Genomic DNA, 56,265 nt, shown 5'->3' with positions numbered 1-56,265 from the left:
GCACTCGCACAATGGCTCTATGCTGATGATATAAGGCTGCATCAAATTCTGAACAACTTCCTCAATAATGCAATTAAATTCACCGAACACGGCACGATCTCACTGCATGTTAATGTTATAGAAAGCACTCAACATCAACAAAAGATCAGCTTAACTGTATCAGATACTGGTATTGGCATTCCCAAGGATAAACAAGATGCCCTTTTCCAACCATTCGAGCAGGTTGATAAAACCACCAGCCGTCGATTCGGAGGCACTGGTCTTGGGCTTTCTATCGCCACTAAGTTAATCGAGCAGATGGAGGGAATACTGACATTAGATAGCGATGAGGGGAAAGGGAGTGATTTCACCGTCACAATATCTCTACCCATCAGTAGTCCATCAGGTGATGAAGCGAGATATCCATTGGCACTGCCCGCTTTTCTCGATGAGCAACAACAGAACCCAAGCCTTATCGCCAACTCCTCTTCCGAAGTTTATATTGTCGGCTTCTTCTTACAGCAAGAAGAGCTGTGTCGCTACCTCAAGCATCTTGATTTAAAGCCGAAAGTTCTGCACATCAACCAGAAAGACCTACTCCAAGAATCAGTAGTTCAGAACAAGCCAAAGCACATCTTCGTCGCCATGTCAGTCTGGCAACAACTTGCTATTACCGATGCATGGATAAAGGAACATGCCCAGACAACAAGCTTTACCATCATCAATCAAAGTCCAATGCTCTCTCCAGAGCCACTCGGCAGTTCATGGTGCCTATCTGTCAATCCACTTCTACCTGATAACCTAGTACACGTACTCACCAAACCTGTTAGCCACGACTGCATGCCATTACAAACAACTAACGAGGCGACTTCACGCTTCATGCAAGAGAGCCGTGAACAAGCAGAAAGAAACGGGCGATTAATACTGGTCGCAGAAGATCACCCAATAAACCAACAAGTGATCGCCAAACAACTAGCAAACATCGGAGTTCATGCCGATATCGTAGACAACGGCTTGCTCGCCCTGAATGCACTTAAAGAGAAGCGTTATGGGCTGCTTTTAACCGACTGTCACATGCCAGAAATGGACGGCTATACTCTCTCAGCCAGCATTCGCCAACTGGAAGCCCAATCTGATGAAATGCATCGCGAGCTACTCAAAAAAATGCCGGGATCCGAGTTAAATGAACAAGACGTTTCGACGTTACGCAGCGTGGGAGAGAGCTTTACTGCGCACCGCTTAAACAACATTAACGTTGATGATTCTCATCAGCTCAACACATTGGCTGACTATCGACTCCCTATCGTAGCACTGACTGCCAATGCCGTTCAGGGGGAGGATGAGAACTGCTACGCGCATGGCATGGACGACTTCTTAGTCAAACCTGTCTCTATCAAACAGATGATACTGACTTTAGAGAGATGGCTGCCTTCACTTAATGATATTTCAAACGAGGAGTCGAAAGAGCACCCAGAGCAAACAGCGTTTTCATCACAAGATACCGATGACTTTTCTGCATTGTTTCAAGATATCGAGGATGGTTTCGAAACATCAAGGCCACCAATAAATGAAGATATTGCAGGCGCTGACAACACAGATGACAACACTAGCAGCGTCATAGACTTTAAGGCATTGAATGAACTATTTGGAGATGCCGATGTGGCAATGTCACTACTCGAAGAGTTTGAAACTACCTTTATTGAAGATTGGCGGGCAATCACTCAATTGTGGGAAGAGCAGAGATTTAAGTCTCTTAAAACAACCGCTCATCGAGTGAAAGGTGCAGCTAAAATGGTCGCTTGTGACGCTCTCGCAACGCCACTTGCTGACATTGAATCGCTCGCTAGTGAACTGGCTTTGCAAGCGTTAAAGGTATCTTCTGCAGAATCGCAAATGCTTCTTTATCTGCAGGAGGTTGAAGCTGTTTCTACGCAATTCAAACAGGAGCTGAATCAGATACGTCATACCCTCTCAAGGGAGCCACAATCAAAGGTTTACTCATATGAGTAAACCTTTATCGAGCTACTAAACACGTTCGCCAAGCACTCTGTATTGGATTGCGCTATGCTGCAAACTCTCACAAAACTAGGCGGGCGTGTTCTTTAGGATGATTTCTCTAATCGACTTAAGCGTCGCTTCAGTGGAAAGGTAGTCCAGCTCGACCTCTGTGAAAATGCCATCGACTTCAAGCATTAACGTTGGGTAAGAGTAAACCCCCATCGCCTCTTTGAAGCTCAACTGGTCGTCTAACTCGCCTTCCAATAGCTTACCTGAAAGATCGTTTTCAAACTGCTGCACATTCATTCCAAGCTCTTTGGCTAACTGGAGATGAGTTTCAACACTATGTGGCAACATCGCGCGCAGATAATAAGCATGTTGAATCGCTTCTAACATCTCTTCATAGTGGTCCTGGAATCCAGCAGCAATGACAGCACGGCAAGCAGGGTAAGTACTGCGTACTGGTTTGCACTCAGTCCAAAATTCGTGGTTAAACTCAGTACCAAGTTTTGCTTCAATCTGTTTCCAAATCGCTTGCAGCTTTTGCTTCATCTCATCTGACATAGGCTCATCAGAATCAGGAGCAAGGCCACCAACCACGTAGTTAAACTCGATGCTTGCAGGCAACTGCTGCTTAAGAAGTTTTAATGTCGGCTTGTATCCCCAACACCAACTGCACATTGGATCGTGGACATAGTGAAGTTTTACATTCATTGCATTTCCCTTATACCAATAAAAAAGGAGCCCAACGGCCCCTTTTTTCATTGAGTGTCGCTAAAAGCTCAGCTCTTATGCTTCGTCGCCAGCAACTTTCGCTGCAGCTTCTTTGATAAGAGGCTGAAGTTCGCCTTTTTGGAACATCTCTAGAATGATGTCACAGCCACCGATCAGCTCACCTTCAACCCAAAGTTGTGGGAATGTTGGCCACTGTGCGTAAGCTGGTAGCTCAGCACGAATGTCAGGGTTTTGTAGGATGTCCACGTAAGCAAACTTTTCACCACATGCCATTAGCGCTTGAGATGCTTGAGAAGAAAAACCACAGCTTGGTAGTTTAGGAGAACCTTTCATGTAAAGTAGAATGGCATTTTCTTCAATTTGCTGTTTGATTTTATCGATAGTTTCCATTGCTTCCTCGTTAATGGATTACGGCTATATTGCGTTTATTCTACCCCAAACCCCAAGAATAAAAACCATATAAAAAAAATGGTTAAAGAGTTAGAGTAAGATTTCATAGAAAATCACACAAATGTGCTTTTAATAAAGTAAAAACTTGCTAAACTATATCGCAAGTCAGCAAATTGACCGTAGCCTGCAAAAAGTAAGCTATGAATAATAAATAACACTGGAAGCAATCGAAAGAGGTAACTCTTTCATATCAATGGAGAATTGAGCAATGGCATTTGAACTACCAGCTCTACCTTACGCGAAAGACGCACTAGAACCACACATCTCTGCAGAGACTCTAGATTTCCACCACGGTAAGCACCACAACACTTACGTTGTTAAGCTAAACGGTCTTATCCCTGGTACTGAGTTCGAAGGTAAAACACTAGAAGAGATCATCAAGACTTCTACTGGTGGCGTATTCAACAACGCAGCTCAAATCTGGAACCACACTTTCTACTGGCACTGTCTAGCTCCTAAAGCTGGCGGCGAACCAACAGGTGCAGTTGCAGACGCAATCAACGCTTCATTTGGCTCTTTCGAAGAGTTCAAAGCAAAATTCACTGATTCAGCAATCAACAACTTCGGTTCTTCTTGGACTTGGCTTGTTAAGAACGCTGACGGTTCTCTAGAGATCGTTAACACGTCTAACGCAGCGACTCCTCTAACAGAAGAAGGTGTTACTCCACTTCTAACTGTTGACCTATGGGAACACGCTTACTACATCGATTTCCGTAACGTACGTCCAGACTACATGAACGCTTTCTGGGCTCTAGTTAACTGGGAATTCGTTGCAGCGAACCTAGCTAAATAATTAGCACTTAGCTGATTCTGATAAAAGCTCACGCATGCGTGGGCTTTTTTGTTTTTGACATTTCCTCTCTCCTCCTGATTAAAATAAAACCAATCAATTACTTAATCGATTTAAACACTAAAGTTTGAACCAAGCTTGCCGTTATAGGTGTATCCAAAGAGAGGCACCATGCAAGTAAACACACTCGACAATAACGTCATTATTAACGAACTCAAGTTCGGGACTGGAATCAACCAAGCGGTTGAACAAGGTCGCCGTGCCGATTTCGCGTTGCTGCTGTCTATGTTTTCCGATGATGTTCGTGATAACACGCCTCTGGATGTTTTGTCAGTAGAAGAGACAACAGAAAGTAAATTGCGCCAACAATTTGGTGTCGCAGAGCCGCAGCCTTTACGCTCGAACCAATCTTCATATGAGATCTCAGCAAAACAGTCGCAAGGCTTTCATCAAGCCGGACTCCCTAGCGCCAAGCTGAATCATTACCTAACCCCAGAAGCATTGGCTTTCATGCCCGAAGAAACACATGACTTCCCTGAAGAGGTTTACCACAATCTTTCTACACATGAGCGCCGCAAACTTGCCAAGCAACCACCAGCCGAACTGCCACATGCAACTTTGTACAACGAGCTAACCACCGCTCAGCGTAAATTCCATATTCAGGCACAGGTTTAACCCTACAATCCATAAATAAGCGTGATAGATTTCACACCAGTACCCCCAAAGTGTGAGCTGACACTAAGTTCATATAAAGTTCTGTATTTTCGCCGCTTACTTTGAACTAATTCACACCGATCGTACATTTTTTAACCCATCCTTACCTAACCACTACTACTCATTTAGGTCTAGGAATGGAAATTAAAAGCTCTATCATATTGGTGACATCTGCAGGGTCACAACTCGGAGGAACCATCGCAAATCATTTTGTGAATCTGGGTGCGACCGTGATTCTTTGCGATATTGACAGTGCTAGCCTAGATGAAACCTACCAACTTTGTTCTCGCTATTCGACGTCGGTCTATAGCTACCCGATAGAGCGCTATGACAGTCAAACCATTCTCAAGGTTTTTGACTTCATTCAGCTTACGTTTGGCACAACTCCCGACGTACTAGTCAATAACTGGGTCAGTACCCCGATGCCAACGCTCACTGGTACACAACCCGTTAGTTGCTTTATAGATAATCTGTCAGCGATGGCCTCAACCCTTTTCTCGTTCGGACAAGCAAGTGTCGATAGACTACGTCAAGCCAACAAACAAGGGGTGATTGTTAATGTAATATCCCACGATGACTTTAAAGACATGTCAGGCTTAGAGAGTGCTAATTCAATGATCACCGGCTTCACCCATAGTTGGGCCAAAGAACTGACCCCTTTCAACATTCGTGTTGGCGGTGTGATTCCAGCTATCCATAATGCCGATGGCAAACTCAATAAATGTCACTGGGCTCAGCTTCAAGATGAACTAACCCGAACCGCGGAATACATCATATCCAACGACTACTTTAGCGGACGAGTAGTCGCGGCCGAGGTTTAATCTTCTCTCCAATCGGTATTGGCATAATCAAAGATCAAAAAAAGCCCCAGTCTATCGACTGGGGCTTTGTTCTTTTCCCGATTGTAGATTAACGTGCTAGCGAAAATCTATCTCAAAACTGAATCTAATTAAGCGTCAGCTTTTTCTTTTTTAGCTTTTGGCGCTTTAGCTTCTGCTGGTTTTTGGTCAGCTTTCTTAAGGATTACAGTAGTACCTTCGAAAGTTTCACCTTCAACGTAAGCTTGGCCATGGTAAGACGCTAGTAGTACGTCTTTAAGCTCAGTGATTAGTGGGTAACGTGGGTTCGCACCAGTACATTGGTCATCGAACGCTTCTACCGCTAGCTCATCAAGCTTAGCTACGAAGTCAGCTTCAGAAACACCCGCTTCTTTGATTGACTTAGGAATGTCTAGGTCGCCTTTCAGCTCGTCTAGCCATGCTAGTAGACGTTCAATCTTCTGAGCAGTACGGTCACCAGCTTGGCTTAGGCCTAGGTGGTCAGCAACTTCAGCGTAACGACGACGTGCTTGTGGACGGTCGTACTGAGAGAATGCAGTCTGCTTAGTTGGGTTATCGTTCGCGTTGTAACGTACCACGTTAGAGATTAGTAGTGCGTTCGCCAGACCGTGTGGTAGGTGGAACTCAGCACCAATCTTGTGCGCCATAGAGTGACAAACACCTAGGAATGCGTTCGCAAATGCTACACCAGCGATAGTTGCTGCGTTGTGTACTTTCTCACGAGCGATTGGGTCGTTTGCACCGTTCGCGTAGCTTGATGGTAGGTACTCTTTAAGCATCTTAAGTGCTTGTAGAGCTTGACCATCAGAGTATTCGTTAGCAAGAACAGATACGTAAGCTTCTAGAGCGTGAGTTACTGCATCGTAACCGCCGAATGCTGTTAGAGACTTAGGCATGTTCATTACTAGGTTAGCATCAACGATAGCCATGTTTGGCGTGATTTCGTAGTCAGCTAGTGGGTACTTAGCACCAGTCTTGTCGTCAGTAACAACCGCGAATGGAGTAACTTCTGAACCAGTACCTGAAGTTGTAGTGATACATACAAGCTCAGCTTTCTTACCCATTTTAGGGAACTTGTAGATACGTTTACGGATATCCATAAAGCGCATTGCTAGTTCTTCGAAGTGAGTTTCTGGGTGCTCGTACATAACCCACATGATCTTCGCAGCATCCATCGGTGAACCACCACCTAGAGCTAGGATTACGTCAGGTTGGAAGCTCTTCATTGCTTCTGCACCTTTCTCAACAACAGATAGTGTCGGATCCGCTTCTACGTCGAAGAATGTTTGAACTTCGATGCCTTGCTCTTTAAGCAGTTTAACTACTTCATCAGCGTAACCGTTGTTGAATAGGAAACGGTCAGTTACTAGGAATGCGCGTTTCTTACCTTCTAGGTCGCTCATTGCGATTGGAAGGCTACCACGACGGAAGTAGATAGACTTAGGTAGTTTGTGCCACAACATGTTTTCAGCTCGCTTAGCTACAGTTTTCTTGTTGATAAGGTGCTTAGGACCTACGTTCTCAGAGATAGAGTTACCACCCCAAGAACCACAACCAAGAGTTAGAGACGGTGCTACGTTAAAGTTGTAAAGGTCACCGATACCACCGTGAGTAGTTGGGATGTTTACAAGGATACGTGCAGTCTTCATCTTGTCACCGAAGTAACGGATGCGGTCTGCGTTAACGTCTTGGTTAGTGTAAAGACCAGATGTGTGACCGATACCACCGATTTCAACCATAGTTACCGCTTGAGCAACTGCGTCTTCGAAGTTGTCAGCACGGAATAGACCTAGAGTTGGAGATAGTTTCTCGTGAGCGAATTCGTCATCGTAAGAAACTTTACCTAGACCTTCACCAACAAGCACTTTAGTGTCTGCAGGAACTTTAACACCAGCCATTTCAGCGATTGCTGGAGCAGGTTGGCCTACGATTTTCGCGTTTAGGTTACCGTCGATTAGAAGTACTTTACGTACTTTGTCAGCGTCAGCTTTAGATAGAACGTGAGCTTTGTGAGAAGCGAAACGCTCTTTTACTTCATCGTATACTTCGCTAACTACGATAGCTGCTTGCTCAGAAGCACATACTACGCCGTTATCGAAAGTCTTAGACATAAGAATAGAAGCTACAGCACGTTTGATGTCAGCTGTTTCATCGATAACTACAGGAACGTTACCTGCACCTACACCGATGGCTGGCTTACCAGAAGAGTATGCTGCTTTAACCATGCCTGGACCACCAGTTGCAAGGATAAGTGCGATACCGTCGTGCTTCATAAGAGCGTTTGAAAGCTCAACAGATGGTTGGTCGATCCAACCGATGATGTCTTTTGGAGCACCCGCTGCTACTGCTGCGTCTAGTACAAGTTTCGCTGCATCGTTTGTAGAGTTCTTCGCACGTGGGTGTGGAGAAAAGATGATGCCGTTACGAGTTTTAAGTGAGATAAGAGACTTAAAGATCGCAGTAGAAGTTGGGTTAGTTGTTGGTACGATACCACAGATGATACCTACAGGTTCTGCGATAGTCATTGTACCTAGGTTGTCATCTTCTTCTAAGATGCCACAAGTTTTTTCGTCTTTGTATTTGTTGTAGATGAATTCTGACGCGAAGTGGTTTTTGATTACCTTATCTTCAACAATACCCATTCCAGATTCTGCTACCGCTTGTTGAGCTAGCGGGATACGAGCATGGTTAGCTGCAAGAGAAGCTGCGCGGAAGATTGCATCTACTTTTTCTTGAGAGAAAGTTGCGAACTCTTCTTGTGCTGCTTTAACGCGTGCTACTAGAGCATCTAGTTCAGCTAAGTTAGTTACAGGCATGGTGGATCTCCTAAAATAATAAATATTAAAAACTTTTTATTAATTTCACTGTGTCATCACTCGGTTGCCAACAGCGTTCTTAGTAAATTGCTTTCGGAACTGAGTATATTATTTCAGTGTGTGAAAAAAATTGACCCAGATCAGTTACCCAAAAGGAATTAACCAATAAGTGGTAAGGCAATCGCAAAAATATCCATAAACTCATGATTTATATAGACTAAAATCACAATTTGTATTCGTACAAAAAACAGGCAAACGGATAATTTTTTTCTAATTAATGTCATATTCTGTAAAAAAGTTTCATTTTTAATCAGCTCACTTACATGTACACGGCAAAAATTGTGCTACTGAGAGTATATCCATCCCGTTGCAACGGGCGAGAAACTGTCATAATTTTTATTAAAAGCGTGCGCGAGATAACATTTAGATCAAATCAGGTTACAACATGAAACACCAAACAACATCCCGCAACATTCAAATTACACATCTATCACTCAATTAGTTTTTCTAAAAAACAGCCCCCTTTTCAGGTTAGTTTTTTTCATTCGCGCTCTTTGAATTTGTCCCTTACATTACGCACTCTGATATAGGTCAGATCAAAGTCACTTTACTATTAACGCTAACTGGAGATCGCTCTCATGCAAGGTTTAGAACTCGCAATATTTCTGCAATTCTTCCTTGGGCTTGTCGCTGCTGTAAACCCTATTGGTATCATGCCTGTATTCGTTTCTCTCACGGCCCATATGCCGCCTGAAGAGAGGAATCGAACTGCATTACAGGCTAACGTCGCTGTAGCGGTTATATTGATTGTGTCGTTAGTCGCAGGACAAATGCTATTAGACATGTTCAGCATCTCTTTGGACTCGTTCCGAGTAGCCGGTGGTTTACTGCTTCTTAGCATCGCGTTTTCAATGATGAGCGGTAAATTAGGTGAGGATAAGCAGAACAAACAAGAGAAGTCAGAATACGTAAGCCGTGAGCAAATCGGTGTAGTGCCTTTGGCGATGCCACTAATGGCAGGTCCAGGTGCGATCAGTTCAACCATTGTTTATGGCTCTCGCTACCCAGCCGCAATCGACACTGTAGGTATCGGCATTAGTATTGTCGCGTTTGCTACGTGCTCATGGTTACTGTTCCGCTCAGCGCCAGTAATTGTGCGCTTCCTAGGCCAAACAGGCATCAACGTGATCACCCGTATCATGGGTCTGATTCTTGGTGCACTAGGTATCGAGTTCATTGCCAACGGTCTTCGTAACCTATTCCCTGGTTTAGCGTAATTAAGAAAACGTTCAACCGACGCTAAAAAAAGATATCGAGGCGAGTAAAGCACAGGCTTTCACTCGCCTCATTTATTTCAACCGAGTATGATGTTTACCAAGTCATTACAATAAGCACAATTTTACAACCATGCCTCGACACTCTCTTAAGCATCATCTCTATGTCATCATTTTTGGTACACATACCCGAGCGGGGCGTATCTTTGATATCTCGCTGATCGTTGCCATTATTGCGTCTTTAGTGGTCCTGATTCTCGAGTCACTGCCGAATGTTATGACGGCGTGGTCACAAGAGCTACGCTATATTGAGTACACCTTTACGGCACTGTTTACGATTGAGTATCTATTAAGGCTGTATTGCTCACCAAAACCTAAATCCTATGCCACCAGCTTCTATGGTGTGGTCGACCTGCTTGCGATTTTGCCAACCTATCTAGCGATACTCTTCCCGGGAGCATCGTTTATGGGCGTGATCAGGCTGCTTCGTGTGATGCGTATTTTCCGCATCCTAAAGTTGGTGCGCTATCTTCAAGACTCCAACATCCTTTTACGTTCGCTACTGCACGCAAGGCGTAAGATTCTGATCTTCTTTAGTACGGTGGGTATCTTGGTAACCATTTTTGGCTCTCTGATCTTTGTTATCGAAGGGCCGGATAATGGCTTCACCAGCATTCCACAAAGCATCTACTGGGCAATTGTAACTATCACAACAGTCGGATACGGCGATATCGTTCCACAGACGGTACTCGGCAAAGCTATTGCGTCACTAACCATGCTATTGGGTTATTCAATTCTGGCAGTACCAACAGGCATTATTACCGCTGAACTGAGCAATGAAATGAACGCACATAAAGAGTTAGTGAAGTGTCCAAACTGCAATCGCTCAGGCCACGATTCAGATGCCCTCCACTGTAAACATTGTGGTAGCGAGTTGGCTGATCCTGATAAGCGAGTTGTGGTTGAGGATTGAATAGGAGCGGATGTGAGATTCGAGTGTCGAGATGCGAAAAGATTTAGGAGCAGATGCGAGATTCGGGTAGCGAGATGAGAAAAGATTTAGGAGCAGGTACGGGATTCGGGTGGCGAGATGCGAAGGGATTTAAGAGCAGTTTCGAGAGCCGGATAACGAGATTCCCGACTACGCTCCTTCGTCGCTATCGGGAATGACGTAGGTTTGGAGGTAATCTCTCGTCATCCTCAAGAGTGAGAAAAGAACGAGTTGGAGATCTTTGTTCTTTTTAGTGTGAAGGACAAGTTTTAATATCTAAACAGGTTGAGCCTTAGATAAACTGGCCTCCGGCGATCAAAAAAGCCGATGTATAAACATCGGCTTTAGACTCTCATTAAGCGGCGAGTTTAAAAAGGACAACGCCCACCTCGCCTCAAATCAGAAAACTCGTTCTATTACGCCTTCTCAGCAAGGATGATGCGTAGAGTACGACGAAGAGGCTCTGCTGCACCCCATAGCAGTTGGTCACCTACTGTGAATGCGTTTAGGAAGTCGTTACCCATAGACATCTTACGTAGACGACCTACAGGTACAGACATAGTACCCGTTACTTTCGCCGGCGTTAGCTCTTGAGCTGTGATGTCACGGTCGTTAGGGATCACTTTAACCCAATCATTGTGCGTTGCGATGATCTCTTCGATTTCATCCATTGGAACGTCTTGCTTAAGCTTGATAGTCAGCGCTTGAGCGTGACAACGCATCGCACCGATACGTACACAAGTACCGTCGATTGGAATCGGTTGACCATCTAGGCCTAAGATCTTGTTCGCTTCAACGCCCGCTTTCCACTCTTCTTTACTCTGACCGTTTTCACGCTTCACATCGATCCATGGGATTAGCGAGCCAGCAAGAGGCGCACCGAATTGGTCTGTAGGGAAAGATTCTGAACGAATAGTGTCCGCAACCTTCTTATCGATATCAAGAATAGAGCTTGCTGGGTTAGCAAGTTCAGAGCTTACACTGTCGTTGATCACACCCATTTGTGAGATAAGCTCACGCATGTTCTTCGCACCTGCGCCCGAAGCGGCTTGGTACGTCATTGCGCTCATCCACTCAACCATACCTTTTTCATACAGGCCGCCTAGAGCCATAAGCATCAGGCTCACAGTACAGTTACCGCCAACAAACGTGTTGGTGCCACCATGAATACCTTGTTGGATTTGAGCCAAGTTAACAGGATCAAGAGTGATGATAGAGTCAGCATCCATACGCAGAGTTGAAGCCGCATCAATCCAGTAGCCTTTCCAACCCGCTTGGCGCAGCGCTGGATATACCTTTGATGTGTAATCGCCACCCTGACAAGTAATAACCGCGTCCAGCTGTTTTAGGCTTTCAATGTCGAATGCGTCTTGCAGTAAACCCGCATCTTTGCCACCTAGAACAGGGGCTGGGATGCCGATTTGAGATGTACTGTAATAAACAGGTTCAATCAGGTCGAAATCACGCTCTTCAACCATACGTTGCATCAGTACAGAACCAACCATACCGCGCCAACCAACTAGACCTACTCTCATCTCGAACTCTCCATGTATAAAAATTAAATTGCTTTCCTCCATCTATAAGTTTTTCAGTAACAGAACTCAAGCGCTTTTTGTCAAAAAGTGTAACTTTTTCGTTTCTTTTCAGTGAACGGGATAAATCTGCGAGTTATCTGATCTTGGCTTAACTTAACTAAAGTACAGAAAACACACGCCAAATCTCCTTTTGAAGGCTTTCAAACTGCCATTCAGCTCAAATCAAAACCAATGCGAACAAATTCCAATCAGCACTTATAACTAAAACATCGCCAATAAACAAAATAATCATTCACAAGGCGAAAACAACGTGCAACAAAAATCAACATTATCAAATCATTAATTTAACAAATATTTAGGTTTTGATACTAAAAATAAGACTACAAACAGTTAAATATCACAACTATTAGCTTATTTTTCGATATAATCATCCAATTAATGTAGTGTCCAATTCGTACCCCACACTATAACGAAGCACTATAATGCTCGAAATAATAAGAGGCTTTTATGCAGCAGAGTAAAACTCGCCTACCGAACTTGATGCAGGTTTTCATTTCGCTAGGGCTATTTTTGTCCCTCGCGTTTTCTTTTACAGCGAAGCTTGATCTTCCTATCCAACTCGCGCTGTACATCGGTTGGTTTATCATCATGGTTTTAGGTATTCGACTAGGCCATCAATACAAAGACTTAGAAAAAGCAGCACTCAATGGGATCTCCAATGGCTTAGGTGCTGTTTTAATACTTTTAGCGGTAGGTGCTTTGGTTGGAACATGGATCTCTGGCGGTATTGTTCCGACCATTATCTACTACGGTTTGAAAGCGATTCACCCATCGATCTTCCTGCTAGCAACAATGATCATCTGTTCATTAACTGCACTCGCAACTGGCACTTCGTGGGGCGCTGCGGGTACTGCAGGTATCGCGATGATGGGTATTGGTCAAGGTCTAGGTGTTCCTGCTCCAATTACAGCAGGTGCAGTACTTTCAGGCTGTTACTTTGGTGACAAGATGTCTCCACTGTCTGATTCAGTAATCCTTGCTTCCTCAATGTCTAACGTAGAAGTGGTCGAGCATATTAAAGGTATGCTGCCAGTTGCTCTGATCAGTTACATCATCACAGGTATTATGTTTACAGCGTTTGGCTTCCACTACGCAGGTAACGTAGACATGAGCCAGGTTGAATCGGTCATCAAAGCGATGGAAGTACAGTTTTACATTACCCCTTACTCTTTCGTTCCCGTTCTAATCGTATTAGGCCTGCTTGCGTTCCGCATGCCTTCATTCCCAGTAATTAGTTTTGGTTCTCTACTTGGTATTATCTGGGCAGTGATGATTCAAGAGATCGATTTCCTAACGGCGTTTAACACGGCTTGGGCTCCGTTCTCTATCTCTTCTGGTGTTGAATTTATTGATTCAATATTGAACCGCGGTGGCATGTCTTCAATGCTTGGTTCAGTAGCCGTCATTGTGTTTGGTTTAGGCTTTGGTGGTTTGCTTGATAAGGTGGGCGTACTTGAGACAATCGCAAAAGTGTTCGAGCGCCGCGTAAACAGCGCAGGCTCGCTAGCCACCAGCACGATTGGTACTGCTTTCATGGGTAACGTATTTGGCTCTGCAATGTACGTATCTTTAATTCTTACTCCAAAAATCTGTGCGAAGAACTACGACCGCCTAGGTTACCAACGCAAGAACCTATCACGTAACGCTGAGTTTGGCGGCACCCTTACATCAGGTATGGTGCCTTGGAGTGATAACGGTATCTACATGGCGAGTATTCTGGGCGTTGCGACCCTGTCTTATGCTCCGTTCATGTGGCTGAGCTTTATCTGTATCATCGTAACCATCGTAACCTCTTACATGGGTTGGTTCGTTGATAAATGTGAACCTACAGCACCTGCAGTTGAAGCTGAAGGAGCGCTAGAGTTAAACAAGCAGCAAGCTTAAATCTCTATAGTACTCAAATAGAAAAAAGAGCAACCACACCTAGTGTCGTTGCTCTTTTTTATACAGGTTGGTTTATCCGTGTTTTGCTAAATGGTCTCTCGCTGCTTCGACAGTCGCGCCGATAGCTAATTCCAGTTCTTGTAGATCGCTATCTTCTATTGGCTTGGACTGCTTCATCTTAGCTTCAACACTAGTCGAAATGGCAGCAAGCCTTGATGCTTTAATACTCCCTGCGACACCTTTTAAGCTGTGTACAACGCGAGCAGCCGTCACTTCATCGTCAGTTTTAAGCTCCATGAACTTATTGAAGTCATTGGCATGATCTTCTACAAACACGTTCAGTAGCAAAACCACCGACTCATGATCGCCATCTAGAGTTTCAAGCATCTCATCAATATCAATCACGGGCTTGTCGTCCAAATCAACGGATGCCGTGCTCTCTTCTTTCTGTTGCAGTGGAACCACGTTATCCATATCTACAACGGCTGAATCCGCAGCCAAAGAAGATGGCGAGTTATTGGAAGTGGACGCATCCAAGTCACCAGAGTTCATACTACTCGACGGAGCTTCAAAAATAGGTTTTTCAGTCGCTGGCGTGTTCTGATTCTCAACGGAGATCGAGTTACTTTCTAAATGATCTTTGGATTCTAGTGATTCTGAAGTATCTGGGGATTGGTTATCTTCCGACTGGCAGCCTGGACGCAGAGGCTGCTCATAATCACTTACAGCTGATGCGTGCGGTTTGAGCCGAGCGAAAGCCAGGCAACAAAAAGCAAGCGCACTCAAAACAGCCAACGCCGTCAGCATGTAAAACTGGCCAGAGTGGTATTGGTTTTCTAGAGCGATGATCTGCTCGTTGACTGAGTTCTTCTTGATTCTATCAACCAAATAATTGAGCTGAGCGTAATTTCCTAGCAATGACGATGCATCCGCGAGCAGTTGTTGCAGCGCATCTTGTTCATCTTCCTCTAACTGATAGGACTGTTCTAAAATCGCATCGAAAGCGCGATAAATCGATGAAGAAGTATGGTTTTCAGAGTACATAGCTTGGAAAACCACGGTACCAAATTGGTTCAGCAGTGGCAGCATTTGCTCTGACGTATTTGGATCGCCGCGCAATGCCTTTATATCATCGACCAGATACTGAACTTGACTCTCTATCGGTATAAATTCGTTAAATTTCTCTAGAAACTGGTCAACGACATAGAGCAGTTGATTCACGTCTGGGCGAATCCAAGCATTTTTGTAATCAGATTCAACTTGCAGTCTTAGCGAATAAACGAGTTGGGCATCGAGTGCCATATCGTTAATCCTTGAGACACGAAGCGGCTCTGAAAAGTAGAGGGACTGCCTCAGCTCAGTTACACGAATTCCGAGTTCTTCAATCTGTTCTAATGACTGGTTATAAGCACGACTGAGGTTGAGTAACATCAAGGTAGGAATAAGCCAGACAATTAAAACCAAAGCGATGATTTTCGTTGAACGCTTAATCGTGGGTTGTGGGGTCACAGATAATTCCATCGACATTCCTTGTTGTGATCCAATGATTCGACGAGACAGATATCGATTAGGGCAACATAACCCCAAACAAGTATGAGTAGCAGCGTCCTGCTACCACTCATTGTTAACTTAACTCTATGACTTATTTCTAGTCAACTGATCACGTAAGTTTGGTGGTGTACCTTTGATCGTCAGTGTGTCTGTTTCCGGATCGTAAAAAATACGCTCGCCAAGCAGCAGGCTGTCAAAACTCACGTTCAAGCCGCCACCGGCGCCAACAAACTTAGTCAGTTTACGCATTGTCGCGCGATCTGCAGGGAAACTCTCTTCAAGCTCATAACCCTGTTCGCTGGTGTAATCTAAAAAGCTGGTACCGTCTGTGCTTGGAGGAAGCTCTCCAGAAAGCTCACGAACCTGAACTTCATCACCCGCTTTCAACTGTTCGTTGCAGTAATCGGCTACCTGCTTCTTGTAGCTGATCGCTTCTTCCTTCTCGAGCTTAGAGTCGGAAACAAAGTCTTCTACTGCTTGCATCAGTACTTGGTTTTGTTGCTTTGCATCCAAACCTACTTCAGCTTGCAAAAAGTCTAGGAAGAAGTCTGCCACTTTACGCCCAACACGACCTTTAATGTATGCAAGGTAACGATTCGACTCTTTATCCGTTTCGTATGTCGATAGGTCAAGACGAGCCGCAATGTCCATTTTCGAGATATCTAGGTAGTCTGTTGCGCTGATATCAAGGCCTTCAGTAACTTTAAGGCTTTGGTTTGATGGCAGCAGACCGATGAATAGGTAATCTGTCGCCAGCGACTGATATTCTGCTAAAACCAACGTACCTTCATCAGCAAACGGGTATTTTGAAAGCTCTTCTTTCAGACGTTGAGCACTTTTTTGTGAGAAATCGTAGAAATTTGTCTCGCCTTTACGAAGTTCATGCAACCACTGTTGAAATTCGCTGTCGGACTTAAATGCACCAAACCCTTTGCCAGGTTTTGAGTTAAAAACGCGATGCAGTTCAGCCACTAAGCTTTCAGATGAAGCATCGTTATCGAGAGACTCAGCACGGAAGTTAACAATCAGTTCATCCTGATCGTTCTTGCTCAGCTGGTGTAAAATTACGTTGGAAAGATGAAGGCTCATAGTGAAAATATTATCGTTCAGGTTTCAGTTGTCGTGAATTGTAGGTTATCATAAGCCGCTTTTACTATCATTATTAGAGTCCTTATGCCGATTATATCTAAATACACAGATGAACAAGTTGAAAACATCCTAGCTGAAGTAGGTGCTGTACTGTCTAAGCACAAAGCTTCACCAGAACTTTCACTGATGATCGCCGGAAATATCGCAACCAATGTCTTAAATCAGAACGTTGCTGCTTCACAACGCAAAGGAATTGCTGAAAAATTTGCCGAGGCATTAATCTCTTCGCTTGACGAAAAGAAGTCTCACTAAGATAGACTGACGGATAAAAGAATAATAAATGGTAGACAGCGCAAACTCATATAGCGATCGTGTATCTCGACTAGTTGGTTGGGGTCACTGGTTTGCATTTTTCAACATCATTGCTGCGATGTTGATCGGTACTCGTTATATCACTCAATCAGCTTGGCCCGAAACTCTATTAGGACAGTTCTATCTGGCCGTTTCTTGGGTTGGCCACTTTGGCTTTTTGGTATTTGCTCTCTACCTATTGGTGTTGTTCCCACTCACCTTTATATTACCGTCAAGAAAGTTACTCCGACTTGTTGCCGTTTGCTTCGCAACAATCGGATTAACTGTTCTATTAATAGATACTCAAACCTATCAAAGCATTAACCTCCACCTGACGCCTGTCGTTTGGGAGGTACTATTTAGCGAAGAAGAGACTGCGTTCAGTTCAGACTTGCAGCATCTATTCATCGTTATGCCGCTGATCTTCATGCTCCAGCTCGGTCTTTCTGAGTGGGTATGGCGCAAACAGCGCAAGCTTTCACACAAACATGTCGGCCGACCTATCGCCGCTGTGTTTTTCTTAAGTTTTATTAGTAGCCATCTCACCTACATCTGGGCAGATGCGTACTTCTATAACCCAATTACCAGTCAAAAGGCGAACTTCCCGCTCTCTTACCCTATGACAGCGAAAAGCTTCATGGAGAAACACGGCTTACTTGACCGTGAAGAGTACTTAGAGCGACGCGAAGCGAATGCTGACAACGTTGATCTTGTTAGTTATCCACTGGAAGAGATTCAATATAACCGCCGTAGTGCTGACCTTAATATTCTGTTAGTTAGCGTAAATAACCTGCGCGCTGATGCTCTGAACAGCGACGTAATGCCAAACAGCTTTGCGTATGCCAAAGAAGGAATTAACTTCACCAATCATTACAGCTCTAGTAATGATATGTATGGCATTTTCGGTCTGTTCTATGGGCTGCCAAGCAGCTACTCAAGCAGCATTAAATCACAAGGTTCGAACGCGGTATTACTCGATGTTCTAGAACACCACAACTACAGCATCGCTGCCTTCAGTGGCGATCACTTCGAAGATGCAATGTTCTCTGAAATCATCTTCCGAGGCAGAAATGTAGAAGAGAGTGCAGCGACTTACGATGACCAGAGTGCCATTAATGCTTGGTCTGAATGGGTACAATCTCCAGAGGCTGGAGCACCTTGGTTTAGCTTTATCGAGCTTACAACGCTGGATAATTTCACCAACTACCAAAATGACAGCAATGAAACTCGCAGTGCTGTTGAGCGCTTCACCGCCGACTACCAAAAATCAGCGATGGCGGCAGATACTGAACTACAAACGATTTATCAAACACTTGAAGAGTTGTCACTGACGGAGAATACCGTTGTGATCATCACTTCAAACCACGGTACTGAGTTTAACGAGACCAAAACAAACAGCTGGGGTGCAAACTCAAACTACAGCCGTTACCAACTGCAAGTGCCTATGTTTATGCATTGGCCAGGTAAAACGGCGTCTGAGTACACTCACCGTTCTAGTCATTTAGATCTATCTGTCACTTTGCTTCAAGATTTATTGGGCGTTTCTTCTAACCCGAACGATTTTAGCAGTGGCCGTAACCTATTCGACGAGAGTAAGCGTAAGTGGATCTTAGCCGGTGATTCTCGTGAACTTGCGCTGGTTACAACACAACAGACAACGGTTATCGACAAGTTTGGTAACTACAAGCTTTACGACAAAGATTACAAGCGTTTGAAAGACGTGAGTCCGCGCTTACCTGTCTTGATGCAAGGTCTGACTGAGCTGCAACGTTTCTATACTAAGAACGACTAAAACTCAGTGAAATATAGGTTTAACTAAAAAAGGAAGCGTGAGCTTCCTTTTTTATTATCATTAATGTTTATAAAACGAGCATTCAAACAAAATAATGAAAATTAAGGGTTTACAAGCCCAAGGATGCCTTATATTATTCACCGCACTGGAGAGATGGCTGAGTGGTCGAAAGCACCGGTCTTGAAAACCGGCAACCGTTAATAGCGGTTCTAGGGTTCAAATCCCTATCTCTCCACCACATTCTAAAAGCCGCTGAGAAATCAGCGGCTTTTTTCGTTTCTGAACTCTAAAGTTATCTTCACTCATATTTACGCCCCTTTCCCTAAACTTCTAGACTCAATAAGCTCGCGGTAAAAATATTCACTCGCAAATCTTCAAACCAACGCACTCATTTGATCAAGTTTTCAGCACTCAAATAAAAAAACCAGTTAAAGCGGTCATAAAGAAAGCAAACGCTCTTTGTAGGGGTTTACAAGCATCAGCATGCTTTATATTATGCACGCCATCGGAGGGATGGCTGAGTGGTCGAAAGCACCGGTCTTGAAAACCGGCAACCGTTAATAGCGGTTCTAGGGTTCAAATCCCTATCCCTCCACCACATTCGAAAAAGCCGCTGAGAAATCAGCGGCTTTTTTCATTTCTGTCGTCGTCAAACTTAACTCATGACCTTATATGCCGCGTTCAACAGCTGCATGTGAATCGGCACTAAATCTTGATGCTGTGAACGATATCCTCCCCCAACGACACACGCGATAGGAATATCATTACTTTTCGCCATTTCAAACATCAAGCAATCGCGTTGATAGATCCCGTCAGTCGATACGTTAAGGTACCCAAGCTCGTCATCTACATGAATATCAACACCCGCATCGTAGATAATCAAATCTGGCTGATAGTGCATCAAAGCCATTTGTGTCACTTGCTCGAAGCTTGATAAAAATTCTGCGTCTTCGGTTTCTCGAGATAGAGGGACATCAAAATCAGATGACGGCTTGCGCGCTGGGAAGTTCTTGTCGCAATGAAAAGAGAGCGTCGCAATATCTGGCTCATTCTGACACAGAGTTGCAGTACCATCGCCATGATGGACATCGCTGTCGACAATTAAAACTGTTTCTATGTGTTCAAAAGTCAGCGCATGCTTCGCCGCCACGACCAGATCGTTAAACAGACAAAAGCCACTGCCAAAATCATGGTGAGCGTGATGGTAACCACCACTCAAATGAATGGCGATACCATGTTCAATCGCCATTTCAGCAGCTAGAGCCGTTCCACCAGCAGAGCAAAGCGTCCGCTCAATAAGCTGCTCACTCCAAGGAAAACCTATACGACGCATCTTGGGTGCAGCTAGCTGACCGCTGGTGAGCAAATCAACATACTCTGCACTATGAACGTGTTTCACCTGCTCTATTGATACGGGGTGCGGTTCAAACAACTCAAACGCTTGATGCCAATTAGAGGATTCTGCTCGTTTGGCCTCGACAGCCTGATAGAGAAGTCGATATTTGTTAATTGGATAACGGTGCCCTTCTGGTAAAGGGAGCTGCGAGTATATGGGATGATAGATTAACGGGATCATAAAACGCTTCATTTTGACGGAGTCTCAAGATCATAACAGCCTGAGTCTTGGCGACAACCGCAATAAATGATAATAGTTATCATTTATTTAAATGGAGGCACCATTTTGAAAAACTTAATGTTATTCAGTGGAGTGATCTGCGGCTCTCTAGTTGCAGTAATGATATTCGTGACTATGTTGCTAACTAGTTGGTGGGTCGTTGATTTTCTGCTGGGAAGCCATCAAACTTAATTTAATCTCTCTACAAGGACTTCTCATGAGCACCATCTTCATTACTGGCGCAAATCGCGGTATCGGACTCAGCCTAACGAAACAATATTTAGAGTTAGGACACACGGTTTACGCGACCTATCGCGACCAAAAAACAGCGGCATCATTGGTTGCTATGAATGAGCAATACCAACAACTCACCTACGTCCCACTTGATGTAACAGATTACCCTGCAGTGTCAGCACTTGCAGACCAAATCAGCCACATCGATATATTGATTAACAATGCTGGTTACTATGGACCTAAAGGCTACGGTTTGGGCAATACCGATGTTGACGAATGGCGTCGCGTTTTTGAGGTTAACAGCATAGCCCCTCTCAAACTCGTTGAAGCCATGCTGCCAAATCTTTCGCAAAGTGCAGTCAAGAAAATAGCTTGTCTCTCTTCTAGAGTAGGCAGTATGACAGAGAACACCTCTGGAGGTGGCTACATTTATCGCTCTTCCAAAGCGGCTCTTAACTCAGTTGTGAAAAGCTTAAGCAACGACCTGACCTCTCAAGGCTTTACTGTGTTGGCGTTGCACCCAGGTTGGGTACAAACTGAGATGGGCGGACCAAATGCGCTTATCGATACCGATACTTCGGCAAAAGGACTCATTCAAGTTATCGAGCAAAGCGATCTTGATTCAAGTGGTCACTTCCTTAACTACGATGGCTCTGCTATCGCTTGGTAGACAGATCTAGGTGCTAAGATGAGACTCCCTTCAACCCACTATAAATCAGCTCTTCTAGGCGCTGTATGCCTGCTTCTCGGTGGGTGTTGGGATAAGCAAGGCGACTTATTTGATGAGTACCACAGTCGCGTCGCTCGGGTTCAAGATGAAGAACGAATCTCAGAAGAGTGGGAGTTTGAAGCACTACCAAGAAAGCGGGAGCTGAATATCAACATTGAGCCGATTTCGATGGGGCTTTTAGATAGCTATCAACTCAGAGAGTGTGGGCTGTTCAATTTGATTGCGGAGCGTAATTCTGTTCTTGGTAAAGTCGCTGACCAGTTTCGCAACTTTGACTACCAAGTTGCGTTTCTCAACGGATTGTCCGAGTGCTTGAATCATCAAGGCATCTCGTCTGACGTTCATCAGCAGCTTCTCAAAATTGATCAACAAAAACGTGACCAACTCGCACAGCACCGATGGAACCTTCTCTACGCCAGTGACGCAATGCAATCTCAATTGCGTGGTAGCCAATGGCTTAGCGAAGATGTTGGCCTAAAAGTTCAACGTGTCAGTGACGCTTTGGGCTATCTTGACCAATCCTTCAATACAAGACTCACCTTAGGGTCGGTAACCGAAGTACAAGAGACACTTGAAAAACAAGCCGTACTTGGCGATCTTCACTACTCTTTGAGTGCTGCTACGTTCGAGTTAAATCAGATAACCCAACAACTCAAAACGTACGATCACAAAATCATCTGTGGAAAGCAGCGCGATACCACCAAATTTCGCCACCTCAATAATGTCTTCGAGCAACAGTTTATTGGACTGGTTCAGCCCTATATGGCCCAATTAGATGGTTACTACCAACAACTAACCCCACACCTTTCATTGTTCGAAGCCCAACCGCAGTTGCACTCTTACACTTTTCCGTTAGCAGAAACTCATCAAGCATTCAGAGTCTCCATCCGTGAGCACGTAGACTATTGGAAAGCCCTTTTTGGGCGCTGCGGCCGCAAAGTCGGACGCTAGCTCGATGCTCGCTTCTTGGTAAACTTCTTACGCCCACCAGCCTTACGTTTTTTATAAGCCGGCCTTTCAACTTTAGGCAGATGGCGCAGCGATTCTGGTACTTCAGATGTTTTCACCTGATGCATAAGCCCAGATATTTTATTTTCAAGATCAGACATGAAAGGCTGGTAAGCTTGATTCCGTTCCGCCATCCCTTGCAGTTGGTGTTCCCAGTGTGCGGTCATATCTGGGAAGGTCGAATCTTCAGGGAGAGCATGAATCAAGCCTCGTCCCGCAGGGCTGCTATGAATGCTCTTACCCTGACGCGTCAACAACTGCCTTTTGAATAGCGTATCAAGGATGCCTGCACGGGTTGCTTCGGTACCTAACCCATCAGTCTCTTTCAAAATCGATTTCAGCTCTTTATTGGCAACAAAACGTGCAATGCCTGTCATCGCCTGTAGAAGCGTTGCTTCAGTAAAGTGTTTTGGTGGCTCTGTTTTCTTATCCCCTATCACGCCCTCGCGACAAGTCAATACAGTTCCTTCAGGTAACGGCGGTACCGTATCAGCACCATCATTCTTATCAACCGAGTCCGTTTTGCCCATCAGTACTTTCCAGCCTGGGGACACCAGCTGTCGGCCTTTAGCGATAAACACGCCTCCAGCGATATCAAATACCAGCTTAGCCTCTGCATAGACGGCGTGTGGGTAGAACTGCATTAAATATTGTCGAGCAATCTGCTGGTAGATCTTCATTTCATTACCAGAAAGGCCGTTCACTGAAGACTTTTTCGGGGTTGGAATAATCGCGTGGTGCGCATCAACCTTACTGTCATTCCAAGCTTTAGAACGCAGTGACAAATCAGCCCCCTGAGCACCTTGCTCAAGCTCTTTGGCATTGTTGGCGATAGCATCAACAACAGACTGCCTTTGTGAGTAGTGATCTTTTGGCAAGTAACGGCTATCTGAACGCGGGTACGTGATTAGCTTGTGCTTTTCATACAGAGACTGACAGGTATCCAACACTTGTTGCGCGCTCATGCCAAAACGTTTCGCAGCATCGATTTGCAACGCAGAGAGCGAGTATGGGAGCGGAGCCGCTTGTTTGGTCTGCTTCTGCTCGGACTCCACCACTTTAGCGGGTTGATTCTGAATCCGACTGGCGACGTTCTCCACCAGTTTGCGATTAAGAACTCGCCCCTCTTCGTCCTGCCAAGGTTTGCACGCTTCGCTAGGCTTCCAGCGAGCCCGAATATCGAAGCTTTCACTACCATTTTGATAGGGAATCAAAGCATGCAGTGTGAAATAGTCTTTGGGGATAAAGTTTTCGATCTCTTCATCGCGTCTCACAACCAATCCAAGCACCGGTGTCTGTACTCGTCCGACCGACAACACGCCTTGGTATCCCGCCTTTTGTCCGAGCAGGGTATAGGCACGAGTCATATTCATACCATAGAGCCAGTCAGCTCTTGAGCGCGCCAAAGCAGACACAGACAGAGGGATAAACTCTTTGTTGCTGCGCATCTGTCCTAGCGCACGCTTAACAGCCGGTAAGTTTAGGTCGCTGATTAGCAGTCTCTGAATCGACTCTTTGCGAGTTTTGGAGACTTTACAATAGTCGATAACCTCATCCACCAACAGTTGCCCTTCTCTATCAGGGTCTCCTGCATGCACAATCTGTTTGGCATCTTTGAGTAGTTTACGGATGACAGTTAGCTGTTTACTGGAGCTCTTTCTTGGTCTGAGTTGCCACTGTTCAGGCACGATAGGTAGGTCGACTAAGTTCCACTTCTTATATCGCTCTTCATAAGCATCGGGCTCGACTTGCTCTAAAAGATGACCAATACACCACGTCACTACATCGCCATTTCCGCACTGTATGAATCCTTCCCCCTTTTTTTGTGGGTTAGGCAAAGCAGCGGCAATAGCACGACCTAAGCTAGGTTTTTCAGCGATGATTAAGCGAGACATGATTTTCCAAAGACAACAAACAATTAGAGCCACATTATCTAATGTGGCTCTAATAAATCAAGACAAACTGTTTTTTTATACAGTAAGTGAGTATTTATAGGAACTCGACAAACTGAGATAGATTACGCTCTGGCACTTTCATTGGCGTACAGCCTGGTGTCCCTAGGTACAAGAAGCCGACAATTTCATCTTCGCCTTCGAGCCCAAATGCTTGATGTACCTCAGGGTGGAACATCCACTTACCTGAGCGCCAAAAGCCTTGGAAACCCTGCGCGACAGCCGCCATTTGCATAGCTTGAGCGGCACAACCTGCAGACAGGTGCTGCTCTAACGCCGGTACTTTTTCGTGCTCAGTCACTTTTGCGATAACGGTAATCACCATAGGTGCACGAAAAGGCGCTTTTTTCACTTTCTCTACAACAGCGTCTTCACTGTTATCCGCTTCTGCTGCACGAACCAGAATATCAGAGAGTTTCTGTAGCCCTTCACCTTGTGCGATCACAAAGCGCCAAGGGGTTAAAGCAGCATGGTCAGGGGCACGCAATCCCGCTTTAATAATGTTCTCTAGGGCAACACCTTCAGGGGCTGGCTCAGATAGCTTGGCGATAGAGCGTCTATTGAGCAATAGATCCAAAGCATCCATTTGAAGTCCTTACTATTTTCTTATTTGTATCTTTGAACTGTAGCATAGATTACAAACGATAATAAGTCGCAACATCTGTAACAAAAAAGCCCTCAGAGATTCTCTAAGGGCTTTGATGAATTTTCACACTATTTGTGCTCGGATATAGCTTTAAAGCTTGGTAGCTAGCTCTACCCCCTGACGAATCGCTCGAACTGCATCCAGCTCACCCGCGTAGTCCGCACCACCGATTACGTGTAGTTTGCCGCCAAACTCTTGCCACATATCTTCAAACGGTCGCACAGACACTTGGCCCGCACAGATCACAACTGAATCCGCATCCAACACTTTCGGTTCTTTATTGACGGTGATATGTAGGCCTTGGTCGTCAATCTTCTCGTAGCTTACGCCGCCCATTAGGTTTACGCCACGCTTCTCAAGGGTACGCTTATGAATCCAACCCGTGGTCTTACCCGGACCTTTACCCACTCTGCCCGCTTTACGCTGCATAACCCAAACGGTTTTATCACTCATTGCATCTGGGTATGGGAACAAGCCACCAGGGTGCTCCATGTTCTTATCAATACCCCACTCATGTAGCCAATCATCCAAGCTATGTGAGGCAGGTTCAGTCAGCATAGTGGCGACATCCACACCAATACCACCAGCACCAACGATTGCAACCTTTTCGCCTACTGGTGTCTTATCGCGAATCAAGGTTTGGTAGTCGACCACTTTCTCTTGGTCAATACCTTCTAAGTTCAGCTTTCTCGGCTCAACACCTGCCGCCATTACGACTTCATCGTACTTAAGGAGCATCTCAAAAGTCGCTTCAGTATCGAGTTTAAGGTTCACGCCAGACGCATCAACTTGGTTGGCAAAGTAACGAATCGTCTCTCTGAACTCTTCTTTGCCTGGGATCTGCATCGCTAACCTGAATTGACCACCGATACGGTCATTCTTCTCTATCAAATCAACTTTGTGACCGCGCTGTGCTAATGTCGTCGCACACGCCAAACCAGCCGGGCCAGCACCTACAACGGCAATAGATTTACTCGCTTCTGCTGGTTGAACGACAATTTCTGTCTCGTAACAGGCTCTTGGGTTTACCAAACAACTTGCTCGTTTGCCCTTAAACACATTATCCAAACACGCTTGGTTACAGCCAATACAGGTGTTAATGAACTGCGCTTGGTCTTGGGCTGCCTTATTAACAAAGTCTGGGTCAGCTAAGAATGGTCGCGCCATCGACACCATATCCGCTTGCCCAGAACTTAGAATACGCTCTGCTTCTTCAGGCGTGTTGATTCGGTTACATGTCACTACTGGGATAGAGACATAAGGCTTCACTTTTTCTGTTACCCAAGAGAAAGCGCCGCGTGGTACTTGAGTCGCGATGGTTGGAACACGAGCTTCGTGCCAGCCGATACCAGTGTTAATGATGGTAACGCCCGCTTCTTCAAGCTTTTGAGCCAATAGAACAACATCTTCGAAGGTACTGCCTTGCTCGACCAGATCCAGCATAGATAGACGGAAGATAATGATGAAATCTTTACCAACGGCTTCACGAATCGATTTCACAATCTCAAGCGGGAAACGCATACGTTTTTCGTACGAGCCACCCCATTCGTCATAACGCATATTAGTGCGCTTACAGATAAATTGGTTAATCAAGTAGCCTTCAGAGCCCATGATTTCAATGCCATCGTATCCCGCTACTTGAGCGAGCTCAGCGCTGTTAGCAAAGGCATTGATCGTCTTCTTGATTTGACGAGGGCTCATTTCACTCGGTGCAAACTTAGCAATAGGCGCCTTAATGCCTGATGCACTTTGCGCGAATGGGTGCATTGCGTAACGGCCGGCATGCAAAAGTTGCAGGGCAATTTTACCGCCGTGTTTGTGTACGGCTTGCGTGACGACTTGGTGTGCCTTCGCATGTTTTACTTTGCTGAATTCAGCACTGAAGGGATGCAGTCTGCCACGCAAATTTGGAGAAAAGCCGCCCGTTACAATAAGACCGACGCCGCCTCGCGCTCGCTCTTCGTAAAACGCAGCCAACTTGTGCAGCCCTTCTTTATTTTCTTCAAGGCCTGTATGCATTGATCCCATCAATACACGATTTCGTAACTGAGTAAATCCAAGATCTAGAGGTTCTAATAAATGTGGGTACATGGCAGACATCACTTCTGTTATTTATCCTTGTGGTCTGACCACAGTATAGTGCACAAACCAAAATTTCAAACAACCGTTTACATTTTTGTAACACCGATCATAATGCAGGGCGCATTAATCGTTCAAAAAAGCATAAGCTGACTACACTTAATGAGAATATCTATCGATTAACAAATAGTTCATCTAGTTTGGAACTTTGAATTAACGTAGGATACTAAACAGTTAATATTATTGAGATAAATAGTACTACTGCTTGTTTAAGTGTGGTGTTCTCGCCGTGGAGAAATAATGAAAAAAATAGCCAAATTTATCGGTATGATCTTTAAAGGGATATGGAAACTGATCACCTTCGTGCGTGTTGCAGTGATCAATCTGTTCTTTTTATTGAGTATTGCCCTCATCTACTTTGTGTATTTCCAAACGGACAACACACAGCCTACGGTTCCACAGCAATCGGCATTAGTGCTTAACCTATCAGGCCCAATTGTCGAGCAGAGCCGTTACATCAACCCAATGGATTCAGTCACCGGCTCGTTGTTAGGTAAGGACTTACCAAAGGAAAACGTGCTTTTTGATATCGTTGATACCATTCGTTACGCGAAAGATGACGAGAACATCACCGGCATCGTGTTAGCACTGGGTGAGTTGCCAGAAACCAATCTCACTAAGCTTCGCTACATTGCAAAAGCGCTGAACGAGTTCAAGGCAACGGGTAAGCCAATCTACGCCATTGGTGATTTTTACAACCAAAGCCAATACTATTTGGCTAGTTACGCCAATAAGATCTTCATGTCTCCAGATGGCGGCGTTCTCCTCAAAGGCTACAGTGCTTACTCGCTTTACTACAAAACACTGCTAGAAAAGCTAGACGTAAACACGCATGTATTCCGCGTAGGTACGTATAAGTCAGCGATTGAGCCATTTACACGCAACGACATGTCACAAGAAGCGAAACAATCGGCGTCTCGTTGGTTAGGTCAGCTTTGGGGAGCTTATGTTGATGATGTATCAAATAATCGTCAGATCGAGTCTGCAACCCTAAACCCAAGCATGGAAACTTTCCTATCCGAGCTTGAATCTGTAGACGGTGACATCGCTCAGCTTGCTAAAAAACTTGGCCTAGTTGACCAACTATCGACACGACAAGAGGTTCGTTTGGAGCTTGCTGACACCTTTGGTAGTGATGGCAAAGACAGCTACAACGCGCTGAGCTACTACGACTACCGAGCAACCATGCTACCGGATCTGCCAACTTCAACGGATGATATTGCCGTTGTGATTGCAAGCGGTGCGATCATGGATGGTAAGCAACCTCGCGGTACGGTTGGTGGTGACACTACCGCAGCTCTACTTCGCCAAGCTCGCAATGACGACCAAGTTAAAGCTGTCGTTCTACGTGTCGACAGCCCTGGCGGCAGTGCATTCGCGTCTGAAGTAATTCGAAATGAAATCGTTGCTCTGAAAGAAGTAGGCAAGCCGGTTGTGGTATCGATGTCTAGCCTAGCGGCTTCTGGTGGTTACTGGATCTCGATGAGTGCAGATAAGATCATGGCACAGCCAACGACTCTTACTGGTTCTATCGGGATCTTCAGTGTGATCACAACCTTTGAAAAAGGCTTGAATGACATTGGTGTTTACACTGATGGTGTCGGTACATCGCCGTTTTCTGGCTTAGGCGTAACAACAGGCCTAACCGACGGCGCTAAAGATGCATTCCAAATGGGTATCGAGCACGGCTACAAACGCTTTATCGGTCTAGTTGGCTCTAGTCGCGGCATGGATGTAGAGAGTGTCGATAAAGTGGCTCAAGGCCGAGTATGGACGGGGCAAGATGCTCTACAGTACGGATTGATCGATGAAATCGGTGACTTTGACGACGCAATCGCTGCTGCTGCAACGCTGGCAGAGCTTGAAGAGTACAACGTTTACTGGGTTGAAGAGCCGCTTTCAGCAACTGAGCAGTTTATTCAAGAGTTCATGAACCAAGTTCAGGTGTCTTTAGGACTTGATGTTCAGAGCCTTATCCCAAGTAGTTTACAGCCAGTTACTCAACAATTGGCGCAAGATAGCCAACTTTTAAGTAACTTTAATGACCCTCAAGGCCGCTACGCATTCTGCTTGAATTGCCAAGTACAATAAGCGTCTCTCCTTACTGCTCTATTAAGAGGTACCTCTGTGTGGGGTGCCTCTTTTTATTGGCTGATTATCCGCTATAATCGCGTCCCTGTTCCCTATAAACAAAAGTAACAATCGCTATGGAAAGAAAACATATCTACATTGCGTACACTGGCGGCACCATCGGTATGCAGAAATCGCATGACCACGGCTATGTACCAGTGGCGGGTTTTATGGACAAGCAGCTAGCGAGCATGCCTGAATTCCACCGCCCAGAGATGCCTGAGTATACGATTCATGAATACTCTCCGCTGATGGACTCTTCAGACATGACGCCGCTAGATTGGCAGACCATTGCTGATGACATCCGCGCTAACTACGATAAGTACGACGGCTTTGTTATTTTGCACGGCACAGACACCATGGCTTACACTGCATCGGCACTCTCTTTCATGCTAGAGAACCTTGGCAAACCAGTGATTGTAACAGGCTCACAGATCCCTCTTGCAGAGCTGCGCTCAGATGGTCAAGCAAATCTGCTGAATGCACTGCACATTGCGGCCAACTACCCGATCAACGAAGTCACACTGTTCTTCAATAACAAATTGATGCGCGGTAACCGTAGTACCAAATCACACGCTGATGGTTTCAACGCATTTACCTCACCAAACCTAAATCCACTACTTGAAGCGGGTATCAATATCCAACTAAGCAACAATGTAGTGGTTGATCAGAAGCCTGAGGGCGAATTCAAGGTACACAACATTACACCTCAACCAATTGGTGTGATCACAATGTACCCTGGTATTTCTCACGAAGTGATTCGAAACACCCTGCTTCAGCCAGTAAATGCGATGATCTTGCTAACATTTGGTGTGGGCAATGCGCCACAAAACCCAGAGCTACTGCAACATCTAAAAGATGCCTCAGAGCGTGGCGTCATCGTGGTTAACCTGACTCAATGTCTTGCTGGTAAAGTGAACATGGGTGGCTACGCGACAGGTTGTGCTCTTGCGGATGCCGGTGTAGTGAGTGGTTACGATATGACCCCTGAAGCGGCACTGGCAAAACTGCACTTTTTACTTAGCCAAGACCTAAGCTATGAACAAGTAAAAGAAAAAATGCAGCAAGTATTGCGTGGTGAAATGAGTCTATAACCGAAGATATACCCGGATAGACAACACGCTGAAAACAAAAGTGAAGACAATAAAAAGGGGCGGCTCAATGCCACCCCTTTTCACTTTAAATCTTAAACTATGTGATATTGTCACAAGTATGACTTAGTGATTAGGATTTACTCTAACAATATCTTCTTGATCTGAAGTAAATTGTTTCTTAAGTTCAGCTTTCGACTTAAAGCTAATGTCACCACCCGCAGCAACTGTCATATGCTGTGCTTCAACATTATGCTTTGACTGGTAAAGCATGACAGCTTGCATACAAGAGTCACGCTGCTCTTGCGTCAATGCCGTACCCTCGGGCCATTTTCCCGTCTCTACTGCATACGTTAGGCGCTCGTAGACCTCTGGGGTCATTGCGTTAAGAAGTTGTTCTGCATCCATGGTAAAGCCTTAGTATTAACAATTTTCACCAGAAAATAACCTGTCGTGGAATGGAGTCAAGCGGAGCACTGGAAATAAGTGTATTCGATCACAAGTGAAGGTATATGAGAATTTTTAAATGGCTATTCGCCGCTGCCCCTTTGGCGCTAACTGGGTGCTTTGAGGGGAACAAAAATACAGAACAGCTATGTGAAGCTCACTCAGAGCTGCGTTGTGCTGACCTCAACATGAATGATGGTCAATGCCGAGTTGCCCGTACCGATCTCATCTGGCACCGCTTCGACGTATTGAAGCAGCCTACCGAGCACAACAAGATCGTAGAATATGGCTTAATCGCCGAGTACAAGAAGTGTCTTGAGCTGGCTTCTCAAATTGAAACCATCGATCAGACCTTACTCAAGCAGCGCCGCTTCTCAGCACTGATGCACAGCATCGAAGAAGAAGAACGAATTGTAAAAGAGCTTTTAGGTTCCAATAAGCCGGAAACCCTCTACTTCTTATGGTCGCAAACCGGCAATATTGACGCGCGTCGTAGCTTCTTACAGCTAGAAGGCAGCGATGCACTCAACACAGCGGAAATGCAATACGCATTAGCTACCTTCTATACCACGCGTGATCACAAGAAAACCGTCAAGCTACTCAATAACGCACTGACACTTTCTAACGGCTCAACCGTCAACACTGAGATCTTTAAATCCCTAGCGAGCATTAATCACAGCCTAGGTAACATGGAAAGAGCGTATCTATGGGCGATGGTCGCCAAAGAGTTTAATGTGCCGATTGCATCGGAGCCTGAACTGAAAGTGCTGTACCACTTCCCAAGTGATGTTTATGACAAGCTAGAGGATGACGCTGACTACATCGTTGAAGCCATTGAGGATGGAAGGTACCAACCATCGCTTGTATCTAAACGATAACTACACCGTTCAACAACACAAACCAGACTCACAAAAAAACAGCTACCCTTTTCGGTAGCTGTTTTTTTATGCCTTTGAGAGAAGCGACTCGCAATTCGTCAACTTACTTTGTAACGACACCACGTCATATGAAAGGTTTTGACAATAGATGTCACTTATTCTGTAGTTTTGTCATTTTTGTTGAAAATTAACGACACAGAATTTACACAAAAACGCTCTCCAGTGGTTTTAGGACCATCCGGAAAAACGTGACCTAGGTGGCTATCACAGGCCGCACAACGGATCTCTATACGTTTCATACCGTGACTTAGATCTTCTAAATAACGGATTGCCTTATCATTTATAGGGGCATCGAAACTTGGCCAACCACAGCCGGAGTCGTATTTATTCTCAGACATAAACAGTGGGGCTTCACAACAGGTACAGCTGTAAACCCCTGTCTTATGATTGTGTAACAGCTTGCCAGTAAAAGGAGGCTCTGTTCCACGTAGACGACACACCTGATATTCTTCATCAGTCAGGCGCTCACGCCAGTATTCATCGGGCTTCGTCATATTTTCTCCCCTTTGATTCACGTTAATATCTCTCCACATTCTCTTTTATTATATTTACTTTTTTCCATAAATACTTGCATCTAGCGGGATTTGTAGCACATACTTTCTCACCGAGATACATTGTACATATACACTCATAAGTGAATCGTCATTTAGAGGTATTTTACCCAACTGGAGGGGTACAGAACCACTAGCAATGGTCAAATTTCAACCACTTACACCTAATTGTTAAGAAAAGCGTCGCTTTTTTTTGACATTAAACAAGTTAAGTCGGATTATCTATTGCAGATTTAAACTGGATTCTGTAATTTTACTACCAGTTATCTTTAATCAGAAATTAAGTTGTGGAGCAACTACAATGACTATCAAAGTAGGTATTAACGGTTTTGGCCGTATCGGTCGTTTCGTATTTCGTGCATCTGTTGAGCGCGCTGACATCGAAGTAGTAGGTATTAACGACCTTATCGACGTAGAGTACATGGCATACATGCTTAAGTACGATTCAACTCACGGTCGTTTCAACGGTACTGTTGAAGTTAAAGACGGTAACCTAATCGTTAACGGTAAAACAGTTCGCGTAACTGCTGAGCGTAACCCAACTGACCTTAAGTGGGACGAAATCGGTGTTGACGTTGTAGCTGAAGCAACTGGTATCTTCCTAACTGACGAAACTGCTCGTCAGCACATCACTGCTGGTGCGAAGAAAGTTGTTCTAACTGGTCCTTCTAAAGACGCAACTCCAATGTTCGTTATGGGCGTTAACCAAGACACTTACGCTGGTCAAGACATCGTTTCTAACGCTTCTTGTACTACTAACTGTCTTGCTCCAATCGCTAAAGTTCTTAACGACAAGTGGGGCATCGAGTCTGGTCTAATGACTACAGTTCACGCTACTACAGCAACTCAAAAAACTGTAGATGGTCCTTCTGCTAAAGACTGGCGCGGTGGTCGTGGTGCTTCTCAAAACATCATCCCATCTTCAACTGGTGCTGCTAAAGCTGTAGGCGTTGTTCTTCCAGAACTAAACGGCCTTCTAACTGGTATGGCTTTCCGTGTACCAACTGCTAACGTTTCTGTAGTTGACCTAACTGTTAACCTAAAAGAAGCTGCATCTTACGAAGCAATCTGTGCTGCAATGAAAGAAGCTTCTGAAGGCGAAATGGCTGGCGTTCTAGGTTACACTGAAGACCAAGTTGTTTCTCAAGACTTCATCGGCGAAGTTAACACTTCAGTATTCGATGCTAAAGCTGGTGTTGCTCTAACTGACAAATTCGTTAAAGTTGTATCTTGGTACGACAACGAAATCGGTTACTCAAACAAAGTTCTAGACCTAATCGCACACATCTCTAAGTAATTACTACTTAGATAGCGTTTAGCTAGACTGTCTTTGAGAAAAGACTGAAAAGAAAAGGCGGCTCTAGAGTCGCCTTTTTTGTACCTGTGATTTATGAAACACCAAAGCCCTTGTCAGAGATGATGTTTAACAAGCGGCACATTTGTTCGGTATGAGATTCAATTCAAATACGAGAGCTCCCCTACTCTTTCCCCGAGTCCGCTCACCTCGAATTTGAATTCAATTTCCCTTAAGAAGGATTATGTAATGGATTTATCAACTCTCCCTGCTGTAGCCGTGCTTTCAGACAATGTAACGATTATTGAACACGAAGACGTAAAGCTGGTTCGCGTTATTCACGAGAAAGCGAATGCTGCGATCTCTCTGTTTGGTGCACACGTAATTTCTTACCAACCAAAGGGCCAACAAGACCTAATTTGGATGAGCCAACAGGCAAAGTTTGACGGTAAAACAGCCCTACGTGGCGGCATCCCAGTATGTTGGCCATGGTTTGGCCGTATTGCTGCACCTGCACACGGTTTCGCGCGCAACAGCGAGTGGCAACTCATTGAGCACCGTGAAAGTGAAGTCGGTGTTATCGTAAGCCTAGGTTTAAGCACCAATGACAACACGCTTGCAGTATGGCCACACCGCTTTGACGCTCGTCTTAACGTCGAAATCGGTGATGAGTTGAAAGTAACGCTAGAGGTGACAAATACTGACTCTCAACCTTGGAAGTGTTCTGGTGCACTGCACACATACCTTAATGTGGGCGATATTCACCAAGCCAAAACGACAGGCATGGGCCCTGAGTACATTGATAGCCTACAAGATAGCAAAGTGTGCCAAGGCGGTGATGAGCTTGTACTTACTGATACTATCGATCGTGTTTACACGCAGCCAGAAGCCGTTATTTCAGTCGCTGATGCGAAACTTGCGCGCACACTGACTGTTGAAAACCAAGGCCACAACAGTGCAGTTCTATGGACTCCATGGGCAGAAGGTGCTGCAGGTATGGGTGACATGCAAGATGATGGATACCTAACCATGTTATGTGTTGAATCAACCCTTCACGCTCCAAGCATCGAACAAGGTAAAGAGCTGCAACCAGGCGAAAGCCACCAGCTGATCACAACTATCGCAGCAAAATAACTCACCAGTTAAGTATTTGAGCTGACAGGCTATCTCTGCCCAATAAGTCGCTCGATTCAATAATCTCTTCAAGGCCGGAATCTCTGGCCTTTTTTTGTAATTTATTCCTCACACACCCGGTCAAATCATGAGCAACTCGCTCGCTTTGTTTATTTTTTTGATAGTTAAATTAATAAATATCAAATTAATTGGTTTTATAAATAGCTAGCATGCAAAATATATATTTACAAAATGAACAATAAAGGCACGTCATGTGGAATAAATACAAGAATCAAAGTGTTGGGCTTCAATTAAAGCTAGTCACAACACTGTGTCTGGTCATCGCATTTTCCAGTATTGCTGCACTGGTTTATCAAAACGCCTCAAATGTGCTGTTAGAAAGTACTCTCAAAGAGCACCAATCTAAAATTGAATCTATGGCTAAGACAATCGAAGGCCAATTCAATGCTTACCTTCACACAGCTGAGGTCCTAGAATCTACTTTTCGTAACGGCTACCTAGCAGGCGTATATGTAGAAAACTATACGGTCGACTTCCAAGGTCATCAGGTACCAAACATTACACAGTACAGCGAAAGCTTAATCGGCGACACCAAACTCGTTGATAGCTTTACTCGTGACACAGGAGCCGTTGCCACGCTATTTGCGCCACTTGGTGATAAGTTCATTCGTGTTGCGACCTCGCTGAAAAATCCGCAAGGTGAGCGTGTGGTTGGTACAACGCTTGACCAGAGCCACCCAGGTTATCAAAAACTGATTAGTGGTCAGCCTTACTATGCACAGATCAAGCTCTATGGTCAGCGCTACATTACCTATTACGCACCAATCAAGGACGCTCAAGGTGAAGTGATGGGCATCTCTTTCATCGGTCTTGCCGTAGAGCGTGCAACTCAAGATTTGTTTGCCGCTTTGAAAACCCTGAACTGGGGTGATACTGGCTATACCATCGTGCTTGATAACAACCCAGATCATTTAGGCCACTACCTATTACATCCGAAGCATACTGAAAGTGATCCTTCGATTATTGATGTGAAGGATTATGAAGGTAACAAACCGTTTTACCAGCTATTTGAACAACCGAGTGGCCTCATCAAGTACCCATTTGAGTACCAAGGCAACATAGGTGAAAAGTATCTAGTTTACACGGAAGTCGCTGGCTGGAACTGGAAGCTGCTTGGTGGCACTTTCATCAGTGAAGTCACCAAAGGCAGTCAAGAGTTGCTTAAACTGATCGCTATCGTTTCCTTGGTTGTTGGTTCTATCACCTTCTTGATTCTAACTGTGTTCTTGAGCCGCACACTCAACCCATTGACGACCTTGAATCAATACATGAATCGCCTGGCTAAAGGTGAAGTAAGTATTGATATCCCACGCACCGCTGGAAATACCAATAACGAGATCGTTAACTTGAGTAATGGGCTATCTAACATGGCTCACCAGCTCAACAATCTAGTCGGCGAGATCCGTGGAGCGAGCGATAAGGTTGAAAGCAACTCTAGCAGTGTGGCGAGCGATGCGTCACTCAACCTTACTCAATCTGAGCGCCAACAAGAACAAGTTGAGCAAGTGGTGACTGCCATTGAAGAGATGGCATCATCGGCGCAATCTGTCGCTCAACAAGTCGAAAACATCGCTGAAAACGTACGCTCTGCAAATACCGATGGTCAATCAGGCTTAGAAATTGTAGAGAACGTCTGCATTGATGTTGCTCAGCTTAACGATCAACTTGACCAATCAGCGGCAGCAATCGAAAAAGTAAACACAGACAGCGAAAGCATTCAAACCGTTACTAAGATGATTGATGAGATCGCCGAGCAAACGAACCTACTGGCACTTAACGCTGCAATTGAAGCTGCGCGTGCTGGCGAGCAAGGTCGAGGTTTTGCTGTGGTTGCTGATGAAGTGAGAACGCTAGCGCATCGAACGCAAACGTCAGTTAAAGACGTTGTAGACATTATTACGGTTCTTAAGAGCTCAACGGACAACGCTGTACGCATGATGAATGAGAGCCAAACAAGTGCTAACTCTGTCTTAGACAAAGCGCAGGAAGCGGGTACGGCCTTGGAGTCGATTGCTGACCAGATCCATTCCATCGCTTCTCAAGCTGATGCCATTGCTGCGACTTCTGAAGAGCAAGCACACGTTACCCAAGAGATAGCAGCTAATGCGCACTCAATCAGCGAACTAAACAGAGAGAGTCGCCAAACCAGCGCACAAACATCGCAAAGTGCTACCGCGCTCCAGCAGCAAGCTCAAGACCTAAAACAACAGGTCGACTTCTTCCATTAACCCCATCAAGAGCCGCATTACGCGGCTCTTTTTATTTCGCCTAGTGCGACATTTTTGATAAACTCGCTGCCCACTTTACTAGCCGCACAGAGAGCGTCATGAACTACCAGTGCCCTTTATGTCACCAATCTCTCACTCAAGTTGTTCGAACTTTTAAGTGTGAGAACAACCACCAATTTGATCTTGCCAAAGAGGGTTACGTCAACTTGATGCCAGCCCACCACAAGCGCTCAAAAGATCCAGGTGACAATAAAGAGATGATGCAAGCTCGTCGCCGATTCTTAGAAGGTGACCACTACAACCCAATGCGCCAAGCTGTGGTTGCTCTGTGTGAAAATGTATTACCCGTGGAAAAGCCGAATCTATTGGATATTGGCTGTGGTGAAGGCTACTACACCAATGAAATCGCTCTTAAGCTCGCGCAACGTGATCCAAGCATTTACGGCTTAGACATCTCTAAGGTTGCTATCCGTTATGCGGCTAAGCGCTACCCAGCGGTTAACTTTTCAGTGGCATCGAGCCATAGACTACCTTTCGCTAACAACAGCTTAGACGCCGTTCTACGCATCTATGCGCCTTGTAAGGCAGAAGAGTTACAACGAACATTGAAAGAACAAGGTGTGGTAATTACAGTGACGCCTGCTGGCCGCCACCTGTATCAACTGCGTGATGCGATCTATGACGGCGTGCGACTGCATGACGAAACACCAGAAACCATCGAAGGATTTACCCTAGAGAGCCAACAGCACCTAAACTACATGATGGAGCTTTCAGGTTCGGATGCCTTTGACCTGCTTCAAATGACCCCTTTCGCTTGGAAGGCAACAGAGTCATTTAAGCAAGAGTTGATGCAAAGCGATAGCTACCAGTGCGAGGCAGATTTCATGCTAAGAGTTTATCGTAAACAGAGCTAGTTGATATTAATTATCGTTTGCATTGAATTCTCTGTGAGCCTCATTTAGTATGCTTACTCTTCAAGGAGTTATTCAATGCAACGTATTTTTCTTATTGGCCTAACCGCCCTTCTCACCGCTTGTGCAAATCAGCCTTCTCAGCAGGCTCAAGGCGACAACAAAGCAGTTTTATCCCCAATTACTACCTATTACGACTACCAATTTGCTTCTGCCAAAGGGGAGCCGATTGCGCTTAACCAACTCCCGAGTGCATTGATTGATGCCGATGTGGTTCTAATTGGTGAATGGCATACACACTCTGCTGTACATAGATTCCAGACCGACTTTCTTAAGGCACGTTTAGCTGACAGCAAAGACGTTGCCCTATCCATGGAACAGTTCACGCGACAGCACCAAAATGTTATCGACGACTATCTTGCGGGAGAGATCGGTGAACAAGTTCTCATGTCAGACGCGGCGGCATGGCCAAATTATCAAAGTGACTATCGCCCACTCGTGGAGCTAGCGAAGTCACAAGGTATCGATATCATCGCCGCCAATGCACCAAAGCCAGTTGTGCAGTGTATCGGCCGTAATGGAATTGATTACCTAGAAAAATTGACTCCTGAAGAGCGCCAATGGATAGCTGACGACGTCAATACTAGTGACAGCCCTTATAAAGAAAAATTCATGGCTTCCATGCACCACGGCACACCTGAGCAAACAGAAAAACAATTTGCCGCTCAAGTGACCTGGGATGAAACCATGGCAGATTCGATTGTGAAATACCTAGATGAAAATCCAGATAAACAAGTCATTCACGTCGCGGGCAAATTTCATACAGAACAAGGCTTAGGAACTGCCGCCTCTATTTTACGTCGCAATGCCGATCTGAATGTAGTGGTCATCACTCCTGTCGAATCATTGAATGATTCTAGCGAAGACTACCAACTGCAAGTTCTGTCTCCACCAACGCGCTACGTTAAACAAGAAAATCGTATGAAAGCGTACAAGAAACTTTCTCATCGAGGCAAAGGCTTAGAGTGCAAATAGCCCACGAATAACACAACCACGTAGTTCAACCTAACTGAGTATCGGCACAACTATTGCTTATTAATTAGGCAAGCCTAGATAGAGTAGCAAAACATCACCTCGGTGATTAATTACACAAGTTTTTCACTGCTCGGCCGATACTCTATTTAAGGTGCAACTACGGAGAGTGTTATGACGCCTGTTACCAACAATGCTACTCAAACTTATAGCCCGGCGAAGCTTCAGCCGACAAAAGGTGCGCCTGTACCTTCAGAGCCTGCGCCACTTAAGGTTGAGCAAAATACCGTTAAGCTGTCTGATGAAGGAAAAGCGCTACTAGTCGCCCTGCAACAGATAGATAAAGAAGCGAAGAAAATCGAAGCTGAAAACGAAACCGTTGGTGACAAGGTTGAATCTTTTGCCCATGGCGCACTCGGAATGGATCATCCAGACAAAATTGAAGAAGAGGAAGATGGCTCATACTCAGCGGGGCAATATCTGTCCGCAGCGGTAACCATTGGCGGCATTCTGCTTGCCTTAGTCTAGCGAGTCACCGAACCACTCTTTACTGGCATCACTTTACAGATTTATCGTTACGACAACATTCCTGATTTGTTCTAAAAAACGACTTCACACCATAATTCTGGTCTCATTATTATGGAATAAAGCTCGTGAAAAACTCCTTTGCGCTTATTGATAAGCCCACCTTTTTCGGTGCCATTGCACTGCTACTCACGATTGTGTTTCCGCTGATCATGTTCCCTGCACAAGGGGCAGAATGGATTGCGATCGCGAAAACCTTCATGACCGACAAACTCGGTTTCCTCTATCTAACACTTGGTTTAGCGGCCTGTGCTTTCATGGTTTATGTCGTATTCAGTGACATGGGCCAGATCAAGCTAGGTGAAGCTGATGAAGAGCCAGAGTTTGCCACTGCTTCTTGGGCTGCGATGCTATTTTGTGGCGGCATCGGTGCCAGTATTCTTTACTGGGGCTGTATCGAATGGGCCTACTACTACCAATCACCACCGTTCCAACTTGAGCCTGGCAGTGAAGAAGCGGTTCGCTGGGCTGCGACCTATGGACTGTTCCACTGGGGACCAATCGCATGGTCTATCTATTTGATCCCAGCTTTGCCGATCGCTTACTTCTTCTATGTGCGTAAACAGCCTGTATTAAAGATTTCTAGCGCGCTCATGCCAGTTCTTGGTGAGCATCGCAGTAAAGGTACTCCGGGCAAGATTGTTGACGTGCTGTTCATCTTTGGTCTTTTAGGCGGTGCGGCAACCACGCTTGGTCTAGCGGCTCCTCTTATCACCGAAGGTTTGAATCACCTATTCGGTTTGCCAAAGAACACCCTGACACAAGCGGGTGTACTGCTGATCTGTACCGCGATCTTTGCCTACTCTTCCTACGCGGGCCTAGAGAAAGGAATCAAAATCCTCAGCAACATCAACTTCTGGGGTGCGATGGGTCTATTGGCGTTTGTGCTTGTTGCGGGCCCAACCATCTTTATGTTGGAAACCGGCCTAGATTCAATTGGTCGCTTACTCTCTAATTTCTTTGTAATGGCAACTTGGGCTGAACCTTTTGGGGGCTACGGTACATTTGAAAATACCCATTTCCCGCAAGATTGGACCATCTTCTACTGGGCATGGTGGTTAGTATTCGCCCCGAGTATGGGTTTGTTCGTTGCACGTATCTCCCGTGGTCGCACAATTAAACAGATGGTGACAGGTTCGATCTTCTTTGGATCTTTGGGCTGTTTCCTATTCTTCATGATTTTGGGTAACTACGGTCTGTCATTGCAACTGTCTGGAGACTTAGATGTAGTGGCTGTACTCAACGAGCATGGCGCAACCAAAGCGATCTTCTCGATGCTTGACCAACTACCAATGAGCACACTGGTTATCGCGGTATTTACGCTGTTGTGTATTATCTTCACGGCAACGACTTTTGACTCTATCTCATACATCTTGGCGTCGGTAGTACAAAACAACGTGACAGAAGAGCCTATGCGTTGGAACCGCATGTTCTGGGCATTTACACTGTCATTTCTGCCAACGATTTTGATGTTCTTGGGCGGTTTAAGCACACTTCAAACTGCAGCTATCGTGGGTGGTCTACCGCTACTAGGAATTTCGGTTATGTTGATGGTTTCTGCTGTTCGTGCGACCAGTCTCGACCTACGCCATCAAGATGACTACATCGAGCCAACAATCAACATCGAAGAACTGCCAGACATGGACCCATGGTCCGCTGAAGGTATGGCACTGGCTCAGTTTGAGAAAGTAAAAGATGCAGCTCAAGACGCAGCCGAGCTAGAGCGTTCCGCCTACAAAGCGCTGGCAGATGTGAAAAAAGAGATTCGAGCATATGTTCTTGAACAAGGCTCTCAGATGGAAACGCATGAATTGCCGGAAGAGTTGCAGCAAGCACTGGAGCTTGCTGAGAGCAACCTAACCGCAGCACAAGCGAAGAAACTTGAGTTGTCCGAACAGGCACAGAAAGCTCGTAGTGCGTTCAATCAAGTGGTTGCAGAACTACCACTTAATTGACCTTAGCCATGACGATGTCCACTTGCTTGGACCCTCCTAACTAAGCAAAAGGCTCACAGAGATGTGAGCCTTTTTTTCATTCTTTTATTCGCGACTAATCCACACTAAGCGCGATTTGGGTGATTGATGATGTGCTCTTCCCAATCAACAACATCAATCTCATACACTACTTTATTACGTACACTTTCACCCGCAGCGTGCATTGCAGATTTAGAGCCAGTGATCAGTGGGTGCCATTCTGGCAGTGGCTTCTCTTCTGACAATAGGCGATAAGCACATGTGTCAGGAAGCCAGTGAAACTCATCAATCTTGTCACGAGTTAACTTCAAACACTCTTCACCTGAGCTAAAACGATTTGGGTAATCTTTACAAGAACACGTCTTACTGTTTAACCAGCTACATGCCACGTTGGTGTAGTACACTTCGTCGCTATCTTCATCCATTAGTTTGTGCAGGCAACATTTGCCGCAACCATCACAAAGCGATTCCCACTCTTGCTCGGTCATCTGTTCTAGTGATTTTTCTTGCCAAAATGGACTGGTCATAATAGGACTTCTTACTCTTTTACTGGGGTGCGTGTTATACCGCTAGCCCACAAAAAGTTCAAGGATAAAAAGTGTTCAGGGATTAATCACAGACAAAAGCTGCCACAAGCGATAATTTTTGCTACTATCGCGCACCCTGTTTTGACTGAGTATAAATTGATGGAATGTCGTCTAGGTTGTGGTGCCTGCTGTATTGCACCAAGTATTACATCTGCTATTCCTGGTATGCCAAATGGCAAGCCTGCTGGCATTCGCTGTATTCAGCTCAATGAACAGAATCTATGCAAACTATTCGGACAACCGGAACGCCCAAAAGTGTGTCACCAATTTAAGGCGTGCCCAATCATTTGCGGCAAAACAAACCAAGAAGCGCTCGACAATATCACTGAACTCGAAGCTATCACATAGCCTCTGTCTCAATAAAATTGTTAGCTCATGAACAAAAAAAGCCGCTGACTTTCTAGATAAGAGAGCAAGCGGCTTAGATTAGATTTTGTGTCGACCTAACAGTGAGTGAGACAGCGTGGTGCCATCCACGAGCTCTAGCTCGCCACCAACGGGAACACCGTGAGCGATTCGGCTAGCGTTCACTTCATGAGCGCTACACAACTCAGCAATATAATGAGCTGTTGCTTCGCCTTCCACAGTTGGGTTGGTTGCAAGAATCACTTCTGCAATATCGCCACGACGCAAACGGTAATCCAAAACATCGAGACCGATATCGCTAGGACCAATGCCATCAAGCGGTGATAAGTGCCCCATCAAAACGAAGTAACGACCAGAGTACTGACCTGTCGCCTCGATTGCTGCGATGTCTGCAGGGCTTTCAACCACACATATTTGACCATTTTCCTGACGTTTAGGGTTGGTACAAATATGACAAACATCTTCTTCTGTAAAAGTACGACACTCACTACAGTGGCCAATTTCCGTCATCGCTTGACCAAGCGCCTCAGCCAATTGCAGGCCGCCTTTTCTATCGCGCTGTAACAAATGAAAGGCCATACGCTGCGCCGACTTGGGGCCAACCCCAGGTAGACAACGTAAGGCCTCCATCAAATGCTCCAGCATATGACTGGTACGCATTATTTAACCATTTCAGTTTTTAATTCACGATGCACTTAGCGCATCATTGAGAAAAACGAATTAGAAAGGCATCTTCATACCTGGTGGAAGCTGCATACCACCAGTTACGCCAGCCATTTTCTCTTTTTGAGTCTCTTCAACACGACGAGCTGCATCGTTGAATGCCGCAGCGATAAGATCTTCAAGCATCTCTTTATCGTCTTCCATTAGGCTTTCATCGATATCAACGCGACGTACACTGTGGCTACCAGTGATCGTTACTTTTACTAGGCCAGCACCAGATTCACCGGTTACTTCCATATTTGCGATTTCTTCTTGAAGCTTTTGCATGCGATCTTGCATTTGCTGGGCTTGCTTCATTAGGTTGCCCATACCACCTTTACCAAACATGATAATCTCTCTGGTCTAATTGGTTATAAAATACATTAAGCAATAACTGACTTAATGGGGGTTGAACCGTTCTGATTCAACCCTACGATACTGTTAATGTGACGAAGGACATATTGCCTATAACCACATTCGTGGTGACTAAATTGGACGAACACTGTCTCTGTCCAGCTCAGCAGCAAAGCGCTTTTCAATGAACTGAACATTGGCATCATTCTCAAGGCTGGTGAAAGCATCTTTCAACTTACCTTGATACAGCCTCTCACGTAATTCTAGTGGCGTTTCGCCTGATTCGCCGATCTCGACACTTAAATGGCACTCTTCACCTAGTACAGTATTCAGTGATTGCAGTAATTCACTCTGCGCTTTATCGGTATTCAAGTGTGCTTGTGTTGGTCGTAGCATCAGACTAATTGACGTGCCGCTTTTACTGAATACGGAATTCAGTGCCAACTGCTCGACAAGTTTCGCCGTTTCAAGCTTTTGTATGGTTGCCGACCATTCATCTTGAGCGATCGACTCATGCAACAGCTTTTCAGTCATCTCAGGTGTTTTAACGTGCTCTAACGCGCGTCTTATCTGAGTAGGTGTTAGCTCTTTTGAGACCTCTTTCACTACAGGTTTAGACGGTTTCCAACGATAAGGTTCATTATCATCGGTTACATTTTGTGTCGATGCTGCAGGGAGAGAAGTTGGCGACACCCGCTCAGAACCACCGTGTTGCTGAGCAACTCGGTCGAGAACTGAAGTTTTAGCTGGTGTCGCTTTAGCCTTTTTTGGTGCACTGCCTCTTGCGTCTGGTGTTGCACCTTTACGTTGAGAACGTAACTGGTGACGTAACCCGCTAACAGGTGATGCAGGACGCTCAGAAGCCGGCGCAGGCTGACTTTGTGCCACAGGTTGGCTCGGAGCAGGTGTTGCAGGTTGCTGGCTCATTGGCGCAGCAGGAGCGCCATACTGCCCATGATCATCATACGCCGGAGGCATATCCTGTGGGCCCCCCATATAACCAGAGTCAGGATACCCTTGAGGCTCTGAGTATTGTGGTGCGCTCGGTTGGCCGTAACCTTGCGGTGGCATAGAGCTTGGCATTGACTGCCCTGTTGGCGCCTGCTGTTGAGGTATTGCCATTGGCTGAGCCTGATTCATAGGCTGCGCCGGGTTAGCAGGTTGCGTAGCTTGTGTTGGTGCTGCTTTGGGAGCACTTGTCGCTTTCGGCTCCGCAGGCTCAGTCGAGATAGCGCTTGACGATATCTCTGCAGCAGGGCGGAATGCCAACATTCTCAGAACAACCATCTCAATACCAACGCGAGCCGTTGGTGAAAGAGGCAGGTCTTCGCGCCCTTTAAGCACGATCTGATAATAGAGCTGCACGTCTTGCGGGCTGAGTGCTTGTGCAAGAAGTTCTATCTTTTCAGCATCTGGCTGAGCTTTATCTAACGAAGCTGGTAGAGCCTGATACATAGCCAATCGATGCAGTTGAGTCGCCAACTGATTCAATAGTCCATCCCATTCGACACCGTTCTCAGCTAGTGCTTGGATGCACGCCATTGCAGTTTGTGGCTGCTTACTGCTGATAGCCTCAAGCAGGTGAATCGCTTGATCAGTATCTAGCGTACCCAGCATATGGGAAACAATGTCAGTTGCTACATTGCCGTTGCCCAATGCAATCGCTTGATCGGTTAAGCTCAATGCATCACGCATACTGCCATCAGCAGCGTGCGCTATCATTCCCAGAGCGCGAGACTCAGTCGTCACCTTCTCTTCTTCAAGAATGTGATCAAGCTGCTCGTGGATGTTATCAACGCTGATAGGCTTCAAATGGAACTGCAGGCAGCGAGACAAAATTGTCACAGGCAGCTTCTGAGGATCCGTTGTTGCCAATAAGAATTTCACGTACTCAGGCGGCTCTTCTAAGGTTTTTAGAAGGGCATTAAAACTGTGCCTAGAGAGCATATGAACTTCATCGATAAGGTAAACCTTAAAGCGACCACGAGCAGGCTTGTATTGAACGTTGTCCAATAGCTCACGTGTGTCTTCAACTTTGGTTCGAGACGCCGCATCGATTTCTAGGAGATCAACAAAGCGACCTTCGTCGATCTCTTTACAGGTTGCACACTCACCACAAGGTGTAGAGGTAATGCCTGTTTCACAGTTTAGTCCCTTAGCAAACAAGCGGCCGATGGTCGTTTTACCGACACCTCGAGTACCGCTAAACAGGTATGCATGGTGCAACCTGTTTTGGCTAAGTGCATTCTCTAAAGCTGTTAAAACATGGGCTTGACCAACGACTTCTTTAAACTTCGTTGGTCGCCATTTTCGCGCTAACGCTAGATAGCTCATGAATAATTCCGAAAGGATTAATGACCGTCAAATTCGCAGATGCTGAACACTTCAAGGCCTAGACCTTCTAAGCGCTTGTCACCGCCAATTTCAGGAAGATTAATAACAAAGGCTGCGTGGTCTACAACACCACCAAGCTGACGAATCAGTTTAGTTGTTGCTTCAATAGTACCACCTGTTGCCAATAGGTCATCGACCATCAACACTTTATCGCCTTCAGAGATCGCGTCAGTATGGATCTCAAGCGTATCTGTACCGTACTCAAGCTCATACGACTGTGCCACAGTTTGACGTGGTAGCTTGCCTGGCTTACGAACAGGAACAAAACCAACACCCAGCTCAAGCGCTAATGGCGCGCCAAATAGGAAACCGCGTGCTTCCGTACCAACTACTTTAGTGAAGCCCATATCTTTATAGGTATCCACTAGCAGTTCGATCGTCGCTTTGTACGCAGCCGGATCTTCCATAAGGCTGGTTACGTCACGAAATAGAATGCCCGCTTTTGGGTAATCAGGAATGCTTTTGATGCTTGATTTGATCAGAGCGATTTTTTCTGTGTTCATAATAGTGATGCACTTCATTAGGCCGCTTTCCCAACATCAATCAACGCCATCGTCGTTACTAATTTTGCTTGAGAAAGGCTTGGTTGGTTTTCATTGCAATCAGAGTCATAACTCTGATGCTGAAAAAATAAACGCCCGCTATAAGTCAGCAGGCACACTGGCTTAATGTTAGTGATTTTCTTTGCTGTCAGCAACTAACTCATGGGTCGGAAGGCGAATAAACCATGTGAGAAGAATAGCAAGTACGACAATTAAGAACACTTTTACCCATACAATAGGTGCAAAGTAGATAGAGAGTGAAAAGCTAAGAAGAATAAATAACACACCACGACTTTTAACGCGTTTAGTTACCGCACCATGTTCATACCAGTTGGTGAGCAGAGGGCCAAGTGTTGGGTGTTGATGCATCCAACGATGCAGACGCGGGCTACTACGCATAAAACAAGCACTTGCTAGTAGCAAAAAAGGTGTTGTTGGCAGTAGAGGTAAAACGATGCCTAGAAAAGCGAGGATGATGCAGAGGCCACCAGCGAGGTTCAGGCTAAGAACTTTGATGCTAATTGTGACCTCCAGAAGTCTTTAAAATGTCGCGTAACCATTGAAAACGCGGTAAAGCGTTAGGGTTGCTGGTAGTAGCGGAATCGCTGCAAACGTTAATAAAAATCCTAAAAAGTAGAATACATTAAACGGGTCTTTAAAATCTTGATTATCTGCCATGATTACTTCTTTCTTACAAAATTAACGCTAGACCCAGATAATTTTTGTTAAATGACACTCAACAAAAAAGGTATAGCCACACAATTTTGCAACTATACCTTAATAAAACATCTACAAATACCAAGCAACTGTAGGGTTAATCTCCGCCGCCTTGATGCAAATCGAGGCTAAAACTGGCTGAACCTAAAAGGCTCAAAGAGAGCTGACAACCTGTCTCTATCGGCAACCTATCGGTAATGAAATTCTTCTTGCAGTTGTCGCCCAACCTCTGCCCTGCGGCAATATGTTGATTGATAAGGCCGTTTGACCACTGCCCATCCAATCCCGCTGGCAAAATCGAAATCGTCCCCTCAGCTAGGTTAGCGACACCAAACAGCGCATTCACCGGAGTCGCACATTGTGAACATTGAATGCCCTTCTCCAAAATCTCAGCCATATCTTTCAGATCAGCACTAAAACTTTGTAGATTTCTAACGTAATCGTGGAATAGAGCTCGCACTAACAAGGTGGTGGCCGCACCTCCTTCAGATGACGATGAAGAATCCACGAGATAAAATGCAAACTGTCCATTCATCAACCAAGCATAATCAAACACTAAGGGCATCATCTCTGTTGACTGCAACAGACGATAGCTGCTGCGCCAAGTGCCTTGACTGGTGTCTTTATCCGGTAACAACGCATGCAGCAAATCTCGTGCAGCGCTCGGGTTATTCTGTAGATAATTCAGGTGCCAATGCAGCTCTTGGTCTTCAGGTATCTCACCGCCGTCATCGACACTGAACCATTGGCTCGAAAAATCCCTTTGATTATTCATATTGTCAAAGGAGTCTTTCAGGGTATTTTCTATGGCACTTCCCAAGTGGTTTGGATCTTCCAACGGCTTGGGTAAGAAATCCTTAATCCCAAAGCGCAGTGCTTTAGCAACGTCTGACATTTCATCCGTTGCGGAAACCACAATCATAGGCAGTGATGGATACTCGAGACTTAACTCTTCTACAAGCTCGATACCATCAAGTATCGGCATAGAGAGATCACACACGATAAGGTCGGGTGCTGCGTCGCGTAATTTTTGAAGTGCGTCTAAGCCGTTTTCAGCTTCAACCACACGGTAACCGACAGCATCCAAGTATGCTGACGTTATGCGGCGAAAAATGGGGTCATCATCAACCAACATAATGCATTTTTGGTTGAGCGCTTCCTGTGCCGAGGTCGTAACGGGCTGACTGTGAGTTTTATACATACTCATTAACCTCACAAAACAAAGTCGATTTATTATTGTTATCTGTTCTAAGAACTCTTTATCAAACTTAGTAATAAAATGGTGAATACACAAATTTACCAACTTTACTGGTAATTGCCATCAGGGATTGGAATACTTGTAAATAGTGCAACAAGTTGACGTGACGCAAACTTTGTTCTCAGTGTTACGTATAAATTAAGTGAGTTTGTAAACAAATGTGTCTGGATTTATGAAATTAGATGATTTAAACCTGTTTCGATTAGTCGTCGAAAATGGGAGCTACACCGCAACATCACGCAAAACTATGATTCCGGTTGCGACGATCACACGACGTATTCAAGCTTTGGAAGATTCTCTAAACCTGAGACTTCTCAACAGACATGCGCGTAAACTTTCATTGACAGAGGCTGGCGAGCGTTTTTTCAATGAGTGCTCACCATTACTACAACGTTTGGCATCGACTGCCGAAGAACTGACTGATGTCTGCAAGGGCGCATCAGGTAAAATCCGTATTTCTGCACCATCAAACCTGACCAAGCGTATGATGATGCCGATGTTCAGCGACTTCATGAGCCAATACCCAGATATCAACATTGAGCTGATGATGAACAACCAAGCTGACCAACTCGACCCGACCGAATGGGACGTTATTTTCCGTGTTGGCCCGCAGCGAGACTCTAGCCTTATTGCTCGTAAGATCAGCGAAGTTAAGGACATACTCGTCGCAAGTCCTGATTATTTAGCGAAAAATCCAGCCCCTACCCATGCAGAAGAGCTGGCTAACCATTCACTTCTAAAAGGCTACCCTTTAATTAAATGGCAGCTAAGCAACTCTAACGATGAGAGCGTTGTGAACACCGAGAAAGGCCGCTTTAATGCTAACGCGTTAAACGTGGTAAGACAGGCATGTTCAGAAGGCTTAGGCATCACTCTAATGCCAGATGTTATGATCCGTGAGTACATTGAAGATGGCAGTTTAGTACGAGTGTTAGATGATTGGAGTGCTAACCCGAGAGACATTTACATGCTCTACAATCACAAAGATCACCTACCAGAAAAAGTGCGCCTATTTATCGATTTTGTGATCGCGTACCACATTCACTAAGCAAGACCTTCTGCTTACCCCATAAAAAAACCAGAGCTCGTGCTCTGGTTTTTAGTATTTGGTTTGCTGGAAAGCTATAGATTCACCTACAAAACTATGAATGAAGCTTACGCACCTTCGTTGTGTAGTTCGAGGTTTGCTAAATCCTGCTGAATCTCACGCTGAATCTTTGAATCATCGTTACGCAGTGCATCTAGGAAATCTAGGTACTTCTGGTCGATGTCACCTGTAACGTACTCACCGTTGAATACCGAAGTATCAAACTGAGTAATGTCTTGGTTGCCTTGACCTACCGCTTCAATCAGATCATCCAGTTTTTGGAAGATAAGCGCATCTGCACCGATTTGGTCACAGATAGTTTGATTGTCACGACCGTGCGCAATCAACTCGTTTGCACTTGGCATATCGATGCCGTAAACATTCGGGAAACGAACTTCTGGTGCAGCTGAAACCATGTAAACTTTATTAGCACCTGAATCTCGAGCCATCTCAATGATCTGTTCTGATGTTGTACCACGAACAATAGAGTCATCGACTAGCAGTACGTTCTTGCCTTTAAACTCAGAGCGAATCGCATTAAGTTTACGACGAACAGATTTCTTACGCTGCTGTTGACCCGGCATGATGAAAGTACGACCAACGTAACGGTTCTTCACGAAACCTTGGCGGTATGGCTTATCGATCGCTTGAGCAATGCGTAGAGCAATGTCATTCGATGTTTCAGGGATTGGGATTACCACGTCAATATCAAGATCTGAGTACTCGTCTTTGATACGGCGACCTAGTGCTTCACCCATCTCAACGCGTGCACTGTAGACAGAGATCTTGTCGATGAAAGAATCTGGACGTGCAAAGTAAACGAATTCGAAAATACAAGGGTTCAGTTTTGGATTGTCAGCACACTGCTTAGTAAACAACTCACCTTCAAACGTAGCGTAGATAGCTTCGCCCGGCGCAACGTCGCGCACAAAGTCGAAACCAACCGCATCAAGCGCTACCGACTCAGAAGCAACCATGTACTCAGTGCGACCGTTAACTTCACGCTTACCAAGACACAGTGGGCGAATCCCGTTTGGATCGCGGAACGCAATCATACCGTGGCCGATGATCATTGCTGTCACTGCGTAAGCGCCACGAATGGTGCGGTGTACATTAGCCACTGCGCGGAACACATCATCAGACGTTACGTTACCTTTCACAGTATCGATCTCGTGAGCCAATACGTTTAGCAGTACTTCAGAATCTGATGTTGTGTTTACGTGACGACGGTCTTTTTCAAACAGCTTCTCACGAACTTCGTTTGCGTTCGTTAGGTTGCCGTTGTGAGCTAGGGTAATGCCAAATGGCGAGTTTACGTAGAAAGGTTGAGCTTCAGAAGCACTAGAGCTACCTGCGGTTGGGTAACGAACGTGACCGATACCAACATCACCTTGGAGGCGTTGCATGTGTTTAGCTTCGAAAACATCTTTAACTAAACCGTTCGCCTTACGCAGACGAAAACGATTGCTTTCTATGGTACAAATACCAGCGGCATCTTGGCCACGATGCTGCAATACCGTTAAAGCGTCATAAATTGACTGGTTTACAGGTGTTGAACCCACGATTCCAACAATACCACACATGTCCTAATCCTCGATTTTCGACATTAACTGGCGCTAAAGCGCGCCAGATAAGAAACTTGATGTTGCTTGTAAATGCTCGAAGAACGGTGCAATGATTCGACTGAATTCAGGAACCAACTGCGAGTTCTTCCACCACTCAGAACTTGGGAATGCAGTAAACGCATCCATAAAAAACAGCACAGCTGACACAATCAGAACACCTCGTAAACCGCCAAAGACGATACCCAAGATTCTATCTGTACCAGACAAGCCCGTTTTCTGTACTAGCTGCCCAATCACGTAATTGATTAACGCGCCGACAACCAGAGTCGAAACAAACAGTGCTGCTATCGCGGCGCCATTTCGAAACATGTCATCTTCGATATTTGTAAAGTAAACCGCCAATTTGGCGTAATACTGGCTGGCGATAAAAAACGCACCAAACCAAATAACGAGTGACAATGCTTCCTTAGCAAAACCACGAACTAAACTGATCAAAGCTGAAAAGCCGATCACCCCTAAAATGACAAAATCTAACCAATTCATGAATTCTTCATCTTAAGTTGGCGCGCATTTTAACAGAAAAAATGCTGACGCAAACGTTTTCTTATGGATTTAACGGTTTAAATTTGAGCAATTGACCTTTTGAACCAGTAATTTTTTCTAATTCCTTAATTTGACGCTCAAGTTTGGATTTAGAGATATCTGGGCCAATTATTACTCGCGTAAATGTTTTTTCTTGCTTGGTATGAGCTTGATAACCACGCTTTTGCAGATCCTTCACAACGTTCTTAGCGTTGTCTGCATTTTTCAATGCCATTAATTGGATTATCCACGCGCTATCTTGATACTCATTCTTTTCAGTCACCGGCTTGATAGCAATCTCGACATTATCATCGACTTTGTTCTCTTTGCTGGCTGTGACTGTTTCTGGCTGTGACGACTCTCGTACGATCGCTTCCACTGGAGAATCAGGTAGCGCAATTTCGTCTTCGACAGGATCAAGCACCTCAAACACTTCAACATCACCTTCAAGTTCAGGTTTAATTGGAATGCTTGCAAACTCCTCTTTGTAGTGAAGCTTTTTGCCATCCAGTACATCCGGAAGAACAATAACGCCCACGGCCACCAAAATTATGGTGCCCACTAAGCGGCTTTGGAATTTACTTGCCATTTAGTTTCCTTTTGTTTGCCAATGCTCCAGCACTTCACCCACCGTATGGAATGAGCCCACAACAAGAATCACTTCGTCTTCGCTTACAGTAGATAAAGCGGCCTCAAATGCCTCGACAGGCGATGAGTACTCTGTTGTTCCACTTGGTAAGCTTTCACACAACTCTGCAGCTTTCGCCGCTCTTGGGCCCTGTAGTGAAGCTGGGTACCAATGTTGAGCAATTGGAGCAAGTACATCTAGCGTGGCAGGAATGTCTTTGTCGTGCAGCATAGCCACCACCACATGCAGAGTTTTACCCGCATACTGTTGACCAACTTGCTTAACAAAATATTCAGCCGAATGTGGATTATGTGCCACATCTAAAACGATTGTTGGCTTATCACTGATCTTCTGCATGCGACCAGGAAGTTGTGCGTTCTTGAGGCCGTTTACAACATTAACATCGCTGATGTCGAGTTCTGAGGTGCCAAGTGCCATCAATGCGGTTGCAGCATTCGGTAGTGGCAAGCTTGGAATTGGCAGCTGTTCTAGCTGGAATGCACCGCTGTGCCAGTTCCAAGTGTCACCCGTCACTTCATATGTGTATTGAATGCCAACTTGGTAGAACTCAGCTCGAATATCGTCTGCGTGTGCAGCGACGGTTGCTGGCGGCTTAGGTTGGCCACAGATTGCGGGTTTACCACTACGGTAGATACCGGCTTTCTCAAAACCAATCACGTTAATATCATCACCCAGCCAGTCAACATGATCGACCGCTAAACTGGTAATAACAGAAACGTCGTGGTCAACCACATTGGTCGCATCGAGACGCCCGCCGAGACCCACTTCTAAAAGTACCACATCAACGTTTTCAACTTGGAAGGCACGCAGCGCAGCTAAAGTACCGTACTCGAAAAAGCTTAAGCTAATCTCGCCACGTTCTTTCTCAATGAAATCGAAAGAGTCGACCAGTTGTTGATCAGAAAGGTCTTGGCCATTAATACGGACACGCTCGTTGTAACGAATCAGGTGTGGAGAGCTGTATACGCCAACTGAGTAGCCAGCATCAAGAAGAATCGCTTCCATCAAAGCACATGTTGAGCCTTTGCCGTTCGTCCCAGCAACGGTGATCACATGCTTAGCAGGTTTGGTGAGATTGGATTTCTGTGCGACAGCTTGAACACGGTCTAATCCGAGGTCGATCGCACTGGTGTGAATGTTTGTTAAATAATCAAGCCACATCTCGAGAGAGGATGTGGCTTGAGGAATAGGTTGTTGACTCATCTAACTCATAACCATATGTAAGTAGGTTTGTTAGATGGTACTTTACCCTTTTTCTGGCGCTTCTGGTACTTCATAAGTAGCTTCATTCGGTGAATCGTTCACAGAAACTACTAATGGTGAAGGCTGGTTAGTCATTTTCGCGATTAGGCTACCTACGCGCTGACGCATATCACGACGATCAACGATCATATCGATAGCACCATGCTCTAGTAGGAACTCACTGCGTTGGAAACCTTCAGGTAGGTCTTCACGTACAGTCTGCTCGATAACACGACGACCAGCAAAACCGATAAGTGCTTTCGGCTCACCGATGTTCACGTCACCTAGCATCGCTAGACTTGCTGAAACACCACCCATTGTTGGGTCTGTCATTACAGAGATAAATGGAAGACCTTTCGCAGAAAGACGCTCTAGAGCTGCACTGGTTTTTGCCATCTGCATAAGAGACATCAGTGCTTCTTGCATACGAGCACCGCCACTAGCAGAGAAACATACTAGACCACAGTTGTTCTCGATAGCTGCGTCAACCGCACGAACGAAACGAGCACCCACAACCGAACCCATTGATCCGCCCATGAATGAGAATTCAAATGCACAAGCAACGATAGGTAGACCTAAAAGCTCACCTTTCATTGCAACAAGTGCGTCTGTTTCACCACTGCCCTTTTGAGCAGAAGAGATACGCTCTTTATAGCGCTTTGAATCTTTGAATTTTAGCTTATCTTGTGGCTCTAACTCAGAACCTAGCTCGACGCGCTCACCTTCATCTAAGAAAGTTTCTAAACGACGACGCGCTTTCATACGCATGTGATGGTCACATTTTGGACATACTTCTAGGTTACGCTCTAGTTCAGCATGGTAAAGAACCTGCTCACAAGAAGTACATTTAGTCCAAACACCCTCAGGGATAGACGCTTTACGAGAAGTTACGATGTTGCTTTTTTCTAAAATCTTTTCAAGCCAACTCATGGAAGACCTTTTCTTTCGATTCTTCCGCCTAATTGCGAAAGAAATAAATTTGGGAATTATGCGAGGAGATTAAAGCACATAAAACAGCAAGTGTAGATAAAAAACTGGTTGTACCTATTTTCATGAGCTATTTTACGCACGATTTCGCAATATTTTTTGAACCTAAGTCCCACATTTAGTTCAAATTATCAGGTAAAAACAGCGGGCCGATTGGCTCTCTTGGAAGCTCAAAGTGTGCGGGATAATCCACATCAATCAAATAGAGACCTTCAGCCTTAGCAGTAGCACCAGCTAGCTTTCTATCTTTGGCTTCAAGCAACCACTTAATCCATTCCGGCTTTTGCTCACCTTTACCGACAGCAATCAAGCTGCCCGTGATATTACGCACCATGTGATGCACAAATGCATTGGCTTTAATATCGATGACAATATAGTGTCCATGGCGAGTAACGTTCAGGTGCATAAGATTGCGCCAAGGGCTATGGGACTGACAATGCGTTGCACGGAATGAAGTGAAATCATTTTCACCCAGTAAGTACTGCCCTGCTTCGTGCATTTTCTTTTCATCAAGCTCACCGTGGTAGTGGCTCACGCCTGAATTCAAGATTCCCGGGCGAAGTGCATGATTGAATATCACGTAGCGGTAGCGACGCGCTGTTGCAGAGAAACGAGCGTGAAAATCTTCAGGAACCTCTTTTGCCCAACGAACCGCAATATCTTTGGGCATGTTTGCATTAGCACCCATTGTCCATGCCACCATTTTACGGTTTACATTGGTTTCAAAGTGAACGACCTGCCCTGTACCATGTACGCCGGCGTCTGTTCGACCTGCACATTGCACTTCAACTGGGTGGTTTGCGACAACCGAAAGCGCCTTTTCCAAAGATTCTTGGACACTCTTTACGTCACGTTGGCGTTGCCAACCAAAATAGTGGGTACCGTCATATTCAATACCTAAAGCAATTTTCATGTTTTTGTTCTCTTTGAAAATGGGGCTCGAAGTATATACGCAAAAGGAGCGTATCCCAAATCGCTTGACGGAAAACTACCGATAAAAAAAGAGAGCCGTGTATCTGGCTCTCTTCTCATTTTCTTGGCTTAGCGTCCGTTCAACGTATCAATCAAGTTTTTAGCTTCTCGACGAATTTCATCAGAACCATCAACAATGGCCTCTTCTAACAACTTAATCGCACCTTGCGGATCGCTCATCTCAATGTAGATCTTAGCGAGGTCTAGCTTACCTGCAGCTTCAGCATTGCTATCGACATCATAATTACCGATATCGCCAATTACATCTGGGAACTCGTTCAGGCCAACATCTAGCTTGAGTTCTTCCTCATCAGGGTTCACCATCTCGCCGTCTTCTTGCTCAACCTGAGCCATCAGTTCATCAATAGTCATGAACTGTTGCTCTTTTTCAGCCGTTGCTTCGAGCAGTTGGTCTTGCGCACCCCAGTTCTCTTCTTTGATTTGAGGCTCTGGTTGATGCTTAGCCGATTCCCAAATCTCTTGCTGGTCATCAGGCATTTCATGAGATAGGCTCGATTGCTGTTCAGGCTCTAAGCTGAAACCTTTCCAATCTTCGCCACCCACTTCCAACATTGCATCAATATCAAGACCTGCACTGTCGATAGCGGTGTTGTCCATTGGCTGGTCGAACATAGAGTCAACCGAATCTTGTACATCCTCAGACAGCAACTCAGCTAATGCTGATTCGTCGAACTCGTCAAAACCCTCTAATGGT

General features: G+C 45.3%; 50 protein-coding genes and 2 tRNA genes (1 of these 52 only partly in view). 25 read left to right on the top strand and 27 right to left on the bottom strand.

All coding sequences use genetic code 11. From position 1 onward, the window contains the following. A partial coding sequence (locus AC6R05_RS04135; RefSeq protein ID WP_500646643.1) for a hybrid sensor histidine kinase/response regulator occupies positions 1-1,989 on the top strand: 1,989 nt, incomplete at its 5' end. A gap of 75 nt (positions 1,990-2,064) precedes the next feature. On the opposite strand, the gene AC6R05_RS04130 is transcribed toward AC6R05_RS04135, so the two are convergent. Together AC6R05_RS04130 and AC6R05_RS04125 are read right to left on the bottom strand one after the other, a co-directional pair. Continuing rightward, positions 2,065-2,691: a DsbA family protein gene (locus tag AC6R05_RS04130; protein ID WP_152469059.1), complete on the bottom strand. Its 627-nt coding sequence runs from the start codon at positions 2,689-2,691 to the stop codon at positions 2,065-2,067. A 75-nt stretch (positions 2,692-2,766) separates the two neighbouring features. Then, a complete protein-coding gene (locus AC6R05_RS04125; protein ID WP_032551983.1) occupies positions 2,767-3,102 on the bottom strand; it encodes a Grx4 family monothiol glutaredoxin in 336 nt (111 codons plus the stop codon). Positions 3,103-3,370: 268 nt separating this feature from the next. Between AC6R05_RS04125 and sodB the strand changes: the two genes are divergently transcribed. The 3 genes from sodB to AC6R05_RS04110 all read left to right on the top strand — a co-directional run bounded on the left by sodB (position 3,371) and on the right by AC6R05_RS04110 (position 5,487). Continuing rightward, positions 3,371-3,955: a superoxide dismutase [Fe] gene (gene sodB / locus AC6R05_RS04120; RefSeq protein WP_032551982.1), complete on the top strand. Its 585-nt coding sequence runs from the start codon at positions 3,371-3,373 to the stop codon at positions 3,953-3,955. A 168-nt stretch (positions 3,956-4,123) separates the two neighbouring features. Further along, complete coding sequence (locus tag AC6R05_RS04115) at positions 4,124-4,627, top strand: VC2046/SO_2500 family protein (RefSeq protein WP_500646642.1); 504 nt, start codon at positions 4,124-4,126, stop codon at positions 4,625-4,627. A gap of 176 nt (positions 4,628-4,803) precedes the next feature. Then, the gene (locus tag AC6R05_RS04110; protein ID WP_500646641.1) at positions 4,804-5,487 is read left to right on the top strand and encodes an SDR family oxidoreductase; all 684 of its coding nucleotides are present in this window, start codon (positions 4,804-4,806) and stop codon (positions 5,485-5,487) included. Between the two features lie 128 nt (positions 5,488-5,615). Here AC6R05_RS04110 and adhE read toward each other — a convergent pair whose 3' ends face one another. Then, positions 5,616-8,321 carry a bifunctional acetaldehyde-CoA/alcohol dehydrogenase gene (gene adhE, locus AC6R05_RS04105; RefSeq protein ID WP_032551979.1) on the bottom strand — a complete coding sequence of 902 codons (2,706 nt, stop codon included), beginning with the start codon at positions 8,319-8,321 and terminating at the stop codon, positions 5,616-5,618. Positions 8,322-8,959: 638 nt separating this feature from the next. Here adhE and AC6R05_RS04100 point away from each other — a divergent pair. Both AC6R05_RS04100 and AC6R05_RS04095 read left to right on the top strand, forming a co-directional pair. Next, entirely contained in the window at positions 8,960-9,598 is a 639-nt protein-coding gene (locus tag AC6R05_RS04100; RefSeq protein ID WP_032551978.1) for a YchE family NAAT transporter, read from the top strand. A 130-nt stretch (positions 9,599-9,728) separates the two neighbouring features. Then, positions 9,729-10,568, top strand: a complete 840-nt coding sequence (locus AC6R05_RS04095) for an ion transporter (RefSeq protein WP_150893890.1) — start codon at positions 9,729-9,731, stop codon at positions 10,566-10,568. Positions 10,569-11,002: 434 nt separating this feature from the next. Here the strand turns inward: AC6R05_RS04095 and asd are convergent, their stop codons facing one another. Next, positions 11,003-12,121: an aspartate-semialdehyde dehydrogenase gene (gene asd / locus AC6R05_RS04090; RefSeq protein ID WP_285402422.1), complete on the bottom strand. Its 1,119-nt coding sequence runs from the start codon at positions 12,119-12,121 to the stop codon at positions 11,003-11,005. Between the two features lie 507 nt (positions 12,122-12,628). Here asd and nhaC point away from each other — a divergent pair. Then, complete coding sequence (gene nhaC / locus AC6R05_RS04085; RefSeq protein WP_500646640.1) at positions 12,629-14,065, top strand: Na+/H+ antiporter NhaC; 1,437 nt, start codon at positions 12,629-12,631, stop codon at positions 14,063-14,065. Positions 14,066-14,137: 72 nt separating this feature from the next. Here the strand turns inward: nhaC and AC6R05_RS04080 are convergent, their stop codons facing one another. Both AC6R05_RS04080 and yejK read right to left on the bottom strand, forming a co-directional pair. Further along, on the bottom strand, positions 14,138-15,586 hold the full coding sequence (locus AC6R05_RS04080) for an Hpt domain-containing protein (RefSeq protein WP_500646639.1): 1,449 nt from the start codon (positions 15,584-15,586) through the stop codon (positions 14,138-14,140). 114 nt (positions 15,587-15,700) lie between these two features. Further along, complete coding sequence (yejK, locus tag AC6R05_RS04075; RefSeq protein ID WP_150869014.1) at positions 15,701-16,705, bottom strand: nucleoid-associated protein YejK; 1,005 nt, start codon at positions 16,703-16,705, stop codon at positions 15,701-15,703. An 84-nt stretch (positions 16,706-16,789) separates the two neighbouring features. Between yejK and AC6R05_RS04070 the strand changes: the two genes are divergently transcribed. From AC6R05_RS04070 to AC6R05_RS04055, 4 genes are all read left to right on the top strand, one after another. Further along, positions 16,790-17,017, top strand: a complete 228-nt coding sequence (locus tag AC6R05_RS04070) for a YejL family protein (protein ID WP_032551972.1) — start codon at positions 16,790-16,792, stop codon at positions 17,015-17,017. 28 nt (positions 17,018-17,045) lie between these two features. Next, positions 17,046-18,848, top strand: a complete 1,803-nt coding sequence (locus AC6R05_RS04065; protein WP_150893884.1) for a DUF3413 domain-containing protein — start codon at positions 17,046-17,048, stop codon at positions 18,846-18,848. 147 nt (positions 18,849-18,995) lie between these two features. Further along, positions 18,996-19,086 (top strand) — tRNA-Ser (locus AC6R05_RS04060). A 269-nt stretch (positions 19,087-19,355) separates the two neighbouring features. Continuing rightward, positions 19,356-19,446: transfer RNA gene (locus tag AC6R05_RS04055), tRNA-Ser, on the top strand. Between the two features lie 57 nt (positions 19,447-19,503). Here the strand turns inward: AC6R05_RS04055 and AC6R05_RS04050 are convergent. Continuing rightward, positions 19,504-20,424 carry a histone deacetylase family protein gene (locus AC6R05_RS04050; protein ID WP_500646638.1) on the bottom strand — a complete coding sequence of 307 codons (921 nt, stop codon included), beginning with the start codon at positions 20,422-20,424 and terminating at the stop codon, positions 19,504-19,506. 256 nt (positions 20,425-20,680) lie between these two features. Here AC6R05_RS04050 and AC6R05_RS04045 point away from each other — a divergent pair, with 256 nt between their 5' ends. Together AC6R05_RS04045 and AC6R05_RS04040 are read left to right on the top strand one after the other, a co-directional pair. Next, positions 20,681-21,367 carry an SDR family oxidoreductase gene (locus AC6R05_RS04045; RefSeq protein WP_500646637.1) on the top strand — a complete coding sequence of 229 codons (687 nt, stop codon included), beginning with the start codon at positions 20,681-20,683 and terminating at the stop codon, positions 21,365-21,367. A gap of 18 nt (positions 21,368-21,385) precedes the next feature. Then, complete coding sequence (locus tag AC6R05_RS04040) at positions 21,386-22,378, top strand: DUF3080 domain-containing protein (protein ID WP_500646636.1); 993 nt, start codon at positions 21,386-21,388, stop codon at positions 22,376-22,378. Here the strand turns inward: AC6R05_RS04040 and AC6R05_RS04035 are convergent. The 3 genes from AC6R05_RS04035 to AC6R05_RS04025 form a co-directional block, all read right to left on the bottom strand. Then, entirely contained in the window at positions 22,375-24,330 is a 1,956-nt protein-coding gene (locus tag AC6R05_RS04035; protein ID WP_500646635.1) for a DNA topoisomerase III, read from the bottom strand. The two genes, AC6R05_RS04040 and AC6R05_RS04035, sit on opposite strands and share 4 nt — an antisense overlap. 94 nt (positions 24,331-24,424) lie before the next feature. After that, positions 24,425-24,973, bottom strand: coding sequence for an NAD(P)H nitroreductase (locus tag AC6R05_RS04030; protein WP_032551966.1), 549 nt, complete (start codon positions 24,971-24,973; stop codon positions 24,425-24,427). A gap of 150 nt (positions 24,974-25,123) precedes the next feature. Then, positions 25,124-27,133, bottom strand: a complete 2,010-nt coding sequence (locus AC6R05_RS04025) for an NADPH-dependent 2,4-dienoyl-CoA reductase (protein ID WP_191907557.1) — start codon at positions 27,131-27,133, stop codon at positions 25,124-25,126. A gap of 279 nt (positions 27,134-27,412) precedes the next feature. Between AC6R05_RS04025 and sppA the strand changes: the two genes are divergently transcribed. Together sppA and ansA are read left to right on the top strand one after the other, a co-directional pair. After that, positions 27,413-29,263: a signal peptide peptidase SppA gene (gene sppA, locus AC6R05_RS04020; RefSeq protein ID WP_500646634.1), complete on the top strand. Its 1,851-nt coding sequence runs from the start codon at positions 27,413-27,415 to the stop codon at positions 29,261-29,263. Positions 29,264-29,379: 116 nt separating this feature from the next. Further along, positions 29,380-30,396, top strand: coding sequence for an asparaginase (gene ansA / locus AC6R05_RS04015; RefSeq protein WP_032551963.1), 1,017 nt, complete (start codon positions 29,380-29,382; stop codon positions 30,394-30,396). 123 nt (positions 30,397-30,519) lie between these two features. On the opposite strand, the gene AC6R05_RS04010 is transcribed toward ansA, so the two are convergent. After that, positions 30,520-30,801 carry a YeaC family protein gene (locus tag AC6R05_RS04010; RefSeq protein WP_032551962.1) on the bottom strand — a complete coding sequence of 94 codons (282 nt, stop codon included), beginning with the start codon at positions 30,799-30,801 and terminating at the stop codon, positions 30,520-30,522. A gap of 104 nt (positions 30,802-30,905) precedes the next feature. Here AC6R05_RS04010 and AC6R05_RS04005 point away from each other — a divergent pair, with 104 nt between their 5' ends. Further along, positions 30,906-31,718 carry a DUF2989 domain-containing protein gene (locus AC6R05_RS04005; protein ID WP_500646633.1) on the top strand — a complete coding sequence of 271 codons (813 nt, stop codon included), beginning with the start codon at positions 30,906-30,908 and terminating at the stop codon, positions 31,716-31,718. Between the two features lie 155 nt (positions 31,719-31,873). On the opposite strand, the gene msrB is transcribed toward AC6R05_RS04005, so the two are convergent. Then, positions 31,874-32,272, bottom strand: a complete 399-nt coding sequence (gene msrB / locus AC6R05_RS04000) for a peptide-methionine (R)-S-oxide reductase MsrB (RefSeq protein ID WP_500646632.1) — start codon at positions 32,270-32,272, stop codon at positions 31,874-31,876. 358 nt (positions 32,273-32,630) lie between these two features. Between msrB and gap the strand changes: the two genes are divergently transcribed. From gap to AC6R05_RS03965, 7 genes are all read left to right on the top strand, one after another. After that, positions 32,631-33,626 carry a type I glyceraldehyde-3-phosphate dehydrogenase gene (gene gap / locus AC6R05_RS03995; protein WP_004740660.1) on the top strand — a complete coding sequence of 332 codons (996 nt, stop codon included), beginning with the start codon at positions 32,631-32,633 and terminating at the stop codon, positions 33,624-33,626. Between the two features lie 246 nt (positions 33,627-33,872). Beyond that, positions 33,873-34,757: a D-hexose-6-phosphate mutarotase gene (locus AC6R05_RS03990; RefSeq protein ID WP_500646631.1), complete on the top strand. Its 885-nt coding sequence runs from the start codon at positions 33,873-33,875 to the stop codon at positions 34,755-34,757. A gap of 251 nt (positions 34,758-35,008) precedes the next feature. Continuing rightward, positions 35,009-37,045, top strand: a complete 2,037-nt coding sequence (locus tag AC6R05_RS03985) for a methyl-accepting chemotaxis protein (protein ID WP_500646630.1) — start codon at positions 35,009-35,011, stop codon at positions 37,043-37,045. Positions 37,046-37,143: 98 nt separating this feature from the next. Continuing rightward, positions 37,144-37,959, top strand: coding sequence for a 23S rRNA (guanine(745)-N(1))-methyltransferase (gene rlmA, locus AC6R05_RS03980; RefSeq protein WP_500646629.1), 816 nt, complete (start codon positions 37,144-37,146; stop codon positions 37,957-37,959). Between the two features lie 75 nt (positions 37,960-38,034). Then, on the top strand, positions 38,035-38,991 hold the full coding sequence (locus tag AC6R05_RS03975) for a ChaN family lipoprotein (RefSeq protein WP_500646628.1): 957 nt from the start codon (positions 38,035-38,037) through the stop codon (positions 38,989-38,991). Positions 38,992-39,162: 171 nt separating this feature from the next. Further along, positions 39,163-39,516 (top strand): hypothetical protein, encoded by a 354-nt coding sequence (locus tag AC6R05_RS03970; protein ID WP_150893860.1) that lies wholly within the window; start codon positions 39,163-39,165, stop codon positions 39,514-39,516. A gap of 125 nt (positions 39,517-39,641) precedes the next feature. Further along, positions 39,642-41,528, top strand: coding sequence for a BCCT family transporter (locus tag AC6R05_RS03965; protein WP_152469076.1), 1,887 nt, complete (start codon positions 39,642-39,644; stop codon positions 41,526-41,528). 104 nt (positions 41,529-41,632) lie between these two features. On the opposite strand, the gene AC6R05_RS03960 is transcribed toward AC6R05_RS03965, so the two are convergent. After that, complete coding sequence (locus tag AC6R05_RS03960; RefSeq protein ID WP_500646627.1) at positions 41,633-42,073, bottom strand: YcgN family cysteine cluster protein; 441 nt, start codon at positions 42,071-42,073, stop codon at positions 41,633-41,635. A 159-nt stretch (positions 42,074-42,232) separates the two neighbouring features. Here AC6R05_RS03960 and AC6R05_RS03955 point away from each other — a divergent pair, with 159 nt between their 5' ends. Further along, positions 42,233-42,481, top strand: a complete 249-nt coding sequence (locus tag AC6R05_RS03955; protein WP_500646626.1) for a YkgJ family cysteine cluster protein — start codon at positions 42,233-42,235, stop codon at positions 42,479-42,481. A gap of 78 nt (positions 42,482-42,559) precedes the next feature. Here AC6R05_RS03955 and recR read toward each other — a convergent pair whose 3' ends face one another. The 7 genes from recR to AC6R05_RS03920 form a co-directional block, all read right to left on the bottom strand. Beyond that, on the bottom strand, positions 42,560-43,159 hold the full coding sequence (recR, locus tag AC6R05_RS03950) for a recombination mediator RecR (protein WP_032551914.1): 600 nt from the start codon (positions 43,157-43,159) through the stop codon (positions 42,560-42,562). Positions 43,160-43,219: 60 nt separating this feature from the next. Further along, entirely contained in the window at positions 43,220-43,549 is a 330-nt protein-coding gene (locus AC6R05_RS03945) for a YbaB/EbfC family nucleoid-associated protein (RefSeq protein WP_004748326.1), read from the bottom strand. Between the two features lie 138 nt (positions 43,550-43,687). Next, the gene (dnaX, locus tag AC6R05_RS03940) at positions 43,688-45,889 is read right to left on the bottom strand and encodes a DNA polymerase III subunit gamma/tau (protein WP_500646625.1); all 2,202 of its coding nucleotides are present in this window, start codon (positions 45,887-45,889) and stop codon (positions 43,688-43,690) included. Positions 45,890-45,906: 17 nt separating this feature from the next. Further along, positions 45,907-46,452 (bottom strand): adenine phosphoribosyltransferase, encoded by a 546-nt coding sequence (gene apt, locus AC6R05_RS03935; RefSeq protein WP_032552216.1) that lies wholly within the window; start codon positions 46,450-46,452, stop codon positions 45,907-45,909. Positions 46,453-46,620: 168 nt separating this feature from the next. Further along, positions 46,621-47,025 (bottom strand): YbaN family protein, encoded by a 405-nt coding sequence (locus tag AC6R05_RS03930; protein WP_050487439.1) that lies wholly within the window; start codon positions 47,023-47,025, stop codon positions 46,621-46,623. A 6-nt stretch (positions 47,026-47,031) separates the two neighbouring features. Next, positions 47,032-47,169, bottom strand: coding sequence for a hypothetical protein (locus AC6R05_RS03925; protein WP_032551910.1), 138 nt, complete (start codon positions 47,167-47,169; stop codon positions 47,032-47,034). A gap of 136 nt (positions 47,170-47,305) precedes the next feature. After that, positions 47,306-48,409: a response regulator gene (locus AC6R05_RS03920; RefSeq protein ID WP_032551909.1), complete on the bottom strand. Its 1,104-nt coding sequence runs from the start codon at positions 48,407-48,409 to the stop codon at positions 47,306-47,308. Between the two features lie 229 nt (positions 48,410-48,638). Here AC6R05_RS03920 and AC6R05_RS03915 point away from each other — a divergent pair, with 229 nt between their 5' ends. Continuing rightward, positions 48,639-49,514 (top strand): LysR family transcriptional regulator, encoded by an 876-nt coding sequence (locus AC6R05_RS03915; RefSeq protein ID WP_150893855.1) that lies wholly within the window; start codon positions 48,639-48,641, stop codon positions 49,512-49,514. 107 nt (positions 49,515-49,621) lie between these two features. Here the strand turns inward: AC6R05_RS03915 and purF are convergent, their stop codons facing one another. From purF to AC6R05_RS03880, 7 genes are all read right to left on the bottom strand, one after another. Then, on the bottom strand, positions 49,622-51,136 hold the full coding sequence (gene purF / locus AC6R05_RS03910) for an amidophosphoribosyltransferase (RefSeq protein ID WP_032551907.1): 1,515 nt from the start codon (positions 51,134-51,136) through the stop codon (positions 49,622-49,624). Positions 51,137-51,169: 33 nt separating this feature from the next. Beyond that, positions 51,170-51,661 (bottom strand): CvpA family protein, encoded by a 492-nt coding sequence (locus AC6R05_RS03905; protein WP_032551906.1) that lies wholly within the window; start codon positions 51,659-51,661, stop codon positions 51,170-51,172. Positions 51,662-51,722: 61 nt separating this feature from the next. After that, positions 51,723-52,289 carry an SPOR domain-containing protein gene (locus AC6R05_RS03900; RefSeq protein ID WP_500646624.1) on the bottom strand — a complete coding sequence of 189 codons (567 nt, stop codon included), beginning with the start codon at positions 52,287-52,289 and terminating at the stop codon, positions 51,723-51,725. Beyond that, entirely contained in the window at positions 52,290-53,552 is a 1,263-nt protein-coding gene (gene folC / locus AC6R05_RS03895; RefSeq protein ID WP_150893851.1) for a bifunctional tetrahydrofolate synthase/dihydrofolate synthase, read from the bottom strand. Positions 53,553-53,594: 42 nt separating this feature from the next. Further along, a complete protein-coding gene (accD, locus tag AC6R05_RS03890; protein ID WP_032551903.1) occupies positions 53,595-54,521 on the bottom strand; it encodes an acetyl-CoA carboxylase, carboxyltransferase subunit beta in 927 nt (308 codons plus the stop codon). A gap of 175 nt (positions 54,522-54,696) precedes the next feature. Further along, the gene (truA, locus tag AC6R05_RS03885) at positions 54,697-55,491 is read right to left on the bottom strand and encodes a tRNA pseudouridine(38-40) synthase TruA (protein ID WP_434761898.1); all 795 of its coding nucleotides are present in this window, start codon (positions 55,489-55,491) and stop codon (positions 54,697-54,699) included. Between the two features lie 128 nt (positions 55,492-55,619). Continuing rightward, positions 55,620-56,265, bottom strand: the 3' end of a protein-coding gene (locus AC6R05_RS03880; protein ID WP_500646623.1) for a FimV/HubP family polar landmark protein. 4,646 nt of this gene lie beyond the right edge of the window; 646 of the gene's 5,292 nt are visible here — the last part of the coding sequence; the start codon falls outside the window, past its right edge; the stop codon is at positions 55,620-55,622.

It is taken from the genome of Vibrio sp. R11-SG3-ISO9, assembly GCF_059834255.1.
The sequence above is the reverse complement of the archived record's forward strand: the minus strand, read 5'-3'. Positions and strand labels throughout refer to the sequence as shown.

Coding starts and splice junctions, on each gene's coding strand:
- AC6R05_RS04130 (WP_152469059.1), bottom strand. CDS start 2,691: ATGAATGTAAAACTTCACTATGTCCACGATCCAATGTGCAGTTGGTGT.
- AC6R05_RS04125 (WP_032551983.1), bottom strand. CDS start 3,102: ATGGAAACTATCGATAAAATCAAACAGCAAATTGAAGAAAATGCCATT.
- sodB (WP_032551982.1), top strand. CDS start 3,371: ATGGCATTTGAACTACCAGCTCTACCTTACGCGAAAGACGCACTAGAA.
- AC6R05_RS04115 (WP_500646642.1), top strand. CDS start 4,124: ATGCAAGTAAACACACTCGACAATAACGTCATTATTAACGAACTCAAG.
- AC6R05_RS04110 (WP_500646641.1), top strand. CDS start 4,804: ATGGAAATTAAAAGCTCTATCATATTGGTGACATCTGCAGGGTCACAA.
- adhE (WP_032551979.1), bottom strand. CDS start 8,321: ATGCCTGTAACTAACTTAGCTGAACTAGATGCTCTAGTAGCACGCGTT.
- AC6R05_RS04100 (WP_032551978.1), top strand. CDS start 8,960: ATGCAAGGTTTAGAACTCGCAATATTTCTGCAATTCTTCCTTGGGCTT.
- AC6R05_RS04095 (WP_150893890.1), top strand. CDS start 9,729: ATGCCTCGACACTCTCTTAAGCATCATCTCTATGTCATCATTTTTGGT.
- asd (WP_285402422.1), bottom strand. CDS start 12,121: ATGAGAGTAGGTCTAGTTGGTTGGCGCGGTATGGTTGGTTCTGTACTG.
- nhaC (WP_500646640.1), top strand. CDS start 12,629: ATGCAGCAGAGTAAAACTCGCCTACCGAACTTGATGCAGGTTTTCATT.
- AC6R05_RS04080 (WP_500646639.1), bottom strand. CDS start 15,586: ATGGAATTATCTGTGACCCCACAACCCACGATTAAGCGTTCAACGAAA.
- yejK (WP_150869014.1), bottom strand. CDS start 16,705: ATGAGCCTTCATCTTTCCAACGTAATTTTACACCAGCTGAGCAAGAAC.
- AC6R05_RS04070 (WP_032551972.1), top strand. CDS start 16,790: ATGCCGATTATATCTAAATACACAGATGAACAAGTTGAAAACATCCTA.
- AC6R05_RS04065 (WP_150893884.1), top strand. CDS start 17,046: ATGGTAGACAGCGCAAACTCATATAGCGATCGTGTATCTCGACTAGTT.
- AC6R05_RS04050 (WP_500646638.1), bottom strand. CDS start 20,424: ATGATCCCGTTAATCTATCATCCCATATACTCGCAGCTCCCTTTACCA.
- AC6R05_RS04045 (WP_500646637.1), top strand. CDS start 20,681: ATGAGCACCATCTTCATTACTGGCGCAAATCGCGGTATCGGACTCAGC.
- AC6R05_RS04040 (WP_500646636.1), top strand. CDS start 21,386: ATGAGACTCCCTTCAACCCACTATAAATCAGCTCTTCTAGGCGCTGTA.
- AC6R05_RS04035 (WP_500646635.1), bottom strand. CDS start 24,330: ATGTCTCGCTTAATCATCGCTGAAAAACCTAGCTTAGGTCGTGCTATT.
- AC6R05_RS04030 (WP_032551966.1), bottom strand. CDS start 24,973: ATGGATGCTTTGGATCTATTGCTCAATAGACGCTCTATCGCCAAGCTA.
- AC6R05_RS04025 (WP_191907557.1), bottom strand. CDS start 27,133: ATGTCTGCCATGTACCCACATTTATTAGAACCTCTAGATCTTGGATTT.
- sppA (WP_500646634.1), top strand. CDS start 27,413: ATGAAAAAAATAGCCAAATTTATCGGTATGATCTTTAAAGGGATATGG.
- ansA (WP_032551963.1), top strand. CDS start 29,380: ATGGAAAGAAAACATATCTACATTGCGTACACTGGCGGCACCATCGGT.
- AC6R05_RS04010 (WP_032551962.1), bottom strand. CDS start 30,801: ATGGATGCAGAACAACTTCTTAACGCAATGACCCCAGAGGTCTACGAG.
- AC6R05_RS04005 (WP_500646633.1), top strand. CDS start 30,906: ATGAGAATTTTTAAATGGCTATTCGCCGCTGCCCCTTTGGCGCTAACT.
- msrB (WP_500646632.1), bottom strand. CDS start 32,272: ATGACGAAGCCCGATGAATACTGGCGTGAGCGCCTGACTGATGAAGAA.
- gap (WP_004740660.1), top strand. CDS start 32,631: ATGACTATCAAAGTAGGTATTAACGGTTTTGGCCGTATCGGTCGTTTC.
- AC6R05_RS03990 (WP_500646631.1), top strand. CDS start 33,873: ATGGATTTATCAACTCTCCCTGCTGTAGCCGTGCTTTCAGACAATGTA.
- AC6R05_RS03985 (WP_500646630.1), top strand. CDS start 35,009: ATGTGGAATAAATACAAGAATCAAAGTGTTGGGCTTCAATTAAAGCTA.
- rlmA (WP_500646629.1), top strand. CDS start 37,144: ATGAACTACCAGTGCCCTTTATGTCACCAATCTCTCACTCAAGTTGTT.
- AC6R05_RS03975 (WP_500646628.1), top strand. CDS start 38,035: ATGCAACGTATTTTTCTTATTGGCCTAACCGCCCTTCTCACCGCTTGT.
- AC6R05_RS03970 (WP_150893860.1), top strand. CDS start 39,163: ATGACGCCTGTTACCAACAATGCTACTCAAACTTATAGCCCGGCGAAG.
- AC6R05_RS03960 (WP_500646627.1), bottom strand. CDS start 42,073: ATGACCAGTCCATTTTGGCAAGAAAAATCACTAGAACAGATGACCGAG.
- AC6R05_RS03955 (WP_500646626.1), top strand. CDS start 42,233: ATGGAATGTCGTCTAGGTTGTGGTGCCTGCTGTATTGCACCAAGTATT.
- recR (WP_032551914.1), bottom strand. CDS start 43,159: ATGCGTACCAGTCATATGCTGGAGCATTTGATGGAGGCCTTACGTTGT.
- AC6R05_RS03945 (WP_004748326.1), bottom strand. CDS start 43,549: ATGTTTGGTAAAGGTGGTATGGGCAACCTAATGAAGCAAGCCCAGCAA.
- dnaX (WP_500646625.1), bottom strand. CDS start 45,889: ATGAGCTATCTAGCGTTAGCGCGAAAATGGCGACCAACGAAGTTTAAA.
- apt (WP_032552216.1), bottom strand. CDS start 46,452: ATGAACACAGAAAAAATCGCTCTGATCAAATCAAGCATCAAAAGCATT.
- AC6R05_RS03925 (WP_032551910.1), bottom strand. CDS start 47,169: ATGGCAGATAATCAAGATTTTAAAGACCCGTTTAATGTATTCTACTTT.
- AC6R05_RS03920 (WP_032551909.1), bottom strand. CDS start 48,409: ATGTATAAAACTCACAGTCAGCCCGTTACGACCTCGGCACAGGAAGCG.
- AC6R05_RS03915 (WP_150893855.1), top strand. CDS start 48,639: ATGAAATTAGATGATTTAAACCTGTTTCGATTAGTCGTCGAAAATGGG.
- purF (WP_032551907.1), bottom strand. CDS start 51,136: ATGTGTGGTATTGTTGGAATCGTGGGTTCAACACCTGTAAACCAGTCA.
- AC6R05_RS03905 (WP_032551906.1), bottom strand. CDS start 51,661: ATGAATTGGTTAGATTTTGTCATTTTAGGGGTGATCGGCTTTTCAGCT.
- AC6R05_RS03900 (WP_500646624.1), bottom strand. CDS start 52,289: ATGGCAAGTAAATTCCAAAGCCGCTTAGTGGGCACCATAATTTTGGTG.
- folC (WP_150893851.1), bottom strand. CDS start 53,552: ATGAGTCAACAACCTATTCCTCAAGCCACATCCTCTCTCGAGATGTGG.
- accD (WP_032551903.1), bottom strand. CDS start 54,521: ATGAGTTGGCTTGAAAAGATTTTAGAAAAAAGCAACATCGTAACTTCT.
- truA (WP_434761898.1), bottom strand. CDS start 55,491: ATGAAAATTGCTTTAGGTATTGAATATGACGGTACCCACTATTTTGGT.